Origin of the sequence: Citrobacter tructae, from assembly GCF_004684345.1 — a bacterium.
In the GTDB taxonomy this organism is placed as follows: domain Bacteria; phylum Pseudomonadota; class Gammaproteobacteria; order Enterobacterales; family Enterobacteriaceae; genus Citrobacter; species Citrobacter tructae.
Map to the genome: position 1 here is coordinate 4,426,293 of NZ_CP038469.1, position 56,959 is coordinate 4,483,251.

Genomic DNA, 56,959 nt, shown 5'->3' on the forward strand with positions numbered 1-56,959 from the left:
GAAAGTTGTCACGCTCACGACACAGCAGATCGTAGTCGACGTTGTTGCTGACCCGGTTCTGGATCTGTTCGGCAACGACGCCGACAATCTGGGTGAAGGTCTGCAGGCGGCTGTACTCTTTTTCACTCCATGGGCGGTCTTCGTTGCGGATGAATTCACAGCCGCCAAAGATGCGCCCATCAGCAGCCAGCGGCAGCAGACAGTAATGGCCAAATTGAGAGTACAACCCACCGGATGCCAACTGCGGCCAGGTTTCAGTAAACTCATGGTAGTTGCAGTGCAGCGCATCGGGACGAGAGAGAATGCGGCGCACCGGGCCGTGCGCCAGCACCGTTTCGTCTTCATAGTCGATGGGTTTACCATTTTCGCGCGTCGTGAAGTAACGCGCACGCTGCGTCTGCGCCTGCCATAACACAATAGCCGCACAGTCGGCCAGCGCCGAACGCTTAACCAACTGTGAAAGCGCCTCACTGAGAGACTGAAGATCGGGCTGCTGTAATAATGTACGAGTAATATCGAACAAGCCTTGCTGTCCGAGGTCACTCATCGGTGTATACGACATATTGCTTTTCCAGGAAGCACCCACGGTGCAAAAACGGTAAATGAATTATAGGTATAAGTTGTAAATTATTGCCGGGTGGCGGTTTTGCCTTATCCGGCCTACGGTATGAACCGCTTACAGGCCGGATAAGGAGCGTTAGCATCGCCAAACGGCTGCTAGCATATACGAGGGAGTGGTTCGGCGTGTGGTAAATCAAGAGTGCGCTTCACACCGTAAAGCCCGGCGAGGCGAACACCTTTACGTTCAACCACTTCACCAATCAGCGCCGCGTCGCGTCCCAACGGATGCGCGCGCAGAGTGGCAAGCACGCTCTCTGCGGCCTGACGTTCTACGGCAATCACCAGTTTGCCTTCGTTGGCAAAGTTGAGCGCATCCAGACCCAGTAGTTCGCAGACGCCGCGTACCGCGGGCTTCACCGGCAGGGCTGCTTCAGACAGCTCAATACCTAATCCGCATGAGGCGGCAAATTCATGGGTGACCGCGTTCACGCCGCCGCGAGTGGCGTCGCGCAGCGCCTTCACGCCAGGGATGTCGCGCAGCGTCTGAATCAGCGGCGTTAACACCGCACAGTCGCTGACCAGTTCACCATCAAGACCCAGCTGTTCGCGCAGGTTGAGGATAGTCGCACCGTGGTCGCCGAGTGTACCGCTAACCAGCAGTACATCGCCCACGCTCAGGGTTTGCGCACCCCAGTGGATATTGGCGGGGATCGCGCCCATTCCGGCAGTGTTGATAAACAGTTTGTCCGCCGCACCGCGCTGTACAACCTTGGTGTCACCGGTGACGATGGCAATGCCAGCTTCACGCGCGGTGGCTGCCATGCTGTTGACCACGGTTTTCAGCGTCTCCATCGGTAGGCCTTCTTCGAGGATAAACCCGCAGGAGAGGTAGCGAGGGATAGCGCCGCTGACGGCGACGTCGTTTGCCGTACCGCAGATCGCCAGCTTGCCGATATTGCCGCCGGGGAAGAACAGCGGATCAATCACGTAGCTGTCGGTTGAAAATGCCAGACGGTCGCCTTCAGCCACCAGTTGCGCCAGATCCAGACGCGCCTGATCTTCCTGTTCCGCCAGCCACGGATTCGCAAAGGCTTCCATAAACAGGCTATTGATCAACTGTTGCATAGCCTGACCGCCGCTACCGTGGGCGAGTTGTACGCTGTTCATGCTTCACACTCCTGCTGACGATACTGATACCAGGCGGCACATGCGCCTTCTGAGGAGACCATCAGTGCGCCAAACGCGGTCTCCGGGTTACAGGTTTTACCAAACAACGGGCACTGATGCGGTTTACATCTGCCGGTCAGCACCTCGCCGCAGCGCGCGCGCGGATCGTCATACACCTGCTGTGGGGCTGGTTTGAAATGCGCTTCGGCATCAAAACGTTGATAGTCAGGCGTCAGATGAACGCCGGAGGATTCGATAACGCCCAGACCGCGCCATTCGCTGTCGCCATCGACGCTGAACACCTCGGCGATAGCCTGCTGGGCTAAGGCGTTACCGGCATCCGGCACCACGCGACGGTACTGGTTCTCAACCTGACTGTGATCCGCGATTTTCTGCTCAATCAACATCACCACGCCTTGCAGCAGATCAAGCGGTTCGAAACCGGCGACGACCAGCGGACGATGAAAATCGGAGGCGATGAAATTATAGGCATCGGTGCCAATCACCATGCTGACGTGACCCGGCGCTAAAAAGGCGTCGATCCCGTTATCCGGTTGTTCCAGCAGGCTGCGCAGCGTCGGGATCAGCGTAATGTGCTGACAGAAAAAGTAAAAGTTCTGCACGTCACGCTGTTTTGCCTGCTGAAGCGTGATGGCGGTGGTTGGCATGGTGGTTTCAAAACCCAGACCAAAGAACACGACTTTGCGGGTCGGGTTTTCCTCGGCCAGCTTCAGCGCATCCATCGGAGAATAGACGATGCGGATATCTGCACCGCGCGCTTTGGCTTGCAGCAGCGAACCCTGTTTTCCTGGGACGCGCATGGCGTCGCCGAAGGTGCAGAAAATCACTTCCGGGTGGCTGGCGATCTCTACGCAGCTGTCGATTCTGCCCATCGGCAGCACGCAAACCGGGCAGCCGGGGCCATGAATAAACTCGACGTTTTCGGGCAGCAACTGGTCAAGACCGAATTTAAAGATAGCGTGGGTATGACCACCGCACACTTCCATAATGCGCAGCGGGCGTTCAGCTGTGTAGGGGAGGTGAGCGGCACGTTCACACAGGTGATCTATCAACTGCATCACCTGTTCCGGTGCGCGGTATTCGTCAACAAAACGCATTATTTTTCCTCGCCATACAGCAACGCGCCGACATCCGGCTCAACGTCAAACATGTTTTGCAGCGCCTCGAGCGTGTCGCGCGCTTCTGCTTCATTAATGATGCTCATGGCAAAACCTACGTGGACCAGGACCCATTGGCCCAGACGCGGTTGGCCATTTTCATCACAGCTACCGACCAGCGTCAGGTCGACGTCGCGCTGAATACCGCAAACGTCGACTTTGGCCTGGTTGCCATCAATGGTGCGGATTTGACCCGGAACACCTATGCACATCGCTGCGTCTCCAGCCAGGATATCCATTGATCCATGCCTTCACCGCTGGTGGCGGAAATCAGGATGATTTCAATTTCTGGATTCACTTCCCGGGCGCTGGCGATGCACTTTTCAACGTCAAAATTGAGGTACGGCAGCAGGTCGACTTTGTTGAGCAGCATCAGCGATGCGGCAGCAAACATATGCGGGTATTTCAGCGGCTTGTCTTCGCCTTCGGTGACCGAAAGCACCGCTACTTTATGGCGTTCGCCAAGATCGAAGCTCGCCGGGCACACCAGGTTACCGACGTTCTCGATAAACAAAATACCGTTGTCATCAAGCGGTAAACGCGGCGCGGCATCGGCAATCATTTGTGCATCAAGATGGCAGCCTTTACCCGTGTTCACCTGGATGGCGGGGGTGCCTGTGGCGCGAATACGGGCGGCATCGTTCACCGTCTGCTGGTCGCCTTCGATCACCGCACATGGCACGCTGCCTTTCAGCTTCATCAGCGTTTCGGTCAACAGCGTCGTTTTACCAGAGCCTGGGCTGGAGACGAGATTCAGTACCAGATGCTGACGGGCGGCGAAGCGGGCGCGGTTGCGCTCGGCCAGACGGTTGTTTTTGTCCAGCACGTCAATTTCCACTTCCAGCATACGGCGCTGGCTCATGCCAGGCGCGTGGGTACCTGCTTCGCCATGACCGTAGTGTAAATCGCCTTCTTCAGTTTGGCTTGGGGTGAAATTGGAGGTCTTTACACCGGTAATATTCAGCGCCGGACGAGCAGCCGGGGCAAATGGCGCGCTGCGAAACGCCGAGTGGGGGTTATGTTCATCACCCTCTATATAAAGGTTGCCTTCAGCGCAACCACATGTCGTACACATCGCTCACTCCTGATCTTTTTTTACTTACAGTAAATCTGTTGCCGGATGGCCAAGTCGCCATCCGGCATCTATTAATCTTCAGCATCGCCTATTTCAATTCGTCGAATCTGCAGACCGTCATCGGCCACGATTCTCAGCATATCGCTATGACATTGCGGACAACGGCGCACACGCTGCGTCAGCAATGTGACGTACTGCTGGCAAGTTTCACACCAACATTCGGCTTCTTGTTCTTCGAGGTGGAGTTTACAACCTTCTGCAAGGGTGCCACGGCATACCAGATCAAAACAAAAGGCGAGAGCGCTGGTTTCTACGCAAGAAAATGCGCCAATTTTGAGCCAGACCCCAGTTACCCGTTTTGCACCGTGTTGTGTGGCCTGTTGTTCAATCAATTCCAGTGCCCGTTGGCAGAGGGTTATTTCGTGCATATCGCCTCCCATGTTGTTGCCGTTATAAAAGCAAAAAACATGCCAGATTGAATTTTTTCACCCGTGACAATGACGACGATGACGAAATGACATGTCGTCACGACTGTTTGATTTTGTATCTTAATGAAATTAAAGGCATTTAATGTTGGCATGAAACGTGCTTAAAGCTGACAGTCTCTGCTAAACGGGTAACCTGACATGACTATTTGGGAAATAAGCGAAAAAGCCGATTACATCGCTGAACGGCACCGTCGCCTACAGGACCAGTGGCGTATTTATTGCAACTCGCTGGTACAGGGAATCACCCTGTCGAAAGCGCGTTTGCATCATGCGATGAGCTGCGCGCCGGACAAAGATCTGTGCTTTGTCCTGTTTGAACACTTCGTTATCTACGTCACGCTGGCGGACGGCTTTAACAGCCATACCATCGAGTACTACGTTGAAACGAAAGACGGTGAAGATAAGCAGTTGATTGCACAGGCACAACTGTCCCTCGACGGCAAAGTCGATGAGCGTATCAGCAACCGCGATCGTGAACAGGTGCTGGAGCACTATCTCGAAAAAATCGCCAGCGTCTACGACAGCCTGTACACCGCGGTTGAAAACAATATGCCAGTGAATTTAAGCCAACTGGTAGAAGGACATAGCCCGGTTTGAACCTCGGGTGTGCCCACTTGAGTCATGATGCGGTGCGTATGCTGCGTCACGACGGTTTAGGGAATGGGCATGTCGAAAAATGTCGAAAATGACATTTGATAGACATGTTTTCGTCAAAAATGACTATCACCTGAGGAATGCCTGGTGAATCGTTTTGTAATTGCTGACTCCACTCTTTGCATCGGCTGCCACACGTGTGAAGCCGCCTGCTCAGAGACACATCGCCAGCATGGCCTGCAGTCAATGCCGCGCCTGAAAGTGATGCTAAATGAAAAAGAATCTGCACCGCAGCTTTGCCACCAGTGTGAAGATGCGCCTTGTGCCACAGTTTGCCCGGTCAATGCTATTAACCGTGTCGACGGCGCCGTACAGCTGAATGAAAGCCTGTGCGTGAGCTGCAAACTGTGTGGGATCGCCTGTCCGTTTGGGGCCATTGAGTTCTCCGGCAGCCGCCCGCTTCATATCCCGGCGAATGCCAATACGTCAAAAGCGCCTCCTGCTCCGCCTGCGCCCGCTCGCGTCAGCACCCTGCTGGACTGGGTTCCGGGTGTCCGTGCCATTGCGGTGAAATGCGATCTGTGTAGCTTCGATGAACAAGGTCCGGCCTGCGTGCGCATGTGCCCAACGAAAGCCCTGCATCTGGTGAGCAATACGGATATCGCCCGCGCCAGCAAACGTAAGCGTGAGCTGACGTTCAATACCGACTTCGGCGATCTCTCCTTGTTTCAGCAGGCTCAGAGTGGAGATGCAAAATGAGCGCAATTTCACTGATTAACAGCGGCGTGGCCTGGTTTACGGCGGCGGCGGTTCTGGCATTTCTGTTTTCGTTTCATAAACCGTTTAGCGGCTGGATCGCCGGTGTTGGCGGTGCAGTAGGCAGCTTGTGTACGGCGGCTGCCGGTTTTAGCGTGCTTATTAATGGGCTGGCGGTCAGCGGTGTGATGCCATTTATTGGTCACAGTCTGCAAATGACGCCGCTTAACGCTATCTGGCTTATCACACTGGGTCTGTGCGGCCTGTTTGTCAGCCTGTACAACATCGACTGGCACCGTCATCCTCAGGTCAAAGCTAACGGCCTGTTGGTGAATCTGCTGATGGCGGCGGCGGTATGCGCGGTGGTTGCCAGCAACCTCGGCACGCTGGTGGTGATGGCGGAAATCATGGCGCTGTGTGCGGTATTCCTGACGGGCTGCAGCAAAGAAGGCAAGCTGTGGTTTGCGCTGGGCCGTATCGGTACGCTGCTGCTGGCAATCGCCTGCTGGTTGGTGTGGCAGCGCTACGGTACGCTGGAACTGCGTCTGCTCGACCTGCGCACCCAGCAATTGCCACTCGGCGCAGATATCTGGCTGCTGGGCGTGGCGGGCTTTGGTTTGCTGGCCGGGATTATCCCGCTGCACGGTTGGGTGCCACAGGCACACGCCAACGCCAGTGCACCTGCTGCGGCGCTGTTCTCTACCGTGGTGATGAAGGTCGGTCTGCTGGGTATTCTGTCCCTGTCGCTGCTCGGCGGTAATGCACCGCTGTGGTGGGGTGTTACGTTGCTGGTGCTGGGAATGATCACCGCGTTTGTCGGCGGTCTGTATGCGCTGATGGAGCACAACATTCAGCGTCTGCTGGCGTACCACACGCTGGAAAATATCGGCATTATCCTGCTGGGATTGGGGGCTGGTGTGACCGGTATTTCCCTTAATCAACCGGCGCTGATAGCACTCGGCCTGACCGGTGGTCTGTACCACTTGGTCAACCACAGCCTGTTCAAAAGCGTCCTGTTTTTGGGCGCAGGCAGCATCTGGTTCCGTACCGGTCATCGTGATATCGAGAAACTGGGCGGCATCGGTAAACGTATGCCGGTGATTTCTCTGGCGATGCTGGTTGGTCTGATGGCGATGGCCGCGCTGCCGCCGCTGAACGGTTTTGCCGGTGAGTGGGTTATTTACCAATCCTTCTTCAAACTGGGTAACAGCGGTGCATTTATTGGTCGTCTGTTAGGTCCGTTGCTGGCCGTCGGTCTGGCGATTACCGGCGCGCTGGCGGTGATGTGTATGGCGAAAGTCTATGGCGTTACCTTCCTCGGCGCACCGCGTACAAAGGAAGCGGAAAACGCCTGCTGCGCGCCAATCCTGATGGGCGTGAGCGTGGTTGCGCTGGCTATCTGCTGCGTGATTGGCGGCGTTGCCGCTCCGTGGCTGTTGCCGCTGATCTCCGCTGCCGTTCCGCTGCCGCTGGAAACGGCGAATACAACTGTTTCTCAGCCGATGATCACACTGCTGCTGATCGCGTGTCCGCTGCTGCCGTTCATTATCATGGCGATTTTCAAAGGCAACCGTCTGCCGTCGCGTTCACGCGGTACCGCGTGGGTGTGTGGTTACGATCACGAGCAGTCAATGGTGATCACCGCGCATGGTTTTGCCATGCCGGTTAAAGAAGCCTTTGCCCCGGTGCTTAAACTGCGTAAATGGCTTAACCCGGTATCACTGGTTCCGGGCTGGCAGAATGCGGCTGCACCGGTGCTGTTCCGTCGCCTGGCGCTGATTGAGCTGGCGGTGCTGGTGGTGATTGTGGTTTCACGAGGAGCCTGAGAATGAGTGTTTTATATCCGTTAATTCAGGCGCTGGTGTTGTTTGCCGCGGCGCCGCTGCTGTCCGGCATTACCCGCGTGGCGCGTGCGCGTTTGCACAATCGTCGTGGTCCGGGTGTGTTGCAGGAATACCGTGACATTATCAAACTGCTGGGTCGTCAGAGCATTGCGCCTGCGGATTCCAGCTGGGTCTTCCGTCTGACGCCGTTTGTGATGGTTGGCGTCATGTTAACTATCGCAACCGCACTGCCGGTGGTGACCGTTGGCTCACCGCTGCCGCAACTGGGTGATCTGATCACCTTGATTTACCTGTTCGCCATTGCCCGCTTCTTCTTCTCTATCGCTGGTCTGGATACCGGTAGTCCGTTCACCGCCATCGGCGCCAGCCGTGAAGCGATGCTCGGCGTGCTGGTGGAGCCGATTCTGCTGTTGGGACTGTGGGTGGCGGCGCAGGTTGCCGGTTCGACTCACATCAGCAATATTGCCGATACCGTTTATCACTGGCCTGCCGCGTATAGCATCCCGCTGGTTCTGGCGCTGTGCGCCTGCGCTTTTGCCACTTTTATCGAAATGGGCAAACTGCCGTTCGATCTGGCAGAAGCAGAACAGGAGCTGCAGGAAGGTCCGCTGACCGAATACAGCGGCAGCGGTTTTGCGGTGCTCAAGTGGGGCATCAGCCTCAAGCAACTGGTCGTTTTGCAAATGTTCGTCGGCGTGTTCCTGCCGTGGGGCCAGATGGAAACCTTTACCGCAGGTGGACTGCTGCTGGCGCTGGTGATTGCCGTCGTTAAGCTGGTCCTTGGCGTGCTGATCATCGCCCTGTTCGAAAACAGCATGGCGCGTCTGCGTTTTTGCGCCACTTCACGCGTGACCTGGGCTGGTTTTGGGTTTGCGTTTTTAGCATTCGTCTCCTTGCTGGTGGCGTGATTTAAGAGAGTTTGAACATGTCTGAAGAAAAAGTAGGTCAACAATATCTCGCCGCTCTGCACCAGGCCTTCCCGGGTGTGGTGCTGGATGAAGGCTGGCAGACCAAAGATCAGCTGACCATCACCGTGAAGGTGAACTACCTGCCGGAAGTGGTTGAGTTCCTGTACTACAAACAGGGTGGTTGGTTGTCGGTACTGTTTGGTAACGACGAACGCCAGCTGTGCGGCCATTATGCCGTTTACTACGTGATGTCGATGGAGCAGGGCACCAAGTGTTGGATCACCGTCCGCGTAGAAGTCGATGCCAATAAACTGGAGTTCCCGTCCGTTACGCCGCGCGTACCGGCCGCCGTCTGGGGCGAGCGTGAAGTGCGCGACATGTACGGTTTGATCCCGGTTGGTTTACCAGATGAACGCCGTCTGGTACTGCCGGATGACTGGCCGGATGAACTCTATCCGCTGCGTAAAGACAGCATGGATTACCGTCAGCGCCCCGCGCCGACCACTGATGCCGAAACCTACGAGTTCATCAACGAACTGGGTGACAAGAAAAACAATGTGGTGCCGATTGGCCCGCTGCACGTGACCTCCGACGAACCGGGCCACTTCCGTCTGTTTGTTGATGGCGAAAATATCATCGATGCCGACTACCGTCTGTTCTATGTCCATCGTGGCATGGAAAAGCTGGCGGAAACCCGTATGGGTTACAACGAAGTCACCTTCCTGTCGGATCGCGTGTGCGGCATTTGCGGCTTTGCCCACAGCACCGCGTACACCACCTCCGTGGAAAATGCGATGGGGATTGTGGTGCCGGAACGCGCGCAGATGATCCGCGCCATTCTGCTCGAAGTTGAACGTCTGCATTCGCACCTGCTGAACCTTGGCCTCGCCTGCCACTTTACCGGCTTTGACTCCGGTTTCATGCAGTTCTTCCGCGTGCGTGAAACGTCCATGAAGATGGCGGAGATCCTCACTGGGGCGCGTAAAACCTACGGTCTGAATCTGATCGGCGGCATCCGTCGTGACCTGCTGAAAGACGATATGATTCAGACCCGTCAGTTGGCTCAGCAAATGCGTCGCGACGTGCAGGAACTGGTCGATATGCTGCTCAGCACGCCGAACATGGAACAGCGTACTGTCGGCATTGGTCGTCTGGATCCTGAAATCGCCCGTGACTTCAGTAACGTTGGTCCAATGGTTCGCGCCAGCGGTCATGCTCGTGATACCCGCGCCGATCACCCGTTTGTCGGCTATGGTCTACTGCCGATGGAAGTGCACAGTGAACAAGGCTGTGACGTGATTTCTCGCCTGAAAGTGCGTATCAATGAAGTTTACACCGCACTGAACATGATTGACTTCGGCCTCGATAACTTACCTGGCGGCCCACTGGCGGTGGAAGGCTTCACCTACATTCCGCACCGTTTCGCACTGGGTTTTGCCGAAGCACCGCGTGGCGATGACATCCACTGGAGTATGACCGGCGACAACCAGAAGCTGTATCGCTGGCGCTGCCGTGCGGCCACCTATGCGAACTGGCCGACGTTGCGTTACATGCTGCGCGGTAACACCGTCTCCGATGCCCCGCTGATTATCGGTAGCCTCGATCCTTGCTACTCCTGTACTGACCGCATGACCGTGGTTGATGTGCGTAAGAAGAAAAGCAAAGTCGTGCCGTACAAAGAACTTGAGCGCTACAGCATCGAGCGTAAAAACTCGCCGCTGAAATAAGGAATCGCCATGTTTACCTTTATCAAAAAAGTCATCAAAACCGGGGCGCCAACGTCGTCGTATCCGCTGGAGCCTATCGCGGTCGATAAAAATTTCCGTGGCAAACCGGAACACAATCCGCAGCAGTGTATTGGCTGCGCAGCCTGTGTGAATGCGTGCCCGTCCAATGCGCTGACGGTCGAAACCGACCTGGTCACCAATGAGCTGGCCTGGCAGTTTAACCTGGGACGCTGCATTTTCTGCGGTCGCTGCGAAGAAGTCTGCCCGACAGCGGCGATTAAGCTGTCGCAGGAATATGAGCTGGCGGTATGGAAGAAAGAAGATTTCCTGCAGCAGTCTCGTTTTGCGCTGTGTAACTGCCGCGTCTGCAAGCGTCCTTTTGCAGTGCAAAAAGAGATCGATTACGCCATTGCGCTGCTTAAACACAACGGTGATTCCCGTGCGGAAAATCACCGTGAAGGCTTTGAGACCTGCCCGGACTGTAAGCGCCAGAAATGCCTGGTGCCGTCTGACCGTATTGAACTGACTCGCCATATGAAAGAGGCCAGCTGATGAGCAATTTATTAGGCCCACGTGATGCCAACGGAATTCCGGTGCCGATGACCGTGGATGAATCCATTGCCAGCATGAAAGCGTCATTGCTGAAAAGCATCAAGCGTTCAGCGTACGTTTACCGCGTCGACTGCGGTGGCTGCAACGGTTGCGAAATCGAAATTTTCGCCACGCTGTCTCCGCTGTTTGACGCCGAACGTTTTGGTATCAAAGTGGTTCCGTCGCCGCGTCACGCGGACATTCTGCTGTTTACCGGTGCGGTAACCCGTGCGATGCGTTCTCCGGCACTGCGTGCCTGGCAGTCTGCCCCGGATCCGAAAATTTGTATTTCCTACGGGGCCTGCGGTAACAGCGGCGGTATCTTTCACGACTTATACTGCGTATGGGGCGGCACCGACAAAATAGTACCGGTGGATGTGTATATTCCTGGTTGCCCACCGACGCCAGCCGCCACGCTGTATGGCTTTGCGATGGCGCTTGGCCTGCTGGAACAAAAAATTCACGCGCGTGCGCCAGGCGAACTGGATGCGCAGCCCGCTGAAATTCTGCATCCGGATATGGTTCAGCCGCTGCGCGTGAAGGTCGATCGTGAAGCGCGCCGTCTGGCGGGCTATCGCTATGGTCGCCAGATTGCCGATGATTATATGACGCAGTTAGGACAGGGTGAGCATCAGGTGGCGCGCTGGCTGGAAGCGGAAAACGATCCGCGTCTGACCGAGATCGTCACGCACCTTAATCATGTTGTAGAAGAGGCGCGTATCCGATGAGTGAAACGGTGGTGTTCAGTCAACTGAGCCGTAAGTTTATTGATGAGAACGATGCAACGCCCGCCGAGGCGCAGCAGGTTGTCTATTACAGCCTGGCGATTGGTCACCACCTCGGGATCATCGACTGCCTGGAAGCGGCGTTAACCTGCCCGTGGGATGATTATCTGGCGTGGATTGCCACACTTGCCGAAGGAAGCGAAGCCCGTCGTAAGATGGAAGGCGTGCCGAAGTATGGCGAGATCGTTATCGATTTTAACCATGTGCAGATGCTGGCGCGCGCGTTTGATGACGCGCTTGCCGTGCAGACACCACAGCAGCGGGAATGGAGCAAACTGATGCTCAGCATGCTGCATGACATTCATCAGGAAAGTGCCATCTATCTGATGGTGAGGAGACACCGTGACTGACGTTTTATTGTGTGTCGGCAACAGCATGATGGGTGACGACGGAGCAGGTCCGCTACTGGCAGAAATGTGCGCCGCAGATCCTAAAGGCAACTGGGTGGTCATTGACGGCGGAAGCGCGCCGGAAAATGACATCGTAGCGATCCGTGAACTGCGCCCGGAACGCCTGCTGATTGTTGATGCCACCGACATGGGCCTCAACCCCGGTGAGATCCGCATTATCGATCCCGATGATATTGCCGAGATGTTCATGATGACCACCCACAACATGCCGCTGAACTATTTGGTAGAGCAGCTGAAAGACGACGTTGGCGAGGTGATATTCCTCGGCATTCAACCGGATATTGTCGGTTTCTATTACCCGATGACGCAGCCAATCAAAGAGGCAGTAGAGACCGTGTATCAGCGATTAGCCGGTTGGGAAGGCCATGGCGGATTTGCTGAGTTAGACGCGCCAGAAGAGTAAGCTCTGTCTGCGCCGGATGTCAGCCACGTGCGGCATCCGGCCAGTTTCTCCCATACACCCGCCGTTACTCGGCCACCTGCTCAATAATTAATTTCCCCTGCATTACCGAAACATTCACCGCCGTGCCGGTAGGGAATCCCGCCTGTTCCAGCCAGTCGCCATTGAGCGTTAATGAGGCGTGCCGACTGATTCGCAGGGTGAATCCGGTGTGGCGATCTTCGTAGCGTCTTCTGACATAACCCACTCTTAAACGACGCACGGGTTTGGAGATAATCATTGTTGTTTGGGCATTATCAGTAGGCATGAACGTTTCCTTGTTACGAACGATGATAAGTAAAAACTACTGAATAAAATGCCAGTAAAAATGCCCGACAGCAAATCGCAGAATGGAATGACGATCCAGAAAAAAGAATGTAAAAAATGAAACGGAAAGGGTGAGCTAAAAGTTCGTGGCAGGTCCAATATGCGGGCCGGATAGCAAGCGCCACCCGGCCCGACGATCAGTCCAGATCGGCCCCATTACTGGCGATCACTTTTTTGTACCACCAGAATGATTTCTTACGGGTACGCGCTAACGTTCCGTTGCCGGCATCATCGCGATCCACATAGACAAAACCGTAGCGTTTACTCATTTCGCCGGTGGAGGCGGAGACCAGATCAATACAGCCCCAGGTGGTATAACCCATCAGCGGCACACCGTCTTCGATGGCGTCTGCCATGGCGCGAATGTGCTCGCGTAAATAGCGGATGCGGTAGTCGTCATTGATCTCACCGTTGGCGTCTGGTTCATCTTTCGCCCCCAGGCCGTTTTCCACCAAAAATAGCGGTTTCTGGTAGCGGTCGTACATCATGTTCATGGTGATGCGCAGACCCAGTGGGTCAATGCCCCAGCCCCATTCACTGGCTTCAATGTACGGATTGCGCAGCGACTTCACCACGTTAGCGGCGCTGGTATTGCCGGTGTTCATTTCTGCTGAGGCGCAGCGCGAGGCGTAATAGCTGAAGGAGACAAAATCGACGGTGTTTTTCAGGATCTCGTCATCGTGCGGGGCTTTTTCTATCACCACGCCCTTTTCACGGAATACGCGGGCTGAATAGGAGGGATAAGCCCCGCGCGCCTGTACATCAATAAAGAACAGGTTTTCACGGTCTTTTTCCAGTGCGGTCCATACATCCTCAGGTTTGCACGAGTAGGGGTAGAAGTTTCCACCCGCCAGCATGCAGCCAACCTGGTTGCGCGGATTGATTTCGTGGGCGATTTTGGTCGCCAGCGCGCTGGCAACCAGTTCGTGGTGCGCGGCCTGGTATTTCACCTGATCCTGGTTTTCACCTGCTTCAAACACTAGCCCCGCGCCGGAAAAAGGACTGTGTAGCATGATGTTGATTTCATTGAAGGTCAGCCAGTATTTCACCAGACCGTCAAAGGCCTCAAAGCAGGTACGGGCGTAGCGGGTAAAAAATTCCACCATTTTGCGATTACGCCAGGAGCCGTACTCGGTGACCAGGTGCATCGGCACATCGAAGTGGCACAGCGTGACCAACGGCTCAATGCCGTACTTTTTACATTCGGTAAAAACAGAACGATAAAAATCGATGCCTTCCTGATTGGGGGCGAGTTCGTCCCCGTTCGGATAGAGCCGACTCCAGGCAATTGAGGTACGAAACACCGTAAACCCCATTTCCGCCATCAAGGCGATATCCTCTTTATAGCGATGATAAAAATCGATCGCCTCATGGCTGGGATAAAACTCGTCATCGCGCAGTTGAACGCGTTTTTCCTGACCCAGTTTGACCGGCATCCGATGTTCGCCGTGGGGGATCATATCCACGGTGGTCAGCCCTTTTCCACCTTCGCGGTACGCCCCTTCAGACTGGTTGGCGGCCAGTGCGCCGCCCCATAAAAATCCTTGCGGAAAAACAGACATAGTAAACCTCAGTTATTGCCAGTCAGATGCTGGCTCCATTGACATTGCCCGGTTGCGCGGCCTGATTTTTTCTGGCCTGCGCGGCCGCATCTTCGACGGGAATATCCTCAAAGCCGAGCAGCAGCGTTAAGACAAACGACAGCACCACCGCCAGCGCCATGACGCCGAACACCCAAACGATAGTCATCGGATTGGCCGGGTCGAAAAACTGCACGCTGGTGAACAGGCCCGGTGCGGCCATCGAGTGGCTTGCCAGTCCGGCCATCCCGGCAACGGCGCCGCAGATAAAACCGCTGATAAGACTTGCGATCAGCGGGCGTTTCAAACGCACCGCCACGCCGTACAGCGCCGGTTCGGAAATTCCCGCCATGATGGCTGAGGCGGCTGCCGCTAACGCCGTCTGGCGCAGTTCCGGGTTTTTGGTTTTCCAGGCGACGGCTAAAGAAGAGCCTCCCAGCGACAGGTTGGCACCGATTTCAGATGGCATCACCATGCCTTCTTTACCGGTTTCGGCAATAGTCTGAATAATGGTGGGGGTAAAGACGCGGTGCATGCCGGTCATCACCAGCAGCGGCCACAGTGCGCCCATGATGGCTACCGACAGCCAGCCCAGATAGCCGTGAATGGTATACACCAGCGCGGAGATAGCGCTACCGATCCAGATGCCAATCGGGCCAATTAAGACGATGGCGAGCGGGGCGGCGATCAGCACGATCAGCATCGGTTTAAGGAAATTTTTCGTCACCGCCGGGGTGATGCGATCCACCCAACGTTCGATGTACGACAGGCACCAGGTCATGACCAGCGCCGGGATCACCGTATACGTATATTTCACCGCAGTGACCGGGATCAGCGCAAACTCAACGTGTTCACCCTGTGCGGCCTTTGCCATCAGCTCAATAAAGCTCGGATGCACCAGTACGCCCGCAATCGCGATGGCCAGCGACATATTGGTTTTGAATTTAATGGCTGCCGAGGCGGCGACCATCAGCGGCAGGAAGAAGAATGCGCCGTCGCCGATTACCGTCAGGATGGTTAGCGTTGAAGAGCCTTTTTCCAGAATGCCGGTCATTTCGAGGATCATCGCCAGCAGTTTCAGCATTGATCCGCCGATAATCGCCGGGATCAGCGGTGACATGGTGCCGATCAGCGCGTCAAGGATCCCAGCACCGATACGCTTGAGCGTTAGTTTGGGTTTGCCTGCGGGTTCGCTGGGCTGCATATCGCCCGGCAGCAGGCCGACAACCTCGCGATATGCTTGTGACACGGTATTACCAATAATCACCTGGCACTGATTGTCGTTACGCACCACGCCGAGCACGCCATTGAGCGTTTTCAGCGTAGCGCTGTCGACCTGCGAATCATCTTTGATCACGAAACGCAGGCGGGTCATGCAGTGTGTCACTGCGGTGATGTTCTCGACGCCGCCCAGAGCCGTCACAACCGAGCGCGCCAGCGCTGCATAATTCTTAGACATCGGATTTAATCCTGTTTTATCAGTAGGGTAGGTAATGTCTTGCCGTTTATTTTTGTCTCATTTCTGTCATGATGAAACATTGATAGGAAACCGGTTTCATAAAATCATGTTTATTTTATTCATTTTTGGCAAGATTTAATTTTGATCGTTTTTTATAATTGTGACTACGATCACCAGATATGGCATCCTGCGATTTAGCAGCAAGGACAGCGGCGAAACGGTGCAGTACACTGCGACACATTGAGTGAAAAGGGATGAGTAATATGACCACGATGCTGGAAGTGGCGAAGCGTGCTGGCGTGTCGAAAGCGACGGTTTCCCGGGTGCTTTCGGGGAACGGCTACGTCAGTCAGGAGACCAAAGACCGCGTGTTCCAGGCCATTGAAGAGAGTGGCTATCGTCCCAATTTGCTGGCGCGCAGCCTGGCGGCGAAGAGCACGCAGACGCTGGGCCTGGTCGTGACCAACACCCTGTACCACGGCGTCTATTTTAGCGAGTTGCTGTTCCATGCCGCGCGTATGGCGGAGGATAAGGGACGTCAGCTTTTGCTTGCTGACGGCAAACACAGCGCTGAGGAAGAACGCCAGGCGATTCAATATCTGCTCGACCTGCGTTGTGATGCGATCATGATCTACCCGCGTTTTCTCAACGTCGATGATATAGACGATATTATCGATGCGCACGCCCAGCCGATTATGGTACTTAACCGACGTCTGCGTAAAAATAGCAGTCACTGCGTCTGGTGTGATCAAAAGCAAACCAGCTTTAACGCCGTCACGCAATTGATTAGCGCCGGGCATACCGAGATTGCTTTTATTACCGGCTCGATGGATTCACCTACCGGCGTGGAGCGACTCTCTGGTTATAAGGACGCGCTGGTGCATCATGGCATCTCTGTAAATAATGATTTGATTGTTAACGGGAAATGGACGCCGGTTTGCGGAGCTGAAGGTGTTAAAACCTTGCTTTCACGTAAGGCAAGCTTTACCGCGCTGGTGGCCAGCAATGATGACATGGCGATTGGGGCGATGAAGCAGTTGAACGAGCAGGGCATCAATATTCCCGCGCAGGTGTCGGTGATTGGTTTCGATGATATTGCCCTTGCGCCATACATGGTCCCGGCGCTTGCCAGCGTTAAAATCCCGGTAACGGAGATGGTCCAGGAAACCATAGGTCGGCTGATCTTTATGCTGGACGGCGGAGCATTTACGCCAGAGAAAACCTTTACCGGCGAACTTATCCCTCGCGCTTCTCTTGCGCCGTCACTTTCGCGCTGATGCTGTCATTTGTCATCGTCACTAGTGACGATGACACGCAAACCCGAGAACATCTGAAATAAAAACCCTTTAATAACAGCGCATTAAATTCTGGCACGATTTATGAATGCTTCGGCAGATAATCTGTCATTGCTGGAGAATTTGATGAACCGTTTCATCATTGCAGACGCCAATAAATGCATTGGTTGCCGTACCTGTGAAGTGGCCTGCGTGGTATCACACCAGGATAACCAGGACTGCGCATCGCTGACCCCTGAAACCTTTTTACCGCGCATTCACGTGATCAAAGGCGTTAACGTCTCTACCGCGACGTTGTGCCGTCAGTGTGAAGATGCGCCGTGCGCCAACGTCTGTCCGAATGGTGCGATTAGCCGCGATAAAGGCTTTGTCCACGTAATGCAGGAACGCTGCATTGGTTGTAAAACCTGCGTGGTTGCTTGCCCTTACGGCGCAATGGAAGTCGTTGTTCGTCCGGTTATTCGTAATAGCGGCGCAGGTCTGAACGTACGTGCGGAAAAAGCCGAAGCCAATAAATGTGACCTGTGCCACCATCGTGAAGCGGGTCCTGCCTGTATGGAAGTCTGCCCGACGCATGCCCTGATTTATGTTGATCGTAATAAACTTGAGCAACTGAGCGCGGAAAAACGCCGTCGTGCGGCGCTGGATTCCACCGCATCTTTACTGTTCTGATTGCTAAAAATCCGCGTAAAATACGTACCGGATATTTCAGGGATACATGAGCGCGGGAATTCATCATGACACTAAACAACCACTCCGGCGTAGAGCTGCGCATTCGCGGTAAAGTACAGGGCGTTGGGTTTCGGCCCTTTGTCTGGCAACTGGCGCAGCGACTACAGCTGCATGGCGACGTCTGTAACGACGGCGACGGGGTGGTTGTGCGTTTGCTCGAAAACGCATCGCAATTTATTGCCGAACTGCATCAGCATTGCCCGCCGCTGGCGCGGATTGACAGCGTCGAGAGCGAACCGTTTGTCTGGATGCAGCAGCCTGCCGATTTCTCTATTCGCCAAAGCGCTGGCGGCACGATGAACACGCAAATCGTACCCGATGCCGCAACCTGCCCCGACTGTCTTGTTGAAATGAACACCCCCGGCGAACGCCGCTATCGTTATCCTTTCATCAACTGCACCCACTGCGGCCCACGCTTCACTATTATTCGCGCAATGCCATATGACCGTCCGTTTACCGTCATGGCCTCATTCCCGCTGTGCCCACAATGCGAAGTGGAATATCGCGATCCATATGACCGTCGCTTTCATGCGCAGCCTGTCGCCTGTCCGGCGTGTGGCCCGCATCTTGAATGGATAAGCGCAGATCTGCGGGTGGAGAAAGAAGAGGCGCTGCAGGCTGCGGTTACGTTGCTGAAAGCGGGCGGTATTGTGGCCATCAAAGGTATTGGTGGATTTCATCTGGTTTGCGACGCGCGTAACGACAATGCCGTGGCGATGCTCAGGCTGCGCAAACATCGCCCGGCTAAACCGCTGGCGGTGATGCTGCCGGGGGACGACGGGCTACCGCAAGCCGCACGGCGTTTGCTGACAACTCCTGCCGCGCCAATCGTGCTGGTGAATAAAAAATATGTGGTTTCGCTCAGTGAGGGAATTGCACCAGGGTTAACGGAAGTTGGCGTCATGCTGCCAGCGAATCCGTTACAGCATTTGCTCTTACAAGAGATGAATTGCCCACTGGTGATGACCTCCGGCAACCTTAGCGGCAGGCCACCAGCCATTACCAATGCGCAGGCGCTGGAAGATTTAGGTGAGATTGCCGATGGTTTCCTGCTGCATAACCGCGAGATTGTGCAGCGTATGGATGACTCTGTGGTGCGAGAAAGTGGAGAAATGCTGCGCCGCTCTCGGGGCTACGTGCCGGATGCGGTCGCACTGCCGCCGGGTTTTCGTGACGTGCAACCGATGCTGTGTTTAGGCGCGGATCTGAAAAATACCTTCTGCCTGGTGCGCGGTGAACAGGCGGTTATCAGCCAGCATCTGGGCGATCTCAGTGATGATGGCATTCAAAATCAGTGGCGAGATGCGTTGCATCTGATCCAGACTATTTATGATTTTACGCCGCAGCGTATCGTCTGCGATGCGCATCCCGGCTACGTTTCCAGTCAGTGGGCCCGTGAGATGGAGTTGCCAGTTGAAACGGTGCTGCATCATCATGCGCATGCTGCGGCGTGCCTGGCCGAACATGGCTGGCCGCTGAATGGCGGGGATGTGATTGCCCTGACGCTGGATGGTATCGGCATGGGCGAAAATGGCGCACTGTGGGGCGGTGAGTGTCTGCGGGTTAATTATCGTGAATGCGAACACCTCGGGGGCTTGCCCGCTGTGGCGCTGGTCGGTGGCGATCTGGCGGCAAAACAGCCGTGGCGCAACCTGCTGGCACAGTCTCTGCGCTTTGTTCCTGACTGGCAGCGTTATCCGGAAACGGCGCTACTGCATCAACAAAACTGGATTGTACTGGCACGTGCCATCGAGCGGGGGATCAATGCTCCGCTGGCATCGTCGTGCGGGCGCTTGTTTGATGCGGTTGCCGCTGCGCTGCATTGCGCGCCGGAATCGCTGAGTTATGAAGGTGAGGCCGCCTGTGCGCTGGAGACGCTCGCTTCCCAGTGCGCGGGTGTAGAACACCCGGTTACGATACCGCTTAACAACAACCAGCTGGATTTAGCGGTTTTCTGGCAGCAGTGGCTGAACTGGCAGGCAACGGGCCCTGAACGCGCCTGGGCTTTTCACGATGCGCTGGCGCGAGGTTTTGCCACCCTGATGCGCGAACACGCATCCGCACGCGGGATTAAGACGCTGGTATTCAGCGGCGGCGTGATGCACAACCGCTTGCTGTCAGCCCGGCTGGCGTTTTATCTGCATGATTTTACCTTACTGTTCCCGCAGCGTTTACCGGCGGGCGACGGTGGATTGTCGCTGGGGCAGGGCGTGATTGCCGCGGCACGGGCGCAGACGCAAAAATAAAAAAAGCCCCGGGACTGGCGGGGCAAGAAAAGCAAGTCGGGGCATACCGACAAGTGGCAACGCACATCCGTGTGCGTGAGGTTAATAAATCAAGCAACGGAACAATGGATTTACACGGGCAACGTTTTCAGTAGTGCAAAGGCCTCTTTCATCCGATCTTCGCTCACCACGAAGGCACACAGTTGGCCTTCGCTGTTCATTCCTCTGGCGACCATACCTTCTGTTTCAGCCGCAATGTGCCAGTTCAGATCGCGACGCTGGGTTTCCCCGGCCAGGTGTAATGGCAGCTCAGGCGTTTTGATTTTTACCAGCATGGCTGGCAGCTTCAGCGGGGCGTTGCCGCCGAGCAGGTTCTTCGCCAGATACATCGCACTCAGTTGAATCGGCTGCAGGAACGGCAGGACCTGACCATTAATTTCAGCACAGTCGCCGAGCGCATAAATGTCCGGGTGGCTGGTTTGCAGATAGCTGTCGACGCAGACGCCACGATTGATGTTCAATCCAGCGCGACGCGCCAGCGCCGTTTCCGGACGCAGGCCGGTTGCGGCAATCACCGCATCGACTTCTACGCTGCGGCTACGATCGAGCGTGGCGCGAATACCGGTGCTGGTTTTCTCCAGGCTCTGCAACTGTGATTTCAGCAGCAAGTGCACACCCATATCGGTCAGACGATGCTGCAAGCGGCTGCTGACTTCTGGCGGCATTAACGAGGCCAGAATGCTGGCGGCGTTGTCGATGAGCGTTACCGCTTTACCGGCGCGGCAGAAATCCATCGCCAGCTCGCTGCCAATCAAGCCACCACCAACAATCAGCACCCGCTGGGCGTCGCGCAATTGTGTTTCACAGGCGCGATATTCCTGCTGGCTGTTCAATGTGAGCATTAACTCACGCCCGGTAACCGGCGGTACAAAGGCTGAAGCTCCCGTTGCCAGCACCAGCTTGTCGTACTGCCACTGTTTGTCCAGGCTTTTCACTACGTGGGAATTGGCATCGATATCTGTAACCCAGGTATGTGGGAACAGACGCAAATTAAACTGTTCGGCAAACTCTCCCGCCGACTGACGGGTGAGATCGTCGGCACGCTGTGCCTGGCTAATAACATGGCTGAGATCGGGCTTGTTGTACTCATCCATGCTGTCAGCGGCAATCAGGATCAACGGGATAGTCGTATCCTGCTTACGGATATTTTTGACTAACTGGCGGGCGGCGAAGCCCGAACCAATAATGACAATTCCGCGGCTCATTTTGCCTCCGTAGCCAGTACGTCGAAGACATCTTTGCCTAATGAACACTCCGGGCACAGGAAGTTGTCCGGTACGTCACTCCACGGTGTACCTGGTGCAACGTCCTGCAGCGGTTCGCCTTTTGCTGGGTCGTAAATCCACTGACACACGCTGCACTGCATGCTTGGGCCGAGGTCAGCGGCAGCCGCGGCGGCACAGGCACACTCCTCTTCTTTGGTTGCTGCTTTCACGGTCGTTTCAGGCAGCGGAGCAAGTGCCCACTGACGTGCAATTTCGCGGCCGTGTTGACGGCACAGTTCCAGCGCGTCCAGATCCGGGCGCCATTTCGCTTTCAGACTCAGCGACATCTCAAAACCGGCATCCTGCAGACGGGTAGATAAACGGTCTACCGCACCGCCGCTCCAGCCATGTGAACCGAAGGCGCTGGCGCGTTTATTACGAAAACGCAGGCCGGTCATCTCTTCTACCAGACCAGCGATTTTCGGCATCATCACGTTGTTCATCGTGGAGGTACCAACCAGCACGCCTTTAGAGCGGAAGACGTTAGTCAGGATTTCGTTCTTATCGCTGCGGGCGACATTAAAGATTTTCACCGCCACGTTCGGGTCAACTTCGTTGATGCCCTGGGCAATCGCATCGGCCATCATGCGGGTGTTATTGGACATGGTGTCATAGAAAATGGTGATGCGATCTTCCTGATAATCCGCCGCCCATTTCAGGTACATCTCAACGATCTGCGTTGGGTTGTCGCGCCATACCACACCGTGGGAGGTGGCAATCATATCGACCGGTAAATTGAAGCCGAGAATTTCGGTGATTTTCGGCGTCACCAGACGGCTGAATGGGGTCAGGATGTTGGCGTAGTAGCGTTGGCATTGTTCGAACAGCTCCGTCTGGTCAACTTCATCATTGAACAGGCGTTCATCACAGTAGTGCTGACCAAAAGCGTCGTTACTGAACAAAACCGCATCGCCGGTCATGTAGGTCATCATGCTGTCGGGCCAGTGCAGCATCGGCGTTTCAACGAAGATCAACTGCTTGCCGTTACCGATATCCAGTGAGTCACCGGTTTTTACGACGTTAAAGTTCCATTCCGGGTGGTGGTGGTGACCAGTGATGGAATCAATGGCGTTATTGGTGCAGTAAATCGGGGTGTCCGGGATGCAGGACATCAGCTCGGTCAGCGCACCGGCATGGTCTTCTTCGGCATGGTTGATGATGATGTAGTCAATATCCGCCAGGTCAATTTCACTGCGCAGATTCTGCACGAATTCGCGGCTAAACTTGTGGTCTACTGTATCTATCAGGACATTTTTTTCTTCACGGATAAGATAGCTATTGTAGCTGCTGCCGCGCAGCGTTTTGTATTCGGTTCCGTGGAAATCACGCACTTCCCAGTCACGTTGGCCAACCCAATGAATGTTATTTTTAACCAGAATAGACATAGCAACCTCAATTAATTCAGCGTTTTTCAAAAAAGATGTTTTGCTTATTGCAGGTTGCGTGCCAGTTTTTTATTTATTTGATTTATAAAGTTTTAATTTTTACGCCCTAAAAATGGTAGTCAAAATGACTATGTTATTTATTGTCAATATGACAATATGAATTGTCAAAATGACAATGAGGTAGTCATGAGCTTTTCAGTTGATGTACTGGCGGGCATCGCCATTGAATTACAACGCGGTATTGGGCATCAGGATCGTTTTCAACGCCTGATTACCACCCTGCGTCAGGTGCTGGAGTGTGATGCTTCGGCGCTGCTGCGCTACGAATCCCGACAGTTTATTCCGTTGGCAATAGATGGCCTGGCGCAGGACGTTCTCGGCCGACGCTTTACGCTGGAGGGGCATCCGCGTCTGGAAGCGATTGCCCGTGCCGGGGATGTGGTGCGTTTTCCTGCCGACAGCGATTTGCCCGATCCTTATGATGGGCTTATCCCTGGCCAGGAGAGCCTGAAGGTCCATGCCTGCATCGGGTTGCCACTGTTTGCCGGGCAAAACCTGATCGGGGCGTTAACGCTGGATGGCATGGAACCTGACCAGTTCGATGTGTTCAGTGATGAAGAACTTAGACTGATTGCCGCACTGGCTGCGGGTGCGCTGAGCAATGCACTGCTGATTGAACAACTGGAAAGCCAGAATATGCTGCCGGGGTCGTCCACCGCCTTTGAGCAGGTGGCAGAAACGCAAATGATTGGCTTGTCGCCCAATATGATGCAGCTGAAAAAAGAGATTGAGATTGTGGCAGGCTCCGATCTTAACGTCCTAATCAGTGGCGAAACGGGAACCGGGAAAGAACTGGTGGCGAAAGCGATTCATGAAGGTTCGCCGCGCGCGGTGAACCCACTGGTGTACCTCAACTGCGCCGCATTACCGGAAAGCGTGGCGGAAAGCGAACTGTTTGGTCATGTGAAAGGGGCATTTACCGGCGCCATCAGTAATCGTAGCGGCAAGTTTGAAATGGCAGACAACGGCACGCTGTTTCTGGATGAGATTGGCGAGCTGTCACTGGCGCTACAGGCCAAGCTGCTGCGCGTGTTGCAGTACGGTGATATTCAGCGTGTAGGTGACGATCGCAGTCTGCGTGTGGATGTCCGTGTGCTGGCGGCCACCAACCGTGATTTGCGTGAAGAGGTGCTGGCCGGAAATTTCCGTGCCGACCTTTTCCACCGTCTGAGCGTTTTTCCGCTTTCGGTGCCACCGCTGCGTGAGCGCGGTGACGATGTCGTGTTGCTGGCAGGGTATTTCTGCGAACAGTGCCGGCTGCGGCTGGGGCTTTCCCGCGTGGTGCTCAGCCCTGGGGCACGAACTCATCTGCTGAACTACGGCTGGCCCGGAAACGTCCGTGAACTTGAGCATGCTATTCATCGTGCAGTGGTGCTGGCAAGGGCGACAAGGGCAGGGGATGAAGTGGTGCTGGAGCCGCAACATTTTGCCTTACAGGAAGAGGCGCATACGTCGCAAGCTGAAGCCGAAGTCATTGCTGAGATCCCACTGAATCACAATCTGCGTGAAGCAACGGAGTCATTCCAGCGGGAGATGATCCGCCGTGCGCTGGCGCAGAACAATCATAGCTGGGCGGCAAGCGCGCGGGCGTTGGAAACAGACGTCGCCAACTTGCACCGGCTGGCGAAACGTCTGGGGCTGAAGGATTAGAGGATGCCCGCCTGATAGAAATCTTGCAGGTTAATCGCGCCAGTGAGTTTGCCGTTTTCATCCACCACCGGTGCGGCAGTTATTTTGCGCTTCATCAGGATCTCTTTGGCGTCAATCGCGCGGCTCTGTGCTTGCAGCGTGACGCCATTACGGGTCATCGCTTCGCTAACCTGAGTGGTGAGCGCCCCACCACCGACCAGCCAGCGGCGCAGGTCGCCATCGGTAAAGACGCCTTTAACCAGAGACTGCTCGTCGCAGACCGCCACCAGCCCCAGGCCGGTGCGACTCAGTTCCAGCATGGCGTCCATGACACTGGTGGTGAGTGTCACCTGTGGTACGGCGTCGTCGCGGCGCATCAGGTGGTGTACCTTGTTTAACAGACGAGCACCCAGCGCACCGGCCGGATGAGAACGAGCAAAATCTTCTTCGTTAAAACCGCGCGCCTGCATGACGGCGATTGCCAGCGCATCGCCCATCATCAGGGTGTTAACGGTGCTGGAGGTCGGTGCCAGACGCATCGGGCAGGCTTCTCGCTCAACGGAAATATCCAATACGGCTTTGGCCGCCAGGCCTAGTGGTGAGGTCGGTTTTCCAGTCATTGCCAGTAGGGCGACGGATTTGTCTTCCAGGCGCGGAATGATGAGGTCCAACTCTTTCGCGCCGCCAGAGTAGGAGATAAACAGCATTACGTCGCGGCTTTCAATCATGCCTAAGTCGCCGTGCAGTGCTTCCGCTGGATGCACAAAAAAAGCGGGCGTGCCGGTACTGGCGAGGGTTGCCGCAATTTTTTTGCCAATATGGCCGGATTTGCCAATACCGGAAACAACCACTTTGCCTTCGCAGTGGATGATAGTATTGGCGGCACGGACAAAATCATCGCCCAGTCGCTCTGGCAGTCGGCTGGCTTCCTGTAGCTCCAGCATTAATGTCTGACGGCCCGCGTTCAGTAGTGCATCACTCATTGGTTTCTCCGGTTATGATCACTTCAATCCCTTTTGCTTCCAGCGCCTGACGAAACGCGGGGTCGATGCCCGCATCGGTAATCAGCTTGTCGACGCTTTCCAGACTGCATACAACATTGGGGCTCTTGCGCCCGAATTTTGACGAATCAGCCATCAGAATCACTTCGCGAGCGGCATTGCACATCGCTTTGCTGACGCTAAACACCTCATTAAACGTGGTCACACCTGCATTGAGATCGATGCCGTCGGTGCCCATGAAGAGTTTATCAAAGCTGAACTGCTCAAAGGCGTTTTCTGCCAGTTGACCGTGAAATGACGCAGATTTTTTGCGAAAGGTCCCGCCGGGCATCAGGATGGTTTGCTCGTTGTCCAGTTCCGAAAGAGCGTTAACAATGTGTAGGCTGTTGGTCATCACGGTGATGTTACTAAAGCGGGTGAGCATTGGCACCATCTGCAAAACGGTACTTCCCGCGTCCAGAATGATCGAGTCACCGTCGTGAATATAACGGACGGCGGCTTCGGCAATTTGCTCTTTTTTATGCGTGTTGATTAGCGTTTTGTGATCGATGGGCGGGTCAGATTCGTCTTTGTTTAATACTACACCGCCATAGGTACGAATGACGGTTCCGGCATTCTCCAGAATGACCAAGTCTTTGCGAATGGTCGTGCCGGTGGTGTCAAAGTAGTGGGCCAGTTCTTCAACCGAGCATTTTCCCTGCTTTTGCAGGTGCTCCAGTATGGCAGCCTGACGCTGACGAGGTTTCATAGGCGTGATTACCCTGACTTATGTATAAGTTGCAAAATGATAATTTCGCAAGCTAATAGCATTCACAACGAAATTACCCATGTTTCAGTTTAAGCGCCAATGATAGTGCATTCTGCGATAACGGATCATGGGGAAAGATCACATCAGGCTGTAAATCATCAAGATGTTTGCCCATTATTGTGGCAATTTTGCCGGGTCTGGCGAATACAGTAAGACCTTTCATAAATAACGTATCAGTTACCCGCTGTTGTTCATCCAGCGCGATGGCGACTACCACGCGCGGTTTAAAACGACCTCCGGAACGACCCACGCCGACCCGACCCTGCTGGCAGAGCTTATCGAATGCCCGATTAAAACGGGAAATTTGCCAGCCACCCAGCGCCAGTTGCATGCACCAGGCAATAGCGGCGACGGTAATCAGTGCGGAAACCATATTGTTCTCCTTTGATGTTGCCGGGTGACGTCGCGAGTGTGCCACCCGGCAGTAAAAATCAGAACATCACCTGACCGCCGGTCACGTTGATGGACTGCCCGGTACAGTAAGAGGCTTTCGGGCTGGCATAAAACAGCAGCATGTTCAGCACGTCCTGATAATCGCAGCCGCGCTTAAGCGGGACCTTATCAACGTAGTACTGTTCCACTTGGTCCGGCTTGAGGCCGAGTTTGGTGGCATACTGCGGTAATAACGACTGGAACATCGGTGATTTCAGCAGATTGCCGAGCATCAGCGAATGAACAGTGATCCCGTATTCCGCCAGATCCAACGCCAGTGACTGGGTTAAACCCACGCCGCCAAATTTTGCCGCGCTATAGCCTGAATTGTGTTTGCTGCCCACTTTCCCCGATTTGGAGTTGATCTGGATAATGCGCCCCTGAACGCCATCGCGGATCATCAGGCGTGAGAATTCACGTGCGCAGAGGAAGTAGCCGACCAGATTAACTTGCAGCGAGCGGTCGAAATCACCGAGCTCAAAGTCGCTGATAAACGCCGCTTTGGCGATGCCCGCACTGTAAACCAGCAGGTCAGCGCGACCGAATATTTCATCCACGCCGCGTGACAGCGCCAGCACGCTCTGTTCGCTGGTGGCATCAGCGCCAAAACCATACGCGGTACCTTCGCCAAACTCGGCGTTAATTTCCTGCGCTACGTTGGCGGCTTTATCGCTTTGAATATCCACCACCGCGACGCGGTATCCTTCTGTCGCAAGCCCACGGCAAAGGAATGCCCCCAGGGTCTGACCTCCACCAATGACAACGGCAACTTGATTCATTTCTTTCTCCTTCAATCTTAAGCAACAAACTTCAAAATACAGCCCGGCGCGATATCGTCCGGCACAGGCCCCGCAACGTGTACGGTGCCGGGAAATTCTGCTTCACTTAGTCCGTCGAAGCGCAGGGTGATATGCCCCAGTTCGCGCAAATTCAGTTCTGCCACGCTGCCAACGGCAGTGACCGGGTAGCGATGCTGGCCCAGTTCAAACTGGATACCCGCTTGTAGGGCACCATTTAGCTCGCCGTGGCAATGAATGAAGCAAAACTCTTCGATATCCGCAGGCGCGCCTTCACGAAAGGTAATCAGCATCTGGTCGCAAAGCGCATCCGGGGCGCTCTGGCCGATTCGAGTGATGGTGGTCTGATAAATCACGGTCATTTTTGAGTGCCTCTTATTGGTAAATAAAGCCGGAAACAAACCAGGCGATGAGAACAGTAGGCGCACCGGTCAGGAAACGGCTAACCAGTACGGACGGTACGCCAACGCGCACGGTGTCCTGGCGGGCTTCCGCCAGCGATAACCCCACAGGGATGAAGTCACATGCGGCCTGGGCGTTAATCGCGAACAATGCAGGCAGCGCGAGATGTGGTGGGATATTGCCCAGACCAATCTGCACGCCAATCAATACGCCGATAACCTGCGCGATAACCGCACCGGGGCCGAGGAAAGGCGACAGCAAGGGGAAGGAGCAAATCAGCGCCAGCGTCACCAGTCCCAGCGGATGGCTGGCCAGCGGTGCGAGGCCATGGGCGATCCAGTCACCCAGACCAGAAGCCATGATGATGCCGATCAGCGCCGAGACGAATGCCATAAACGGCAGAATGGTTTTCAGCACGGTATCGATAGTGTCGCGCCCGGACTGGAATAGCACTGCCACGGCGGATCCCATGCCCATGCCGACTTTCGCCAGCAGACCATCACTCTGTTCAGTAATCTTTTTACTGGTGTCGTAGTCGCGACCAGCCGGGGGGCTTGCCGGTTGTGGCGTAGCGGCGGCTTCACCGATAGCGATAATGTTGTCTTCTTTCACGCCGGAGACATAAATATCTTCGGTAATGTACTGCGCCAGCGGGCCGGACTTCCCGGTGGAATGAATGTTGATTGTCGGAATTCGGCGCTTCGGGTAAATACCGCAACGTAGCGTACCGCCGCAGTCGATGATCGCCACGCCAATTTCGTTCTCCGGTGGCTCGCCTTCTTTGAAGCCATCAACGGCCGGCCAACCGGTCAGGTTCGCCAGTTTGTCGACAATCGCCGGGCGCGTTCCGGCAGTGATATAGACAATTTTCTTCCCGGGCGTTGCTTCCAGTTCAAGCGGGCCACCCCAGCCACCAGTGCCTTTTTCAATACGAATACGCGTCATGATGTTGCTCCCGCCAGGTGGACTTTCTGCTCAAGTTGAATGCCCATTTTCTTCTCGAAGATGGAGGTGGTGAGATCGGTCACCCAGCCGCGAAAGAAGTTAGTCACCAGGCCGACCAGCAAGTAGCTCACCGCGAGTGGACCAAGCGGCAGGCCAAGCGTGGTCAGACCGCTGGCTATCCCGAGATAGACAAACAGTTCACCGGGGTTGATGTGTGGGAACAATCCGTTCATCGAATGGCAGCTGTAGGAGGCCGCCGCGTAGTAGCTGGGCTTGTACTTCTCGGGCATAAACCTGCCTAGGCTCAACGTCATAGGATTACAAAATACAAACGTGCCGATGCACGGTAGCAGCAGATAGCGCGACAGCGGGTTGCCGGCGCAGCGCTGAGCAAAATGTTCAATGCGCTGCTGACCAATAAAGTTAATTAGCGCGTTCATGATGACCAGTAGGCTAATTAAGAGCGGAAGAATCCCGGTTACCATGCCGGTGAACACTTCTCCGCCTTTCTGGAACAGCCCGATGAACCACTCTGCGCCTAGGGTGATGGTTTCGATCATTATTCTCTCCTGTAGGGGGGGGACTTGCTAAAACGTGGTTTATTTTAATCACAACGAAAGATTTTAAAGTGTTATTTTGATCTCAAAATGAAAGATAAATATTTTAAATTGAAAGTTAATGCGTAGTGGATCGCAAATGTTGTGGCAAACGGTGAAAGGGGAGGTAAATTCTGCGAAGGAGTGCGACTACCGCTTCCTTGTGTGGCGGTGGATGCTTTACCATACTTCTCTCTGGCTGAATCTGTTTAATGGATGTCTCATGTTCAAGCGTCGTTATGTAGCATTACTTCCCCTTTGTGTGTTGCTTGCTGCCTGTAGTAGCAAACCAAAACCTTCAGAGACTCAAACGACAACGGGTACGCCTTCTGGTGGTTTCCTGCTTGAGCCGCAACACAACGTCATGCTGTCGGGCGGCGACTTCGCGAATAATCCGAATGCGCAGCAGTTCATCGATAAAATGGTGAGCAAGCACGGCTTTGACCGCCAGCAGTTGCAGGAGATCCTGTCGCAGGCCAAGCGCTTGGATTATGTTTTGCGCCTGATGGATCGTCAGGCCCCGACGACGCAGCCGCCAGCCGGACCTAACGGTGCATGGCTGCGCTATCGCAAGCAGTTCATCACGCCGGATAACGTGCAAAACGGCGTGGCGTTCTGGAACCAGCATGAAGATGCCCTGAACCGCGCATGGCAGGTATACGGTGTACCACCGGAAATTATTGTCGGCATTATCGGCGTGGAAACCCGCTGGGGCCGTGTGATGGGCAAAACGCGTATTCTGGATGCGCTGGCGACGCTGTCGTTTAACTATCCGCGTCGGGCGGAATACTTCTCCGGTGAGCTGGAAACCTTCTTGTTGATGGCGCGGGATGAAAGCGATGACCCGTTGGATCTGAAAGGCTCCTTCGCTGGTGCAATGGGCTACGGGCAATTCATGCCCTCCTCTTACAAAGAATATGCGGTTGATTTCAATGGCGATGGGCACATCAACCTGTGGGATCCGGTGGATGCCATCGGTAGCGTAGCAAACTACTTTAAAGGCCATGGTTGGGTGAAGGGCGATACGGTGGCTGTGTCGGCAAACGGTCAGGCCCCCGGGCTGGCAAACGGCTTTAAAACCCAGTACAGCATTTCTCAGCTTGCGGCCGCTGGTCTGACGCCACAGCAGCCGCTGGGTAATCATCAAAAGGCCAGTTTGCTGCGTCTGGATATTGGCACTGGTTATCAGTACTGGTACGGGCTGCCGAACTTCTACACAATTACCCGCTATAACCACAGCACGCATTACGCGATGGCAGTCTGGCAGTTAGGTCAGGCGGTGGCGCTGGCGCGCGTACAGTAGTAATTATCCATTCCGGTCTACATGAGGACATCTCGTGTAGGCCGGATAAGATGCTTTAGCATCGCTATCCGGCAAATCTTATTAAAGCTACGGATCTATTTTCTGAATCCCCCTCGTAAAATGTTCTCCTCATCCCCATCTTTGTCGTGAAAGTGCTATCTTGTCCGGCATATTTTTTTAACTGACAGAGGCTGAAATGACCGACAGTGAACTGATGCAGTTAAGTGAACGGGTTGGGTTGGCATTGAAAGCGCGTGGCGCGACGATGACCACCGCAGAATCCTGTACCGGCGGTTGGATAGCGAAATCCATTACGGATATTGCAGGCAGTTCCGCTTGGTTTGAGCGCGGATTTGTGACCTACAGTAACGAAGCTAAGTCGCAGATGATCGGCGTGCGGGAAGAGACGCTGGCACAGCATGGTGCAGTGAGTGAGCCGGTGGTTGTCGAAATGGCCATTGGCGCGCTAAAAGCGGCCCGAGCGGACTTTGCGGTTTCGGTAAGCGGTATCGCTGGGCCGGATGGCGGTAGCGAAGACAAGCCGGTCGGGACAGTATGGTTTGCCTTTGCCAGCGTAAGCGGTGAGGGGATCACGCGTCGGGAATGCTTTCGTGGCGACCGCGATGCGGTGCGTAGGCAGGCGACCGCTTATGCGTTACAAACCCTGTGGCAACAATTTCTACAAAATACTTGATACTGTATGAGCATACAGTATAATTGCGTCAACTAAACATCATCTTTCACTATTCGCGGTTCAATCCGAGAGTGGCATGACAGGAGTAATTAATGGCTATCGACGAAAACAAACAGAAAGCGTTGGCTGCAGCGCTGGGTCAGATCGAAAAGCAATTCGGTAAAGGCTCCATCATGCGCTTGGGTGAAGACCGTTCCATGGATGTGGAAACCATCTCCACCGGTTCGCTTTCTCTGGATATCGCATTGGGTGCGGGCGGTTTGCCGATGGGGCGCATTGTTGAAATCTACGGCCCTGAATCCTCCGGTAAAACGACCCTGACGCTGCAGGTTATTGCTGCTGCACAGCGCGAAGGTAAAACCTGTGCGTTTATCGATGCAGAACATGCGCTTGACCCTGTTTATGCCCGTAAGCTTGGCGTTGATATCGACAACCTGCTGTGCTCTCAGCCAGATACCGGTGAACAGGCGCTGGAAATCTGTGACGCGCTGGCGCGTTCCGGTGCTGTAGATGTTCTCGTTGTCGATTCCGTTGCCGCACTGACGCCGAAGGCGGAAATCGAAGGCGAGATCGGTGACTCTCATATGGGCCTTGCGGCACGTATGATGAGCCAGGCGATGCGTAAGCTGGCGGGTAATCTGAAACAGTCCAACACATTGCTGATTTTCATCAACCAGATCCGTATGAAAATTGGCGTCATGTTTGGTAACCCGGAAACCACTACCGGTGGTAACGCACTGAAGTTCTACGCTTCTGTTCGCCTGGACATCCGTCGTATTGGCGCGGTGAAAGAGGGTGATAACGTGGTGGGCAGCGAAACCCGCGTTAAGGTCGTGAAAAACAAAATTGCCGCACCGTTTAAACAGGCTGAATTCCAGATCCTTTACGGTGAAGGCATCAACTTCTACGGCGAACTGGTTGACCTGGGCGTGAAAGAGAAGCTGATTGAAAAAGCCGGTGCATGGTACAGCTACAACGGCGAGAAAATTGGTCAGGGTAAAGCAAACGCAACCAACTGGCTGAAAGAGAATCCGGCTGCCGCGAAAGAAATTGAGAAAAAATTACGCGAATTATTGCTCAATAACCCGGATTCAACGCCGGACTTCTCCGTCGATAACAGCGGCGAAGATGTAAAAGAAACAAACGAAGATTTTTGATAATCTGCTTTCAACGCATAAAAAGGGCTGCATATGATGCAGCCCTTTTCCATTTCTGAAGGTTAACTATGACTGATTCAACGCCTCGCCGCTCCGCTTATTCCCGACTGCTTGACCGTGCGGTGCGTATTCTCGCCATGCGCGATCACAGTGAGCAGGAGCTTCGACGCAAACTGGCAGCTCCGGTTATGGGAAAAAATGGGCCGGAAGAAATTGATGCTAAGTCGGAGGATTACGACAAGGTTATTGCCTGGTGTATCGAAAGCCGCTACCTGGATGATGATCGTTTTGTTCAGCAATTTATCGCCAGCCGTAGCCGAAAAGGCTATGGACCCGCACGTGTGCGGCAGGAGTTGGGACTGAAAGGTATCTCCCGCGAGGCGATTGAACGTGCGATGCGTGAATGTGAGATTGACTGGGCGAAGTTGGCGCGAGAACAGGCCATCAGAAAATACGGTGAGCCCTTGCCGGTGGATTTTTCAGAAAAGGTTAAGGTCCAGCGTTTTTTGCTCTATCGCGGCTATCTGATGGAAGATATTCAGGCAATATGGCGAAATTTTGACGATTGAGCGCATACGGGATTTTACTTCCCCGTAAAGAAAACTTATCTTATTCCCACTTTTTCGATTGCCAGGGGCGCAGTTTGCATGCCTACGCTGGTGATGACACTTCGTTAGCTTGATTTCTTCAGGATAATTATGAGCAAGAGCACCGCTGAGATCCGTCAGGCGTTTCTCGATTTTTTCCACAGTAAAGGACATCAGGTAGTTGCCAGCAGCTCCCTGGTCCCAAACAATGACCCTACTTTGTTGTTTACCAACGCCGGGATGAACCAGTTCAAGGATGTTTTCCTTGGTCTCGACAAGCGTAATTATTCCCGCGCAACCACCTCGCAGCGTTGCGTGCGCGCGGGCGGTAAACACAACGACCTGGAAAACGTCGGTTACACTGCACGTCACCATACTTTCTTCGAAATGCTGGGTAACTTCAGCTTCGGCGATTACTTCAAACACGATGCCATTCAGTTCGCATGGGAACTGCTGACCGGTGAAAACTGGTTTGCCCTGCCGAAAGAGCGTCTGTGGGTAACCGTTTACGAAACTGACGATGAAGCCTTTGACATCTGGGAAAAAGAAGTCGGTATTCCGCGCGAACGTATCATCCGTATTGGTGATAACAAAGGTGCGGCATATGCTTCCGACAACTTCTGGCAGATGGGTGACACCGGTCCTTGCGGTCCGTGCACCGAAATCTTCTACGACCACGGCGACCACATTTGGGGCGGCCCTCCGGGAAGTGCAGAAGAAGATGGCGATCGCTACATTGAGATCTGGAACATCGTCTTCATGCAGTTTAACCGTCAGGCTGACGGCACCATGGAACCGCTGCCGAAGCCGTCCGTGGATACCGGTATGGGTCTGGAGCGTATCGCGGCTGTGCTGCAGCACGTTAACTCCAACTACGATATTGACCTGTTCCGCGCGCTGATTGAATCCGTAGCGAAAGTCACCGGTGCTACCGATCTGAGCAATAAATCGCTGCGCGTGATTGCCGACCATATCCGTTCCTGTGCATTCCTGATTGCTGATGGCGTTGTACCGTCGAATGAAAACCGTGGCTATGTGCTGCGCCGTATCATTCGCCGTGCGGTGCGTCATGGCAACATGCTGGGCGCTAAAGACACCTTCTTCTACAAGCTGGTGGGGCCGCTGGTAGATGTGATGGGCTCTGCAGGCGAGGAGCTGAAGCGTCAGCAAGCGCTGGTTGAGCAGGTTCTGAAGACCGAAGAAGAGCAGTTTGCTCGCACGCTGGAACGTGGTCTGGCCCTGCTGGACGAAGAGCTGGCAAAACTGTCCGGTGATACGCTGGATGGCGAAACCGCTTTCCGCCTGTATGACACCTACGGCTTCCCGGTTGACCTGACAGCAGACGTTTGCCGCGAGCGCAATATCAAGGTTGATGAAGCGGGCTTTGAAGCCGCAATGGAAGAACAGCGCCGTCGTGCGCGTGAAGCCAGCGGTTTTGGTGCAGACTACAATGCGATGATCCGCGTTGATGGCACCTCTGAATTTAAAGGTTACGAGCATCTGGAACTGAACGGTAAAGTCACCGCTCTGTTTGTAGATGGTAAAGCGGTAGACGCAATTAACGCAGGCCAGGAAGCCGTTGTCGTTCTTGACCAGACGCCGTTCTATGCAGAATCCGGTGGTCAGGTTGGCGATAAAGGCGAACTGAAAGGTGCGGGCTTTGCGTTTGTTGTTAGCGATACGCAAAAATATGGCCAGGCGATTGGTCACATCGGCAAGCTGTCAGCGGGTTCACTGAAAGTGGGCGATGCCGTGCAGGCTGACGTAGATGAAGCACGTCGTGCGCCTATTCGTTTGAACCACTCAGCAACGCACCTGATGCATGCGGCGCTGCGCCAGGTCCTGGGCACGCACGTGGCACAGAAAGGCTCGCTAGTTAACGATAAAATTCTGCGTTTCGATTTCTCTCATACCGAAGCGATGAAACCTGCTGAAATTCGTGCTGTTGAAGATCTGGTGAATGCGCAAATTCGTCGCAACCTGCCGATTGAAACAAATGTTATGGATCTCGAAGCGGCAAAAGCCAAAGGTGCAATGGCGCTGTTTGGTGAGAAGTATGATGACCACGTGCGCGTGCTGAGCATGGGCGATTTCTCTACCGAACTGTGCGGCGGTACTCACGCCAGCCGTACCGGTGATATCGGCTTGTTCCGTATTGTGTCTGAGTCTGGCACCGCAGCAGGCGTGCGTCGTATCGAAGCCGTAACCGGTGAAGGTGCTATCCGTACCGTTCATGCCGAGAGCGATCGCTTGAGCGAGATAGCGCACCTGCTGAAAGGTGATAGCCAGAATATCGGCGACAAAGTGCGTTCCGTACTGGAGCGTACGCGTCAGCTCGAGAAAGAATTGCAGCAATTGAAGGAACAGGCCGCAGCGCAGGAGAGTGCAAATCTTTCCAGTAAAGCGGTTGATATCAACGGTGTGAAACTGCTGGTCAGTGAACTTACCGACGTTGAACCTAAAATGCTGCGTACCATGGTTGATGATCTGAAAAATCAGTTGGGGTCTACCGTTATTGTACTGGCAACGGTAGTTGAAGGTAAGGTTTCTCTGATTGCGGGCGTGTCTAAGGATGTGACTGACCGCGTAAAAGCAGGGGAGCTGATTGGCATGGTCGCTCAGCAGGTAGGCGGTAAGGGTGGTGGTCGTCCGGACATGGCGCAAGCCGGTGGTACGGATGCCGCAGCTCTGCCTGCAGCGTTAGCCAGTGTGAAAGGCTGGGTCAGCGCAAAACTGTAATAACTATAAGCATTAGCGTATGTCGTAGCCTCAGGTTACGGCATACGAATCAATGCTATCGACAATGATAAAGTCAGGTTGAAGTTGTGTATATCGGCTAAACTTAGGTTTAACAGAATGTGATGCCGTGACTGCTTACACTTAGGTGTTTGTCATCGCTTACTTTTTGGCGTTATATGATGGATAATGCCGGGATACAGAGAGACCCGACTCTTTTAATCTTTCAAGGAGCAAAGAATGCTGATTCTGACTCGTCGAGTTGGTGAGACCCTCATGATTGGCGATGAGGTCACCGTGACAGTTTTAGGGGTGAAGGGCAACCAGGTACGTATTGGCGTAAATGCCCCGAAAGAAGTTTCTGTCCATCGGGAAGAGATCTACCAGCGTATCCAGGCTGAAAAATCCCAGCAGTCCAGTTACTAAGGTTTTCGCGCCTCACCTTTCTGGTGAGGCGCAACCTGATTGAGCCCTCTCTTTTCTTCCTTTTGCTACTTTTCCTCTTCTCTGTACCTTCTGATCTCTCATGTGTTCTTCTGATTTCACGCTGTTTTCACTGTTGCGCTTCACTTTTTATCTTTTCTGCGATTTTTCTGTTTGCATACCACCCCGAGAAAATGCCAATTTATCTGTTGATAAAACACTCTTTTTGCCGTTTTTGCAGACTAATTGCGCGTGAAATGTGCAAACGATAAAAGCGCTGGAAAAATTGTTTGACTTATAAGTCCCAGAAAGTAATATGTGCGCCACGCAGCGACGATGAGCAGAAACAAGTTCTTCGAAGCACTCGCAAGAGGCGTTGTTGGTGAGGTGGCCGAGAGGCTGAAGGCGCTCCCCTGCTAAGGGAGTATGCGGTCAAAAGCTGCATCCGGGGTTCGAATCCCCGCCTCACCGCCATTTGCATCCGTAGCTCAGCTGGATAGAGTACTCGGCTACGAACCGAGCGGTCGGAGGTTCGAATCCTCCCGGATGCACCATATTACCTGATGTTGCTTTAGCAGCGATATCAACTCTGCAGTAAAGTAAGTTTCCCTGATGCATCCGTAGCTCAGCTGGATAGAGTACTCGGCTACGAACCGAGCGGTCGGAGGTTCGAATCCTCCCGGATGCACCATCTTCTCCGAGATAACAGCTAAACTGTTGTTTCATGGTCTGCGAGATAATCGCGAGCGCCAGGGAGGAGAACGTTGCTTCAGCAACGGCCCGCAGGGCGAGGCGCAGCCGAGTAATCCTCCCGGATGCACCATCTCTTACTTGATATCGCTTTTATAACGATATCAATATCGGCAGTAAAGCAAGTTTCCTGATGCATCCGTAGCTCAGCTGGATAGAGTACTCGGCTACGAACCGAGCGGTCGGAGGTTCGAATCCTCCCGGATGCACCATTCTTTGTTTTACACGATAGTCAGCAATTCCCTGATGCATCCGTAGCTCAGCTGGATAGAGTACTCGGCTACGAACCGAGCGGTCGGAGGTTCGAATCCTCCCGGATGCACCATCTTCTCCGAGATAACAGCCAGCCTGTTGTTTCATGTCTGTAAGCACCATCCCCTCCCTTTCTGAATAATCTCTTTGCTCCCTGAACAATCCTCAATTCGCTGTCAGCGACAAAATCAATCAATTACGATAAAGTAACGTCTGGTCATTCGGCTTGTGAGAAGACGATGTACGAACGTTATGCGGGTTTGATTTTTGATATGGATGGCACCATCCTCGATACTGAGCCAACGCACCGTAAAGCGTGGCATGAAGTATTAGGGCGCTATGGACTCCGTTTTGACGAGCAGGCTATGGTCGCACTCAACGGCTCCCCAACGTGGCGTATTGCGCAGTCGGTTATTGAACTGAATAATGCCGATCTTGATCCCCATGCGCTGGCGCGTGAAAAAACCGACAGCGTTAAAAGCATGCTGCTGGATAGCGTCCAGCCGTTGCCGCTGGTCGATGTCGTGAAAGCCTGGCATGGTCGCCGGCCTATGTCGGTTGGCACCGGGAGCGAAAGCGCCATTGCAGAGGCGCTGCTCGCGCATTTGGGGCTACGCCACTATTTTGATGCCGTAGTTGCGGCCGATCACGTACAACGCCATAAGCCCGCGCCAGACACGTTTTTGCTCTGTGCCGAACGTATGGGCGTCGTTCCGACCCAATGCGTGGTATTTGAAGACGCGGACTTCGGCCTGCAGGCGGCGCGTGCGGCAGGAATGGATGTTGTGGATGTCCGGTTATTGTGAGTGATGGACTGTCACTTCTGTCACTGTTTGCCAGCAGTTTTCTCAGCGCCACACTGTTGCCTGGAAATTCTGAAGTTGTTTTAGTGGCCTTGCTGGTTTCCGGGGTGAGTCATCCCTGGGTCTTAGTCTTAACAGCAACAATAGGTAATAGCCTTGGAGGGTTAACTAACGTTATCCTTGGGCGCGTTTTCCCGTTGCGTAAAACTTCACGCTGGCAAGAGAAAGCCACGGGTTGGCTGCAGCGCTATGGCGCTGTCACACTATTATTAAGCTGGATGCCGGTTGTAGGTGATTTATTGTGCCTGTTAGCGGGGTGGATGCGCATCTCGTGGGGACCAGTACTCTTTTTTTTATGCCTTGGCAAAGCGTTGCGCTATGTTGTGGTCGCAGCGGTTACGACTCAGGGTATTATGTGGTGGCACTAATTGTGTTGTGAAATGGCCTGTAGGGTAACCAATACCATTATGCTAATTAAAACGATTTTGACAGGCGGGAGGTCAATTTGATCCCGGACGTATCACAGGCACTGGCCTGGCTGGAAAAACATCCTCAGGCGTTAAAGGGGATTCAACGTGGTCTGGAGCGCGAAACGCTGCGTGTTAATGCCGATGGCTCACTGGCGACGACAGGCCATCCAGATGTGTTAGGCTCAGCGTTAACGCATAAGTGGATAACCACTGACTTTGCCGAAGCTCTGCTGGAGTTTATTACGCCACCGGGCGACGATATTCAGAAAATGCTCACGTTCATGCGTGACCTGCATCGTTATACCGCCCGAAATCTGGGCGACGAGCGCATGTGGCCGTTGAGCATGCCTTGCTATATTGCTGAAGGTCAGGATATTGAGCTGGCGCAGTACGGTACCTCGAATATTGGCCGTCTGAAAACGCTCTACCGTGAAGGTCTCAAAAACCGTTACGGCGCGCTGATGCAAACCATCTCCGGCGTACACTACAATTTCTCGCTGCCGATGGCATTCTGGCAGGCGAAATGCGGTGTAACGGACAATGAAGACGCCAAAGAAAAAGTGTCCGCAGGCTACTTCCGCTTGATCCGCAACTATTACCGTTTCGGTTGGGTGATCCCGTACCTGTTTGGCGCATCTCCGGCCATTTGTTCCTCTTTCCTGCAAGGGAAGCCCACGACCCTGCCGTTTGAAAAAACCGACTGCGGTATGTATTACTTACCGTACGCGACGTCGCTGCGTTTGAGCGATTTGGGTTATACCAATAAGTCGCAAAGCAATCTCGGAATTACGTTTAACGATTTGCATGAGTATGTGGCAGGATTGAAGCGCGCGATTAAAACCCCTTCCGAGGAGTACGCGGCAATCGGTCTGGAGAAAGACGGTAAACGTCTGCAAATTAACAGCAACGTGCTACAGATTGAAAATGAACTGTACGCACCGATTCGCCCGAAACGCGTTACGCGCAGCGGAGAATCGCCGTCAGATGCGCTACTGCGTGGCGGTATTGAGTACATTGAAGTGCGTTCGCTGGATATTAACCCCTTCTCGCCAATTGGCGTGGATGAGCAACAGGTACGTTTCCTCGATCTGTTCATGGTGTGGTGTGTACTGGCTGACGCCCCGGAAATGAGCAGCGATGAATTGCTATGTACGCGCACCAACTGGAATCGCGTGATTCTGGAAGGTCGTAAGCCGGGCCTGACGTTAGGTATTGGTTGTGAAACTGCCCAGTTCCCGTTGCCTAAAGTGGGTAAAGATCTCTTCTGTGACCTGAAACGCGTGGCGCAAACGCTGGACAGCATCCACGGGGGAGAGGAGTATCAAAAAGTCTGTGACGAACTGGTCGCCTGCTTTGATAATCCTGAGTTGACGTTCTCAGCCCGGATCCTGCGGTCTATGATTGATACAGGCATTGGCGGCACGGGCAAAGCGTTGGGTGAGGCTTACCGTAATCTACTGCGTGAAGAGCCGTTAGAAATGTTGCAGGAAGAAGAATTGATTGCTGAAACCGAAGCTTCAAAGCGTCGGCAGCAGGAGATTGAAGCGGCTGATACTGAACCGTTTGCCGCGTGGCTTGAAAAGCACGCCTGATACAAAAGAAAAAGGCCACTCGGGAGTGGCCAAAATTTCATCTCTGAAAACAGGGATGATGATAACAAATGCGCGTCTTTCATATACTCAGACTCGCCCCGGAACAAAGAGTTCAGATTATTTTTAAAAATTTTATCGGAGGTGGCTAAATGCCGTTGTTAGATAGTTTTACTGTCGATCACACCCGGATGGAAGCTCCCGCAGTCCGGGTTGCAAAAACGATGAACACCCCGCATGGCGATGCAATCACCGTGTTTGATCTGCGTTTTTGCATTCCGAACAAAGAAGTAATGCCTGAGAAAGGGATCCATACGCTGGAACACCTGTTTGCCGGATTTATGCGTAACCACCTCAACGGTAATGGCGTCGAAATTATCGATATCTCCCCAATGGGTTGCCGTACGGGTTTCTACATGAGTCTGATTGGCACGCCGGACGAGCAGCGTGTTGCGGATGCCTGGAAAGCGGCGATGGCCGACGTGCTGAAAGTGCAGGATCAGAACCAGATCCCGGAACTGAACGTCTACCAGTGTGGCACATATCAGATGCACTCTCTCAGCGAAGCACAGGATATTGCGCGTCATATTCTGGAGCACGATGTGCGCGTTAACAGCAATGAAGAGCTGGCGCTGCCGAAAGAGAAGTTGCAGGAATTGCATATCTAGTCTTTTTCCGGCATAAAAAAAGCCAGTTCATCTGAACTGGCTTTTTTATTAGTGCGCGCCGCCTCCGCCACCGCCCGCGCCGAATGGTGGTTTGGCGAACCAGACTAAGCCGAGCAGTACGATGAAGATCCCCGCCGACATCCAGAAGATTTCGTTAGCGGAAATAATCAGCCCCTGGCTGGTGATTTGCTGTGCCAGCCAACCGGAGGCCTGCTCCTTGCTCATTCCCAGCCCTTGCAGCTGGTCATACATCGCCTGTGCATTAGGGTTGTAAGGGTTAACGGATTCCGTCAACTGCGCGTGATGCAGCGACTCACGGTTAGTCCACATCGTTGTTGTAATCGATGTGCCGATAGAGCCCGCCAGCGTTCGCGTAAAGTTGGACAAGCTCGACGCCGCCGCCAGACGCTCAGGCGGTAAGCCAGACAGCGTGATGGTGGTCAGTGGCATAAAGAAGCAGGCCACGGCGAACCCCTGGATAAACTGTGGCCAGGCCGATGCGCCAAAATCCATACCGGGTTCGAAAGTGTATGCTCGCCAGTAGAAACAGACGGCATACATAATAAAACTAAACGTGACCAGCCGACGCATATCCAGCTTGTGGGCGAAGCGACCGATAATTGGCGACAGGATCACCGGGATTATCCCTACCGGTGCGGACGCCAGACCCGCCCAGGTCGCTGTGTATCCGTAGACCTCCTGCAACAGCTGCGGCAACAGGACGATTGCGCCGAAGTAGAGCATATAGGCGAGGCTGATACACAGGCAGCCGATGGTAAAGTTTCTCGATTTAAACAGCGAGAGGTCGACAATCGGGTGTTCGTCGGTGAGCTCCCAGACAATCAGGAAACTGATGGCTATCACGGCGACGACCGTCAGGATGATGATCTCCTGCGAGGCGAACCAGTCCAACTCTTTACCGCGATCGAGCATAATCTGCAAACTGCCGATACCGACAACCAGCAGCGCCAGACCAATGGCGTCAATGCGCCGCTGTTCAGTGCGAGTTTCCCGACCGCGCAGGGTCTGCAGCGTCATCAACACCACCACAGCACCGATCGGCACGTTAATGAAGAATATCCAGCCCCAGTGATAATTGTCGCTGATGTAGCCCCCGAGAATCGGGCCGCAAATAGGCGCGACAATCACCGTCATCGACCACAGCGCCAGGGCGATAGACCGTTTGGCGGGAGGATAGTTATTCAGTAACAGGCTTTGTGAAAGCGGAATTAATGGACCGGCGACAATCCCCTGAATCACGCGGAAGAAAATCAGCATGGTCAAGCTGTTGGACATCCCGCACGCCCATGACGCAATGACAAAGGCGATGGTGGACCACATGAAAAGCTTCACTTCGCCAAAGCGCTTGGCCAGCCAGCCAGTGATCGGAATGGAGATAGCATTCGCCACCCCGAAAGAAGTGATCACCCAAGTCCCCTGGCTCAACGAAGAGCCGAGGTTTCCGGCAATAGTGGGGATCGCCACGTTAGCAATGGTGGAGTCCAGCACCTGCATGAATGTCGCCAGTGACAGCGCGATCGTCATGATGACGAGCTGCGCGCCTTCCAGCGGTTTTTGCTGTTGCATCACACGCACCTTTGAATTAGCCCGCGTTGGCCCGCACGATCTCTTCGATCATCTTATTGACCGGAGCAAGGTTGATCTCACGTGCATTACTCTCTGCAACCGGCGTAGTACGGACCTGGCTTGCCAGAATCTGACCCTCGCGATTTGAGGTATCTACTGTCACCAGTGTAGACAGACCAATCCGCAACGGATGTTGTGCCAGCTGCTGGGCATCCAGTTCAATACGCACGGGCAGACGCTGGACGACTTTGATCCAGTTACCGGTCGCGTTTTGCGCAGGCAGCAGGGAGAAGGCGCTACCGGTCCCCATATCGAGGCCGACAACTTTACCGGTGTATTTCACGTCATCGCCGTAAATATCACTGATCACCGTCGCGGGTTGACCGATGCGCATATGCGCGAGCTGCGTTTCTTTAAAGTTGGCATCCACCCACAGGTTGGTGGCGGGGACGACTGCCATCAGCGGCGTGGTTGGGCTTATCTGCGCGCCAGGCTGCACGGCACGACGGGAAACATAACCGGTCATCGGGCTGACAATTTTGGTACGTTCCAGCGCCAGCCAGGCATTACGCACTTCGGTGGCCGCTTGTTGCACCGCAGGCTGATCTTCCAGCTTGCTGCCCAGAATCATCGCCTGGTTGGCATTATATTGTTGGATCGCGACGTCAAGCTGGGCCTGAGCACTGGCGACGGCATCACGCGCATGTTGCAGCTCTTCGCGACCAATCAGATTGGCGTTGCCCAACGGGACGCGGCGATTAAAATCGCTTTGTGCCTGCGCCAGTGCGGTTTTCTGCACGTCAATGCTGGCCTGAAGCTGCTTGCTGTTGATCATCAACTGGTGCGTTTGGCGCACGCTGGAGGCCAGCGCCGTTTTGGCTTTTTCGAGCGCCTGCTTAGCGTCCGTCTGGTCGAGGGTGACCAGCACATCGCCTTGTTTGACATAGTCAGTGTTATCAGCCCAGACTTTCGTCACGCTGCCTGATACCTGCGCCATGATTTGAACCTGGTTCCCTGCCACGTACGCATCGTCTGTCTCTTCGACATGACGCAGTACTAAAAACCAATAAGTCCCATAGGCCACGGCAATGATAATAAAGAGCAAGGTCAGAAGCAGTAGCGTACTTTTACGTTTGCCATTCTTCTTGACCGGTTGCTGCGGGGTTTGAGTCTCCGCATTTGCGCTCATGTTGTTCTCCACGATCTTATTTTTTTCACATCGGCTGAGCCGACCTGTTTATCAGAAAGGCCAGCAGTGTGACCTGCTGGCCTGTCGGTTTTTCATTTATCAATCTGGATTTTTGAGCGAGTCAGCGCGTTAACGCAGCGCTTCGAGTACCGTGCCATCCTGCTCCATCTGATCAAGACGGGTCAGAAGTTTACGGGTGATGTGCTCAAGCTGATCTTTTTCAGTGGTGCTAAGAGATGACCAAAGCTGATGCAGACAGTTATGCTGAGGCGGTAACACCTCTTGCAAAAATGTATGGCCTTTCTCGGTCAACTGCAGATGCAGGCAGCGGCGATCGTTATCGCTTTCGCGACGTTCGATCCAGCCACGTTTTTCTAACTCATCCGCGATACGCGTGGCATTAGTTCGTGACGAACCCAGCGCGCAACTCAGTTCAGAAGGCTGAATACTGTGGTTTTCCTGAGACTCCAGCGTAATCAACGCCATAAACAACGTCTCGTTAATCCCTTGAGCTTTCAGCATTTTATTGCGGTTTTCCAGCAGCTTGCCCTGCATGTGCATGCAAAGACGAGTCAGAAGAACCTCCTGGTAAGGGAATTCTTCGTAGCGGCTGGCGCGAAATTTTAGCATTTGTTCAATGGGCGTAAACGAACTATCCATTTGGGTATAACCTCATTAATTTCAGCCGATATAGTAACGACAGTGACAAATAAAGTAAATGTATTATTTATTTAAAATGATTATTTTTACCTATATAACAACCCACATTTTCCAGGCTAATCCGTAGCCCAGAGCACTCAGCAATGTCGGAATGATGATACTGCGGGTCTTATAATAGCTTGCACCCAGTACAACAAACCCCACCAGCGTTGGCACAAATCGACGTGCGTCGAGCATCACTTCTGGTGCGGTAGACACCACCAGCAGGGCGCAAATTGATGCAATGCCAATGGTGTCGAGTAATATGCCGGTTGCGCCGCGTTTCGTCGGGCGAACATTTCCCACACCCAGACGCAGCGGCAAGTAACGAAAGCAATAATTAACGCAGCCGACCAGCAGGCCAAGCAGCAGAATCTCATAACTCATCCGGCACCCCCTGCCAGAATGACTGGATAAGCGCCGTCAGGCATCCGCAGACAATGCCTGCGAGTATGGCGGCAGGAATGGAAAACAACGTCACGCCCACCAGTGCCCCGGTGAGTGCCGCGGTAACGCACAGCGCCTGTTTACGCTGGAAAGAGGCGAGTAGGAAGCTCATAAACAGAGCCGGGAGCATAAAACCCAGTGCCGCTTCGACCGCCGGAAAATCCTTCAGTAAGCCACTACCGGAAAACGCGCCAATAATCGTACCGAATACCCATGAAATCCAGGAACATAGTGCAATTCCCATCATCCAGTTCTCACTCCAGCGACGATTATCCCGTACCAGTTTCGCCGTCGCGGCGGCAAAGACTTCATCCGTGAGGCCAAAGGCCCACAGTGCGCTTTTGGGTTTACTGAGTCGTTGGGCGATGCGGCTGCGCAGGGAAGGGCCATACAATACATGGCGCACATCCATGGCCATTACGGTGAGCGCGGCGACCCACAGCGAGCTGCCTGCGGCAAGCATCGTGGTGATGACAAATTGGCTCGCGCCGGCATAAATGATGCAGGAGAAAAAGACGCTTTCGACGGGCGTAAAGCCCAGGCGAGTGGCATTGAGACCAAATGCAAAGGCGACCGGAATATAGCTGATGACTATCGGGAGGCTATCTTTGAACCCTTCCGTTAACGTTGCCGGGCTGGGGTCAGACTGGGGAACAGGGCTTTCCATAGTGTTATAGGCTTCATTACCGAAATTTAAATAACCTGGCTCAATGAGTTATAACCTTAGCAGACTGATGAGCTCCTTAACACCCTGAGGAGCTCAATCAGCGGTAAACACGCTCTATACGCTTAATTTACGGCTTCCTGGCGGTGAAAACCTCGCCACCAGACCAGTAGGTTGAGTATGGCAACGGTCATACCCGCCAGACAAACGCCAGCCCAACCGGCATGCTGCCAGGCAGAGGCTGATATCAGTGAACCTGCCGCCCCGCCAATAAAATAGCTGGTCATATAACCGGCTGTCAGGCGGTTACGCGCATCCGGGTGAATGCGATAGATAACCGTCTGATTGGTGATATGCACGCCCTGAACGGTGAGATCCAGTATCAGGATACCGATAATCAGCATCGGCACTGACGTATGGCCGAACCAGATTGCCAGCCAGGAGAGCAGCAGTAACAGCAGACCCACAGTGGTGGTGAGGTGGGATTTCCCCTTATCGGCAAAACCGCCCGCCGGACGAGCGCCGAGCGCACCGGCGGCACCGGCCAGACCAAACAGACCGATCATACCCTCTGAGTAGTTAAACGGCGGAGCTGCCAGTAAAAACGCCATTGATGTCCACAGAATGCTGAAGTTGGCAAACGTCAGGCAGCCCAGCATCGCTCGGGTACGTAGCAGTTTATCGTGGATAAACAGGCTGAATACCGAGCCCAGCAACTGTGGATAGTTAAGATGGGTTTCCGATTTCATCTTCGGCAGGCCGCGCCACAGCGCGATAGCCATCAGTGCCATCAGCACCGATGCCACCCAAAATACCGTGCGCCAGCCGCCGAGATTTGCCAGCAGTCCGGCCACGGTGCGCGCCAGTAAAATCCCTAACAGCAGACCGCTCATGATGGTGCCGACGACTTTGCCGCGTTTGTCCGGCGTGGCTAGCGTGGCCGCCAGCGGAACCAATATTTGTGCCACCACAGAGAACAGCCCGGTCAGCGCGGTGCCGAGGATCAGCATGCCCAGTGACTGGCTGCTGGCGGTAATCAACATGCCGCCTGCTGCGAGCAACGTCATGGAAACGATCAGCATCCGACGCTCAAACATATCGCCAAGCGGTACTAAAAACAGCAGGCCTGCCGCGTAGCCAAGTTGTGCGGCGGTGACAATAAACCCTGCGGTACTGGCAGACAGTGAGAAGTTACGCGCGATGGTGTCGAGCAGCGGCTGCGCATAATAGTTACTGGCAACGGCAAGGCCCGTGGCGATGGACATTAACAGGATTAGCGAAGGGCTAAGTCCCTGAGTGGTTTTCGTCATTGTTTTCAACTGAATAATGGGTTGCAGAAAACAATCATAACGGAAGTGATTAAATGTTGCTGATTTGTTGGGTGATGGATTGTGCGGTTTAAGTGAGATAGGGGGAGAAGGCCGGATACGAGTTAGCGTATCCGGCACTCAGGTGAGATTACTTCTGCGCAGCCAGTGCTTCTTTCACCCAACCGTCGAACTGCTGCTGGTGGGCTTTGATCCAGCCATCAACGTGACCCTGAACATCGGCTTCAGACGCTTTACCGTCATGCATCATCGCGTTCTGCGCGTTGATATCCGCCAGCGGCAGCTTCATGATGGCGAACAGTTTCGCTGCTGCCGGGTTTTTCTCTGCCCATGCTTTGTTAGCAACAATATGCATGGTGTTTACCGGGAAGCCGTAGTTCGCGCCGTTTGGCAGTTTGGTATCGATATCTTTCTGCTCACCTGGCAGAGAAGAGAACGGCACCTGCAACCAGACCACATCTTTGCCCGGCTTCATCACGTCGCTCACCCAGTACGGTGTCCAGGTGTAGTACAGAACCGGTTTGCCTTCTTTAAAACGGGTAATGGTGTCGGCCATCATCGCCGCATAGTTACCGTGGCTGACCTCGACCGTTTTTTCAAGATCGAAGGCTTTGTTCTGGTGGTTAATGACCGCTTCGCAGCCCCAGCCCGGTGAACAGCCCATCATGTCGGCTTTTCCATCGCCGTTGGTGTCAAAGATTTTGGCGATCTGCGGATCTTTTAACTGGGCGATATTAGTGATTTTGTACTGCTCAGCGGTTTTCTTGTCGATCAGATACCCCTGTGCGGCACCCGTAACGAATACCCCCTCGCGATAAAACTTTTTGTCTCCGCCCGCAGCAGCGTACATGTCGTCATGCAGCGGCTGCCAGTTGACGGCGGTAAAAGTTGCATCGCCAGAGGCAATGGAGGTGTAGCCGACGTTGTAGTCAACTTCGCTTGTTTTGTTAACGGTGTAACCCAGTTTTTCCAACGCGCGGGCGACCAGCTGTGTCTGGAAGGATTCTTCAGAAATCGTGCTCTGGATCGGCTGTACGGTGATGCCTTTGCCTGGCAGGTCGGCAGCGAAAGTGCTGGTGGAGACAAGGGTGGCAAACGCTGTGGCAAAAAGTACGGTATGTCGCATCGTTGTTCCTTATTACACTTCATCTTTCAAGCCGCCTCTTTGTTGGCTGCACTCATGCCCCCCAGTCACGTACTGCTTGTACGCTCCTGGGGATACATTCGTTTGCCGCCGCGATGCAACTTGAACGATTTTGTGTAAGCTAATGATTGTAGGCCCGGTAAGCAATGCGTCACCGGGCAACGGGTGAATTACTTCGTGAAGGGGCGAGTGATAAGCCCAACGGGACCGGTAGTGTACCAGCGACGGTTACCACGGCTGCGCGAGTCGCGGCCGACGGCCTGCGTCAGGCGGTCCAGAATGATGGCGAGGATAACAATCCCGACCCCGCCGACGGTGGCCAGTCCCATATCGAGACGACCGATACCGCGCAGCACCATCTGACCCAGCCCGCCGACGGCGATCATCGAGGCGATGACGACCATGGAGAGGGCGAGCATCAGCGTCTGGTTAACCCCCGCCATAATGGTGGGCATTGCCAGCGGCAGCTGCACTTTAAATAGCATCTGACGCGGGCTGGCGCCAAAGGACCGCGAGGCTTCAATCAGATCAGCTGGCACCTGGTTAATACCCAGAATGGTCAGACGCACAATTGGCGGCAGGGCGAAAATAATCGTTACTACGACGCCCGGGACGTTACCAATACCGAACAACATCACAATAGGTACCAGATAGACGAACGCTGGCGTAGTCTGCATGGCATCCAGCAGAGGACGCACAATCTTCGCGGCACGCGGGCTGCGCGCCAGCCAGATCCCCATTGGCAGGCCTATCAACACGCAGAACAGCAATGCGGTCAGCACCAGTGCCAGGGTAATCATAGCCTGCGACCAGGCGCCAATAGCACCAATCGCAACCAGTGAAATCAGCGTGGCGACGCCCATTCCGACGCCAGAAATCTGCCAGGCGATCAGGGCGAAAAGAATAATCGCCACCGGTGCTGGCATTCCCAGCAGCAGTTGCTGAAAGCCGTTGAGAATGTAATCCACCGGGACACGAATACCCTGGAAGACGGGACGAAAATGAGTTACTACCCAGTCGATCCCTTCGGTGACCCAGCTATCCAGCGGGATCAGCGTTTTATGGAACGGATCCATAATATTGAAATGCTCAGGCGCCGGTGCGGGCGCGCTGGTCAGCCAGTCTGCGCTGCCGCCGTCGGCAGGCGCGCTTGACGCACTCCCCCAGGCATCAGCAGATTGTGCGGCACTATCAGCCGCTGGTGTGGTGTCCCACGGATTAGTTTGATCAGCCATTGTTTGCCCCCTCGCGATCTAAAGCCTGTAGCAGCATGCGTTTGGAAATAATGCCCACATACTGATGTTCCTCATCGACAACCGGCACCGCGCACGGTGCTTGCCCGACATGAGAAAGCAACTCGCTCAAAGGCGTTTTCGCCTCCACGGCTAACGGTTCGTCGATCAGTGCGGCTTCAATACCCTGCGCCTGTTTTAAGGCAGCTTTTAAGGAGTCGATGGAGACCACGCCGACAAACTTATTTCCGCGTTCGATCACGTAACCAAATTCACGATCTTTATCCTGCAATAATTGCAGGGCCGAACGTGGGCCAATCCCGGGAGTTTTGCGAATTAAGCCTTCAGGGCTACGGCGGGAGATATCTTTCGCGCTGAACACCTGGCTAATATCAACGCCACGGAAGAAGGTGCGCACATAATCATTGGCCGGGTTATTCAGAATTTCATCCGGTGTTCCGACCTGTACCACTTCACCATTTTGCATAATGGCGATACGGTCACCAATGCGCATGGCTTCGTCGAGATCGTGGGAAATAAAGACCACGGTACGCTGATGTTTCGCCTGCAGTTTTACCAATTCATCCTGCATCTCGGTACGAATTAAGGGATCGAGCGCAGAGAAGGCCTCATCCATTAATAAGATGTCAGGGTTAATGGCTAAAGCGCGAGCGAGACCGACACGCTGGCGCATACCACCGGAAAGTTCATCCGGGTATCCGTGAGCGTAATTCTCAAGCCCGACCTGGCGCAGCGCATCCAGCGCTTTTTCACGACGTTCATCCGCAGCAATACCGGCTAATTCCATCCCGAAGGCTGTATTGTCCAGCACAGTCATGTGCGGCATCAGGGCAAAGGACTGGAAAACCATCGCAATCTTTTTTCTGCGCACCTCGCGAAGCTCAGCATCGGATATCTTGGCGATATCCACGCCGTCAATCAGTACCTGTCCGCGGGTGGGTTCAATCAGGCGATTGAGAAGGCGTACCATTGTGGATTTACCCGAACCGGATAATCCCATGATGACAAATATCTCGCCTTCTTCAATGGCCAGACTGGCGTCTTTAACGCCAAGCGATAGCCCTGTTTTTTCCAGAATCTGCTCTTTTGAAAATCCTTTTTCAATATATTTGAACGCTCTCTGGGGATGCTCGCCAAATATCTTATAGAGATTTTTAACTTCTAATTTAATTGCCATGCAATAGAATGATTCCTGTTATTTGTTTATATCGATATATTACCTGATGGAAATAGTGACCTTTTTCTACCCTAACATACTGAGAATCTGAGACAACCCTGAATTTGGTTGTGGCATGAATATTGCTGAAGGCCAGGTGGCGGGATTTCCCGTGATATGAGGGCTGAGCGTGTATGAGGCTTGATAGATATTTTTTGTAAATGACAGCGAAAATCTACCTGAATTGTTGAAATGCAGGCGAATAATACGGCTAATATTGAGTGTAGATCACACAATGATATTTGTGTGATAAAAATGTGATCCCGTTAAAATAATAACGCGGAAAATGTAGGGTATTTTCCGCGAAAATGAGATCTAGAAATTCCAGTCATCATCCTGTGTTTCGACGGTCTTTCCCATCACGTAAGACGATCCTGAACCGGAGAAAAAATCATGGTTTTCGTCGGCATTAGGCGACAGTGCGGCGAGGATTGCCGGGTTGACATCTGCCATTTCCGCTGGGAACAGGGCCTCATAGCCCAGATTCATTAAGGCTTTATTGGCGTTGTAACACAGGAACGCTTTCACATCGTCGACCCAGCCGGTTTCGGCATACAACTCTTCCGTGTAGCGAGCTTCGTTATCGTACAAATCCATTAGCAGATCGAGGGCGAAATTCTTCAGCTCTTCACGATCGCCCGATGAAATATGCTCCAGCCCTTTTTGATATTTATAGCCGATGTAATAACCGTGAACTGCTTCATCACGAATAATCAGGCGAATAAGATCGGCGGTGTTAGTCAGTTTGCCACGGCTGGAGAAATACATCGGCAGCCAGAAGCCAGAATAGAACAGGAAAGATTCCAGAAATACGCTGGCAATTTTTTTCTTCAGTGGGTTATCGCTGGCGTAATGTTGCAAAATAATGTTCGCTTTGCGCTGCAGTGAGGCGTTTTCTTCACTCCAGGTGTACGCCGCATCCACATCTTTGGTCTGACAAAGCGTAGAGAAAATAGAGCTGTATGAACGGGCATGCACCGCTTCCATAAAGCTGATATTCGACAACACTGCCTCTTCATGTGGGGTTAATGCATCCGCCATCAGCGCGGGCGCGCCAGCAATATTCTGAATGGTGTCGAGCAGCGTCAGCCCGGTAAAGACACGAATAGTTAGCTGCTGTTCGGTGGCATTTAGCGTTTGCCAAGCGGGAATATCATTCGACAGCGGGATTTTTTCCGGCAACCAGAAATTACTGGTCAGTCGGTTCCACACCTCCAGGTCTTTGTCATCCTCAATCTTGTTCCAGTTGATGGCGCTCACGTGGTTCAATTTCATCCTGCTCTCCTTACAGTGCGCATGACACGCAGCCTTCGATTTCAGTGCCTTCCAGCGCCAGCTGGCGTAGTCGGATGTAGTACAGCGTTTTGATGCCTTTTTTCCACGCATAGATCTGTGCTTTATTGATATCGCGGGTAGTGGCGGTATCCGGGAAAAAGAGCGTCAGCGACAGCCCCTGATCGACGTGTTTTGTCGCTTCGGCGTAGGTATCGATGATTTTTTGCGGGCCAATCTCATAGGCATCCTGATATAACGCCAGATTGTCGTTGGTCATAAACGGGGCAGGGTAATAAACGCGCCCGGTTTTACCCTCTTTGCGAATCTCCACTTTTGACACAATCGGATGAATACTTGAGGTGGCATGGTTGATGTAGGAGATGGAACCGGTAGGTGGCACCGCCTGTAAATTCTGGTTATAGATGCCGTAGCGCATCACATTCTCACGCAGCTGTGACCACATTTCGTGCGTTGGCAGCGTCACGCCGCTGGCGGCAAACAGCGTGCGGACTTTCTCGGTTTTCGGCTGCCAGTCGCCTGTTAAATAGCGGTCAAAATATTCACCGCTGGCGTAGCGCGACTGGCTGAATCCGGCAAAGGTCTGGCCGCGCTCTTTGGCCAGCAACATTGAGGTATGCAGAGCATGCCAGGTGATGGTGTAAAAATAGAGATTAGTGAAATCCAGCCCTTCCGGTGAACCGTAAGCAATATCTTCGCGCGCCAGATAGCCATGCAGGTTCATCTGTCCAAGGCCAATCGCGTGCGAGGCGCTGTTTCCGGCTTCAATCGACGGTACGCTGCGGATATGGCTCATATCTGAAACGGCGGTTAAACCCCGAATAGCCGTCGCAACGGTAAGGCCAAAATCCGGTGAATCCATGGTGTGGGCGATGTTCAGTGAGCCGAGATTGCAGGAGATATCGCGTCCGGTCTGCGCGTAGTCCAGGTTTTCATCGTAAGTTGAGGCGCTGTTGACCTGCAAAATCTCCGCGCACAGGTTGCTCATATTGATGCGACCGGCAATCGGGTTGGCGCGGTTCACCGTGTCTTCAAACATGATGTAGGGATAGCCGGACTCAAACTGAATTTCCGCCAGTCGCTGGAAGAAGTCACGGGCATTGATGTATTGCTTACTCACCCGCGTGTCGGCGACCAGTTCGTCATAATGTTCGCTGACGGCAATATCGCTAAACGGTTTGCCGTAAATACGCTCCACGTCATAGGGAGAGAACAGTGCCATCTGCGCATTCTCTTTTGCCAAACGGAAGGTGACATCCGGGATCACCACGCCGAGCGAGAGGGTTTTGATGCGAATTTTTTCATCGGCGTTTTCACGCTTGGTATCGAGAAAGCGCAGAATATCCGGGTGGTGCGCGTGCAGATACACCGCGCCCGCCCCCTGACGCGCGCCTAGTTGATTGGCATATGAAAAAGCATCTTCCAGCATCTTCATCACCGGGATCACCCCGGAAGACTGATTTTCAATTCGTTTGATCGGTGCTCCGGCTTCGCGCAGGCTGGAAAGCAGAAACGCTACGCCACCGCCGCGCTTGGAGAGTTGTAACGCGGAGTTTACCGCCCGCCCAATTGACTCCATGTTGTCTTCAATGCGTAACAGGAAGCAGGAGACCAGCTCGCCGCGTTGGGCCTTGCCGCAATTGAGGAAGGTTGGCGTGGCGGGCTGAAAGCGCCCAGCGAGCATTTCGTCGGTGAGTTGCAGGGCGAGAGTCTCATCACCCTGCGCCAGCGTCAGCGCCACCATCGTCACACGATCGGCAAAATCTTCGAGGTAGCGCTTACCGTCAAAGGTTTTCAGCGTATAGCTGGTGTAGTACTTCCATGCGCCGAGAAACGTCTGAAAGCGAAACCCGCTGGCGTGGGCGTGGGCAAACAATTTCACCACGAAAGCGCGATCGTAACGGGTTAAAACGCTTTCGTCGTAATAGCCTTCGCTAATCAGCGTATCCAGACGCGCATCTTGACTGGCAAAAACCACCGAGTTGGGTCGCACGTGGGTTGCCATAAAAGCATCCACCGCCTGATGGTCTTTATCAAACTGAATACGCCCGGCTTTATCGTACAGATTCAGCATGGCGTTTAGCGCGTGATAATCCAGCGTGGGCTGAATTACGCGTTCTGCGGTTGTTGTTGCCAAAATTCGCTCACTCCTTTTCGAACGTTGTCGATGTCGCCAGGCGTCCCCATCAGCTCAAAGCGATAGAGCCACGGCACAGCGCATTTTTGTGAAATCACGTCACCCGCACGGCCGTAGGCGTCACCAAAATTGCGATTGCCGGAGGCGATCACGCCGCGGATTAACGCCCGATTATGGGTATCGTTTAAAAAGCGGATCACCTGTCGCGGAACCGCGCCTGCCGTACCGCCGCCGCCGTAAGACGGCACGACTAAAATGTAAGGTTCGTCTACCCGTATCCGTTCGCGTTCGTTTAGCGGGATGCGCACGGCAGGTAGCCCCAGACGCTGCATAAAGCGATGCGTATTTTCGGAGCTGCTGGAGAAGTAGACGAGGGTACTCATGCGCTGGCCACGTGGGGTTGTGGGCGCAGGCGATTGATCATATCCGGGCGAAATCCTGACCAACTGGTTTCTCCTGCCACCACTACCGGTAACTGCCGAAACCCCTGCTCGCGCAAAATCTCTGCCATCTCAGGGGCCAGATCGACATTCACCATCTCAAAGTCAAACCCACGGCTCTCCATCGCCCGTTTCGTGGCGTGGCACTGAACACAGTTGTTGCGAGTGTAAATAACAATGCTCATGATTCGTATTTCCATTTAAAGATAAAAGAGCGGCGCGATAATGGCGTCGGGTTGTGTGTGTCCTGATAGACTCAATACTAGATGTAGTTTAAAAAAGATTCAACCATACAAGATATGGGAATTTTAGCAGGATGATGTTCAAGGCGATACATGGGGACGGGAGGGGCTTGTTGCCGGATAGAGTTATCCGGCAACCGATAAATTACATGCGCATACCCACCGCCAGGCGGTTAAAGCAGTTCATCAAGCTAATGGCGAACGTCAGATCGCTTATCTCTTTGGCGCTAAAATGGTCAAGCAGCGGCAGGTAAACATCGTCTTCGGCGTGCGTAGAGGCGATGTGGGTGACAGACTCGCTCCAGGCCAGCGCCGCACGTTCCTGCTCACTGAAATGGTGGCTAACCCGCCATCCTGCCAGCGCATCCAGTTTGGCCTGTGCTACGCCAGATTTGCGCAGGGCTTTGCTGTGCATTTCCAGACAAAACGCGCAGCCATTGATTTGCGAGATGCGCAGATAAACCAGTTCCATCAGCGTGATATCCAGCGCGCTGTTCTCCAGCGCTTTTTTCGCCTGCCCGAGGGCGTTATATACTTCGGGGCTGAGTTCATAATAGGGCTGGCGTAACATCGTCATGGTATTTCTCCTCGTTTGGATGACCCGCAATGTAGCACTATAATGGTCTGCTAAAGAGAGCCATATTGTTATTAAAAAAGCAGACCATAGATGCCACGCTATCAGCAAATTGCCCGTCAGCTAAAAAACGCGATTGAGAAAGGGGATCTTAAGCCTGGCGCACGATTGCCATCCAGCCGAACTTGGTCTCAGGAGCTCGGCGTTTCACGCTCAACGGTGGAAAACGCCTACGCCGAGCTGGTGGCGCAGGGCTGGCTTGAACGACACGGGCAGGCCGGGACGTTTGTCAGTAAGCAACTGCGACTGGACGCCACGCCTGTCGCACCAGCGGTCTTTGCCGGAGAAAATCCTACGCCGCAGCCTTTTCAGATGGGGTTACCGGCGCTCGATCTCTTTCCCCGCGAGGTCTGGGCGCGAGTGATGGGGAGGCGTTTACGTACGCAGACCCGTTTTGACCTCGCGCTTGGGGATGTTGGCGGCGAACTGTTGTTACGCCAGGCGATAGTTGATTACCTGCGGGTGTCGCGCAGTATTGAGTGCTTGCCGGAGCAGGTTTTTATTACCTCAGGCTATGCGGCATCAATGACCTTAATCCTGCGAGCGCTGGCAAAGCCTGGTGAAGGGATGTGGGTAGAAGATCCCGGCTTTCCGCTGATCCGCCCGGTTGTGACCCAAGAACAGGTCGAACTGATGCCCGTCCCGGTTGATGGCGAGGGTTTGGATGTGAGCGCCGGGATCCGTGACTACCCTCAGGCGCGTTTTGCACTCATCACGCCCGCCCATCAAAGCCCGTTGGGTGTTGCACTCTCACTCGCCCGTCGACATCAGTTGCTGGAGTGGGCCACCCGCGCGCAGGCATGGATCATTGAAGATGATTATGACAGCGAGTTTCGCTACCACGGGAAACCGTTGCCGCCGCTAAAAAGCCTGGATGCGCCGCAGCGGGTAATTTATGCCGGAACGTTCAGTAAATCGATGTTTCCGGCTTTGCGCACGGCATGGCTGGTCGTGCCCGTCACGCAGGTCGCGTGCTTTCGCCGCCAGGCCGCGCTGACAGCCTGTAGCGTGCCGCTGTTGTGGCAGCAAACGCTGGCGGATTTTATTCGCGATGGTCATTTCTGGCGGCACCTGAAAAAAATGCGGCAACACTATGCCCAGCGGCGTCAGTGGATGGAAATCGCGCTCACAGAACAAGGCTTTACCGTCGTCCCCCAGGAAGGGGGCATCCAACTTGTGATGTCGGTGACAGGCGAGGATACGGCGTTGGTGCGTAAAGCGAATCAAGCTGGTCTGGCCGTTCAGGCGTTAAGTCAGTGGCGAATAACATCCACGGGCAAGGGCGGAATATTACTGTCATTTACTAATATCCATTCGGCGGAAATGGCCCAGCAGACAGCCCGTCAACTTCGGCTGGCAATAACCTGATTCAGCACCATGCTTAAGATTGCCACCTCATCCTGGTCACGCGTTTATGGACTTTTCTGAAAGCGTTGCTAATGCTGAATCAGGTAAGGTAAGCCCGCAGTAAAAGATAACGAGGAAAAATATATGTATTTAAGACCCGATGAGGTGGCGCGCGTACTTGAGAAAGTAGGCTTTACCGTGGATGTGGTGACGCAGAAAGCCTACGGTTATCGACGTGGCGAAAATTATGTGTACGTTAATCGTGAAGCGCGCATGGGACGTACCGCATTAGTGATTCATCCCACATTAAAAGAACGAAGCTCTTCGCTGGCAGACCCGTCGACGGATATTAAAACCTGCGATCACTATCAGCAATTCCCGCTTTA

At 53.9% G+C, this 56,959-nt stretch carries 57 protein-coding genes and 5 tRNA genes (2 of these 62 only partly in view); 30 read left to right on the top strand and 32 right to left on the bottom strand.

Features of this window, described 5'->3' with window-relative positions:
• From flhA to hypA, 6 genes are all read right to left on the bottom strand, one after another.
• A protein-coding gene (gene flhA, locus E4Z61_RS21855) for a formate hydrogenlyase transcriptional activator FlhA (protein ID WP_135324539.1) crosses the window boundary here: on the bottom strand, positions 1–562 show its 5' end (the start). Its footprint begins 1,517 nt before the window's first position; only the first 562 of its 2,079 coding nucleotides appear in the window; the start codon lies at positions 560–562; its stop codon lies beyond the left edge, outside the window.
• 155 nt (positions 563–717) lie between these two features.
• On the bottom strand, positions 718–1,728 hold the full coding sequence (gene hypE, locus E4Z61_RS21860; protein WP_135324540.1) for a hydrogenase maturation carbamoyl dehydratase HypE: 1,011 nt from the start codon (positions 1,726–1,728) through the stop codon (positions 718–720).
• Positions 1,725–2,846 carry a hydrogenase formation protein HypD gene (hypD, locus tag E4Z61_RS21865; protein WP_135324541.1) on the bottom strand — a complete coding sequence of 374 codons (1,122 nt, stop codon included), beginning with the start codon at positions 2,844–2,846 and terminating at the stop codon, positions 1,725–1,727. Before hypD ends, hypE begins: the two co-directional genes overlap by 4 nt.
• Positions 2,846–3,118: a hydrogenase 3 maturation protein HypC gene (gene hypC, locus E4Z61_RS21870; protein WP_045446692.1), complete on the bottom strand. Its 273-nt coding sequence runs from the start codon at positions 3,116–3,118 to the stop codon at positions 2,846–2,848. Before hypC ends, hypD begins: the two co-directional genes overlap by 1 nt.
• Positions 3,109–3,981: a hydrogenase nickel incorporation protein HypB gene (gene hypB, locus E4Z61_RS21875; RefSeq protein ID WP_135324542.1), complete on the bottom strand. Its 873-nt coding sequence runs from the start codon at positions 3,979–3,981 to the stop codon at positions 3,109–3,111. The genes hypC and hypB overlap by 10 nt, the downstream gene beginning before the upstream one ends.
• A gap of 71 nt (positions 3,982–4,052) precedes the next feature.
• On the bottom strand, positions 4,053–4,409 hold the full coding sequence (hypA, locus tag E4Z61_RS21880; protein ID WP_135324543.1) for a hydrogenase maturation nickel metallochaperone HypA: 357 nt from the start codon (positions 4,407–4,409) through the stop codon (positions 4,053–4,055).
• Between the two features lie 198 nt (positions 4,410–4,607).
• On the opposite strand from hypA, the gene hycA reads away from it, so the two are divergent.
• The 9 genes from hycA (at position 4,608) to hycI (ending at position 12,487) form a co-directional block, all read left to right on the top strand.
• Entirely contained in the window at positions 4,608–5,066 is a 459-nt protein-coding gene (hycA, locus tag E4Z61_RS21885) for a formate hydrogenlyase regulator HycA (RefSeq protein WP_135324544.1), read from the top strand.
• Between the two features lie 144 nt (positions 5,067–5,210).
• Entirely contained in the window at positions 5,211–5,822 is a 612-nt protein-coding gene (hycB, locus tag E4Z61_RS21895) for a formate hydrogenlyase subunit HycB (RefSeq protein ID WP_135324545.1), read from the top strand.
• Positions 5,819–7,645, top strand: coding sequence for a formate hydrogenlyase subunit 3 (gene hycC, locus E4Z61_RS21900; RefSeq protein ID WP_135324546.1), 1,827 nt, complete (start codon positions 5,819–5,821; stop codon positions 7,643–7,645). Before hycB ends, hycC begins: the two co-directional genes overlap by 4 nt.
• Before the next feature lie 2 nt (positions 7,646–7,647).
• Positions 7,648–8,571: a respiratory chain complex I subunit 1 family protein gene (locus E4Z61_RS21905; RefSeq protein WP_135324547.1), complete on the top strand. Its 924-nt coding sequence runs from the start codon at positions 7,648–7,650 to the stop codon at positions 8,569–8,571.
• A gap of 17 nt (positions 8,572–8,588) precedes the next feature.
• Complete coding sequence (gene hycE / locus E4Z61_RS21910) at positions 8,589–10,298, top strand: formate hydrogenlyase subunit HycE (RefSeq protein WP_135324548.1); 1,710 nt, start codon at positions 8,589–8,591, stop codon at positions 10,296–10,298.
• A 9-nt stretch (positions 10,299–10,307) separates the two neighbouring features.
• Positions 10,308–10,850, top strand: a complete 543-nt coding sequence (hycF, locus tag E4Z61_RS21915; protein WP_135324549.1) for a formate hydrogenlyase subunit HycF — start codon at positions 10,308–10,310, stop codon at positions 10,848–10,850.
• The gene (gene hycG, locus E4Z61_RS21920) at positions 10,850–11,617 is read left to right on the top strand and encodes a formate hydrogenlyase subunit HycG (protein WP_016154184.1); all 768 of its coding nucleotides are present in this window, start codon (positions 10,850–10,852) and stop codon (positions 11,615–11,617) included. The genes hycF and hycG overlap by 1 nt, the downstream gene beginning before the upstream one ends.
• Positions 11,614–12,024 (top strand): formate hydrogenlyase maturation HycH family protein, encoded by a 411-nt coding sequence (locus tag E4Z61_RS21925; RefSeq protein WP_135324550.1) that lies wholly within the window; start codon positions 11,614–11,616, stop codon positions 12,022–12,024. The genes hycG and E4Z61_RS21925 overlap by 4 nt, the downstream gene beginning before the upstream one ends.
• Positions 12,017–12,487 (top strand): hydrogenase maturation peptidase HycI, encoded by a 471-nt coding sequence (hycI, locus tag E4Z61_RS21930; protein WP_135324551.1) that lies wholly within the window; start codon positions 12,017–12,019, stop codon positions 12,485–12,487. The genes E4Z61_RS21925 and hycI overlap by 8 nt, the downstream gene beginning before the upstream one ends.
• A gap of 64 nt (positions 12,488–12,551) precedes the next feature.
• Here the strand turns inward: hycI and E4Z61_RS21935 are convergent, their stop codons facing one another.
• The 3 genes from E4Z61_RS21935 to ascF form a co-directional block, all read right to left on the bottom strand.
• On the bottom strand, positions 12,552–12,791 hold the full coding sequence (locus tag E4Z61_RS21935) for a SymE family type I addiction module toxin (RefSeq protein WP_135324552.1): 240 nt from the start codon (positions 12,789–12,791) through the stop codon (positions 12,552–12,554).
• Between the two features lie 196 nt (positions 12,792–12,987).
• Complete coding sequence (locus E4Z61_RS21940) at positions 12,988–14,412, bottom strand: 6-phospho-beta-glucosidase (protein ID WP_135324553.1); 1,425 nt, start codon at positions 14,410–14,412, stop codon at positions 12,988–12,990.
• Between the two features lie 22 nt (positions 14,413–14,434).
• Positions 14,435–15,889 (bottom strand): PTS cellobiose/arbutin/salicin transporter subunit IIBC, encoded by a 1,455-nt coding sequence (ascF, locus tag E4Z61_RS21945; protein ID WP_135324554.1) that lies wholly within the window; start codon positions 15,887–15,889, stop codon positions 14,435–14,437.
• Between the two features lie 263 nt (positions 15,890–16,152).
• Between ascF and E4Z61_RS21950 the strand changes: the two genes are divergently transcribed.
• From E4Z61_RS21950 to hypF, 3 genes are all read left to right on the top strand, one after another.
• On the top strand, positions 16,153–17,166 hold the full coding sequence (locus tag E4Z61_RS21950; RefSeq protein WP_135324555.1) for a LacI family DNA-binding transcriptional regulator: 1,014 nt from the start codon (positions 16,153–16,155) through the stop codon (positions 17,164–17,166).
• A 144-nt stretch (positions 17,167–17,310) separates the two neighbouring features.
• Positions 17,311–17,856: an electron transport protein HydN gene (gene hydN, locus E4Z61_RS21955; protein WP_096759340.1), complete on the top strand. Its 546-nt coding sequence runs from the start codon at positions 17,311–17,313 to the stop codon at positions 17,854–17,856.
• Between the two features lie 65 nt (positions 17,857–17,921).
• On the top strand, positions 17,922–20,162 hold the full coding sequence (gene hypF, locus E4Z61_RS21960) for a carbamoyltransferase HypF (RefSeq protein ID WP_135324556.1): 2,241 nt from the start codon (positions 17,922–17,924) through the stop codon (positions 20,160–20,162).
• Positions 20,163–20,272: 110 nt separating this feature from the next.
• On the opposite strand, the gene norW is transcribed toward hypF, so the two are convergent.
• Together norW and norV are read right to left on the bottom strand one after the other, a co-directional pair.
• On the bottom strand, positions 20,273–21,406 hold the full coding sequence (norW, locus tag E4Z61_RS21965) for an NADH:flavorubredoxin reductase NorW (RefSeq protein ID WP_135324557.1): 1,134 nt from the start codon (positions 21,404–21,406) through the stop codon (positions 20,273–20,275).
• Positions 21,403–22,851: an anaerobic nitric oxide reductase flavorubredoxin gene (gene norV / locus E4Z61_RS21970; protein ID WP_135324558.1), complete on the bottom strand. Its 1,449-nt coding sequence runs from the start codon at positions 22,849–22,851 to the stop codon at positions 21,403–21,405. Before norV ends, norW begins: the two co-directional genes overlap by 4 nt.
• A gap of 186 nt (positions 22,852–23,037) precedes the next feature.
• Here norV and norR point away from each other — a divergent pair, with 186 nt between their 5' ends.
• On the top strand, positions 23,038–24,561 hold the full coding sequence (gene norR / locus E4Z61_RS21975; RefSeq protein WP_135324559.1) for a nitric oxide reductase transcriptional regulator NorR: 1,524 nt from the start codon (positions 23,038–23,040) through the stop codon (positions 24,559–24,561).
• On the opposite strand, the gene gutQ is transcribed toward norR, so the two are convergent.
• The 7 genes from gutQ to srlA form a co-directional block, all read right to left on the bottom strand.
• On the bottom strand, positions 24,558–25,523 hold the full coding sequence (gutQ, locus tag E4Z61_RS21980; RefSeq protein ID WP_135324560.1) for an arabinose-5-phosphate isomerase GutQ: 966 nt from the start codon (positions 25,521–25,523) through the stop codon (positions 24,558–24,560). The two genes, norR and gutQ, sit on opposite strands and share 4 nt — an antisense overlap.
• Complete coding sequence (srlR, locus tag E4Z61_RS21985; protein ID WP_006687181.1) at positions 25,516–26,289, bottom strand: glucitol operon DNA-binding transcriptional repressor SrlR; 774 nt, start codon at positions 26,287–26,289, stop codon at positions 25,516–25,518. Before srlR ends, gutQ begins: the two co-directional genes overlap by 8 nt.
• 73 nt (positions 26,290–26,362) lie before the next feature.
• On the bottom strand, positions 26,363–26,722 hold the full coding sequence (gene gutM, locus E4Z61_RS21990) for a transcriptional regulator GutM (protein ID WP_135324561.1): 360 nt from the start codon (positions 26,720–26,722) through the stop codon (positions 26,363–26,365).
• A 58-nt stretch (positions 26,723–26,780) separates the two neighbouring features.
• Positions 26,781–27,560, bottom strand: coding sequence for a sorbitol-6-phosphate dehydrogenase (gene srlD, locus E4Z61_RS21995; protein WP_135324562.1), 780 nt, complete (start codon positions 27,558–27,560; stop codon positions 26,781–26,783).
• A 17-nt stretch (positions 27,561–27,577) separates the two neighbouring features.
• Positions 27,578–27,940 (bottom strand): PTS glucitol/sorbitol transporter subunit IIA, encoded by a 363-nt coding sequence (gene srlB / locus E4Z61_RS22000; protein ID WP_135324563.1) that lies wholly within the window; start codon positions 27,938–27,940, stop codon positions 27,578–27,580.
• Positions 27,941–27,953: 13 nt separating this feature from the next.
• Complete coding sequence (gene srlE, locus E4Z61_RS22005) at positions 27,954–28,925, bottom strand: PTS glucitol/sorbitol transporter subunit IIB (protein WP_135324564.1); 972 nt, start codon at positions 28,923–28,925, stop codon at positions 27,954–27,956.
• A complete protein-coding gene (gene srlA, locus E4Z61_RS22010) occupies positions 28,922–29,485 on the bottom strand; it encodes a PTS glucitol/sorbitol transporter subunit IIC (RefSeq protein ID WP_135324565.1) in 564 nt (187 codons plus the stop codon). Before srlA ends, srlE begins: the two co-directional genes overlap by 4 nt.
• A gap of 259 nt (positions 29,486–29,744) precedes the next feature.
• Here srlA and mltB point away from each other — a divergent pair, with 259 nt between their 5' ends.
• The 15 genes from mltB (at position 29,745) to luxS (ending at position 40,953) form a co-directional block, all read left to right on the top strand.
• Positions 29,745–30,824, top strand: a complete 1,080-nt coding sequence (gene mltB / locus E4Z61_RS22015; RefSeq protein WP_205746874.1) for a lytic murein transglycosylase B — start codon at positions 29,745–29,747, stop codon at positions 30,822–30,824.
• 196 nt (positions 30,825–31,020) lie between these two features.
• A complete protein-coding gene (pncC, locus tag E4Z61_RS22020) occupies positions 31,021–31,518 on the top strand; it encodes a nicotinamide-nucleotide amidase (protein ID WP_135324567.1) in 498 nt (165 codons plus the stop codon).
• Positions 31,519–31,610: 92 nt separating this feature from the next.
• Positions 31,611–32,675, top strand: a complete 1,065-nt coding sequence (gene recA / locus E4Z61_RS22025; RefSeq protein ID WP_135324568.1) for a recombinase RecA — start codon at positions 31,611–31,613, stop codon at positions 32,673–32,675.
• 68 nt (positions 32,676–32,743) lie between these two features.
• Entirely contained in the window at positions 32,744–33,244 is a 501-nt protein-coding gene (gene recX / locus E4Z61_RS22030) for a recombination regulator RecX (protein WP_135324569.1), read from the top strand.
• A gap of 129 nt (positions 33,245–33,373) precedes the next feature.
• A complete protein-coding gene (gene alaS, locus E4Z61_RS22035) occupies positions 33,374–36,001 on the top strand; it encodes an alanine--tRNA ligase (RefSeq protein WP_135324570.1) in 2,628 nt (875 codons plus the stop codon).
• A gap of 237 nt (positions 36,002–36,238) precedes the next feature.
• Positions 36,239–36,424 (top strand): carbon storage regulator CsrA, encoded by a 186-nt coding sequence (gene csrA, locus E4Z61_RS22040; RefSeq protein WP_000906486.1) that lies wholly within the window; start codon positions 36,239–36,241, stop codon positions 36,422–36,424.
• Positions 36,425–36,802: 378 nt separating this feature from the next.
• Positions 36,803–36,895: transfer RNA gene (locus E4Z61_RS22045), tRNA-Ser, on the top strand.
• A 3-nt stretch (positions 36,896–36,898) separates the two neighbouring features.
• Positions 36,899–36,975: transfer RNA gene (locus E4Z61_RS22050), tRNA-Arg, on the top strand.
• A gap of 60 nt (positions 36,976–37,035) precedes the next feature.
• Positions 37,036–37,112: transfer RNA gene (locus E4Z61_RS22055), tRNA-Arg, on the top strand.
• A 194-nt stretch (positions 37,113–37,306) separates the two neighbouring features.
• Positions 37,307–37,383: transfer RNA gene (locus E4Z61_RS22060), tRNA-Arg, on the top strand.
• A 36-nt stretch (positions 37,384–37,419) separates the two neighbouring features.
• A tRNA-Arg gene (locus tag E4Z61_RS22065) sits at positions 37,420–37,496 on the top strand.
• Between the two features lie 166 nt (positions 37,497–37,662).
• On the top strand, positions 37,663–38,229 hold the full coding sequence (yqaB, locus tag E4Z61_RS22070; RefSeq protein ID WP_135324571.1) for a fructose-1-phosphate/6-phosphogluconate phosphatase: 567 nt from the start codon (positions 37,663–37,665) through the stop codon (positions 38,227–38,229).
• Positions 38,226–38,654: a YqaA family protein gene (locus E4Z61_RS22075; protein WP_135324572.1), complete on the top strand. Its 429-nt coding sequence runs from the start codon at positions 38,226–38,228 to the stop codon at positions 38,652–38,654. Before yqaB ends, E4Z61_RS22075 begins: the two co-directional genes overlap by 4 nt.
• A 77-nt stretch (positions 38,655–38,731) precedes the next feature.
• Entirely contained in the window at positions 38,732–40,288 is a 1,557-nt protein-coding gene (gshA, locus tag E4Z61_RS22080) for a glutamate--cysteine ligase (RefSeq protein WP_135324573.1), read from the top strand.
• A 149-nt stretch (positions 40,289–40,437) separates the two neighbouring features.
• Entirely contained in the window at positions 40,438–40,953 is a 516-nt protein-coding gene (gene luxS / locus E4Z61_RS22085; RefSeq protein ID WP_016154160.1) for an S-ribosylhomocysteine lyase, read from the top strand.
• A gap of 48 nt (positions 40,954–41,001) precedes the next feature.
• Here luxS and emrB read toward each other — a convergent pair whose 3' ends face one another.
• The 14 genes from emrB to E4Z61_RS22160 all read right to left on the bottom strand — a co-directional run bounded on the left by emrB (position 41,002) and on the right by E4Z61_RS22160 (position 55,169).
• Positions 41,002–42,540 carry a multidrug efflux MFS transporter permease subunit EmrB gene (emrB, locus tag E4Z61_RS22090; protein WP_135324574.1) on the bottom strand — a complete coding sequence of 513 codons (1,539 nt, stop codon included), beginning with the start codon at positions 42,538–42,540 and terminating at the stop codon, positions 41,002–41,004.
• A gap of 16 nt (positions 42,541–42,556) precedes the next feature.
• Positions 42,557–43,729, bottom strand: a complete 1,173-nt coding sequence (emrA, locus tag E4Z61_RS22095) for a multidrug efflux MFS transporter periplasmic adaptor subunit EmrA (protein ID WP_135324575.1) — start codon at positions 43,727–43,729, stop codon at positions 42,557–42,559.
• Between the two features lie 129 nt (positions 43,730–43,858).
• Positions 43,859–44,389: a transcriptional repressor MprA gene (gene mprA, locus E4Z61_RS22100; RefSeq protein WP_135324576.1), complete on the bottom strand. Its 531-nt coding sequence runs from the start codon at positions 44,387–44,389 to the stop codon at positions 43,859–43,861.
• Positions 44,390–44,479: 90 nt separating this feature from the next.
• Positions 44,480–44,815 carry an L-valine transporter subunit YgaH gene (gene ygaH / locus E4Z61_RS22105; protein ID WP_135324577.1) on the bottom strand — a complete coding sequence of 112 codons (336 nt, stop codon included), beginning with the start codon at positions 44,813–44,815 and terminating at the stop codon, positions 44,480–44,482.
• Complete coding sequence (locus E4Z61_RS22110; protein ID WP_135324578.1) at positions 44,805–45,542, bottom strand: AzlC family ABC transporter permease; 738 nt, start codon at positions 45,540–45,542, stop codon at positions 44,805–44,807. The genes ygaH and E4Z61_RS22110 overlap by 11 nt, the downstream gene beginning before the upstream one ends.
• A 122-nt stretch (positions 45,543–45,664) precedes the next feature.
• Positions 45,665–46,849 (bottom strand): MFS transporter, encoded by a 1,185-nt coding sequence (locus E4Z61_RS22115; protein WP_135324579.1) that lies wholly within the window; start codon positions 46,847–46,849, stop codon positions 45,665–45,667.
• A 148-nt stretch (positions 46,850–46,997) separates the two neighbouring features.
• Positions 46,998–47,993 (bottom strand): glycine betaine/L-proline ABC transporter substrate-binding protein ProX, encoded by a 996-nt coding sequence (gene proX, locus E4Z61_RS22120; RefSeq protein ID WP_135324580.1) that lies wholly within the window; start codon positions 47,991–47,993, stop codon positions 46,998–47,000.
• Positions 47,994–48,181: 188 nt separating this feature from the next.
• On the bottom strand, positions 48,182–49,246 hold the full coding sequence (proW, locus tag E4Z61_RS22125; protein WP_135324581.1) for a glycine betaine/L-proline ABC transporter permease ProW: 1,065 nt from the start codon (positions 49,244–49,246) through the stop codon (positions 48,182–48,184).
• A complete protein-coding gene (gene proV / locus E4Z61_RS22130; RefSeq protein ID WP_135324582.1) occupies positions 49,239–50,441 on the bottom strand; it encodes a glycine betaine/L-proline ABC transporter ATP-binding protein ProV in 1,203 nt (400 codons plus the stop codon). The genes proW and proV overlap by 8 nt, the downstream gene beginning before the upstream one ends.
• A gap of 354 nt (positions 50,442–50,795) precedes the next feature.
• Entirely contained in the window at positions 50,796–51,755 is a 960-nt protein-coding gene (gene nrdF, locus E4Z61_RS22140) for a class 1b ribonucleoside-diphosphate reductase subunit beta (protein ID WP_135324583.1), read from the bottom strand.
• A 10-nt stretch (positions 51,756–51,765) separates the two neighbouring features.
• Positions 51,766–53,910, bottom strand: coding sequence for a class 1b ribonucleoside-diphosphate reductase subunit alpha (nrdE, locus tag E4Z61_RS22145; RefSeq protein ID WP_135324584.1), 2,145 nt, complete (start codon positions 53,908–53,910; stop codon positions 51,766–51,768).
• Positions 53,883–54,293, bottom strand: coding sequence for a class Ib ribonucleoside-diphosphate reductase assembly flavoprotein NrdI (nrdI, locus tag E4Z61_RS22150; protein ID WP_135324585.1), 411 nt, complete (start codon positions 54,291–54,293; stop codon positions 53,883–53,885). The genes nrdE and nrdI overlap by 28 nt, the downstream gene beginning before the upstream one ends.
• Positions 54,290–54,535, bottom strand: a complete 246-nt coding sequence (gene nrdH / locus E4Z61_RS22155) for a glutaredoxin-like protein NrdH (RefSeq protein WP_135324586.1) — start codon at positions 54,533–54,535, stop codon at positions 54,290–54,292. Before nrdH ends, nrdI begins: the two co-directional genes overlap by 4 nt.
• A 202-nt stretch (positions 54,536–54,737) precedes the next feature.
• A complete protein-coding gene (locus E4Z61_RS22160; RefSeq protein ID WP_135324587.1) occupies positions 54,738–55,169 on the bottom strand; it encodes a carboxymuconolactone decarboxylase family protein in 432 nt (143 codons plus the stop codon).
• Positions 55,170–55,259: 90 nt separating this feature from the next.
• Here E4Z61_RS22160 and pdxR point away from each other — a divergent pair, with 90 nt between their 5' ends.
• Together pdxR and E4Z61_RS22170 are read left to right on the top strand one after the other, a co-directional pair.
• The gene (gene pdxR / locus E4Z61_RS22165) at positions 55,260–56,594 is read left to right on the top strand and encodes a MocR-like pyridoxine biosynthesis transcription factor PdxR (RefSeq protein ID WP_135324588.1); all 1,335 of its coding nucleotides are present in this window, start codon (positions 55,260–55,262) and stop codon (positions 56,592–56,594) included.
• A 123-nt stretch (positions 56,595–56,717) separates the two neighbouring features.
• Positions 56,718–56,959: the 5' portion of a DUF2002 family protein gene (locus E4Z61_RS22170; RefSeq protein ID WP_135324589.1), read on the top strand. 109 nt of this gene lie beyond the right edge of the window; the window shows 242 of its 351 coding nt (coding positions 1–242); its start codon is at positions 56,718–56,720; its stop codon lies beyond the right edge, outside the window.

Bases quoted from the DNA above. Each gene is read 5' to 3' on its own strand.
- pncC (WP_135324567.1), top strand. From the start codon at position 31,021: ATGACCGACAGTGAACTGATGCAGTTAAGTGAACGGGTTGGGTTGGCA.
- srlR (WP_006687181.1), bottom strand. From the start codon at position 26,289: ATGAAACCTCGTCAGCGTCAGGCTGCCATACTGGAGCACCTGCAAAAG.
- E4Z61_RS21925 (WP_135324550.1), top strand. From the start codon at position 11,614: ATGAGTGAAACGGTGGTGTTCAGTCAACTGAGCCGTAAGTTTATTGAT.
- gutQ (WP_135324560.1), bottom strand. From the start codon at position 25,523: ATGAGTGATGCACTACTGAACGCGGGCCGTCAGACATTAATGCTGGAG.
- E4Z61_RS22160 (WP_135324587.1), bottom strand. From the start codon at position 55,169: ATGACGATGTTACGCCAGCCCTATTATGAACTCAGCCCCGAAGTATAT.
- E4Z61_RS22110 (WP_135324578.1), bottom strand. From the start codon at position 45,542: ATGGAAAGCCCTGTTCCCCAGTCTGACCCCAGCCCGGCAACGTTAACG.
- hycA (WP_135324544.1), top strand. From the start codon at position 4,608: ATGACTATTTGGGAAATAAGCGAAAAAGCCGATTACATCGCTGAACGG.
- nrdH (WP_135324586.1), bottom strand. From the start codon at position 54,535: ATGAGCATTGTTATTTACACTCGCAACAACTGTGTTCAGTGCCACGCC.
- mprA (WP_135324576.1), bottom strand. From the start codon at position 44,389: ATGGATAGTTCGTTTACGCCCATTGAACAAATGCTAAAATTTCGCGCC.
- ascF (WP_135324554.1), bottom strand. From the start codon at position 15,889: ATGTCTAAGAATTATGCAGCGCTGGCGCGCTCGGTTGTGACGGCTCTG.
- nrdI (WP_135324585.1), bottom strand. From the start codon at position 54,293: ATGAGTACCCTCGTCTACTTCTCCAGCAGCTCCGAAAATACGCATCGC.
- norR (WP_135324559.1), top strand. From the start codon at position 23,038: ATGAGCTTTTCAGTTGATGTACTGGCGGGCATCGCCATTGAATTACAA.
- luxS (WP_016154160.1), top strand. From the start codon at position 40,438: ATGCCGTTGTTAGATAGTTTTACTGTCGATCACACCCGGATGGAAGCT.
- emrB (WP_135324574.1), bottom strand. From the start codon at position 42,540: ATGCAACAGCAAAAACCGCTGGAAGGCGCGCAGCTCGTCATCATGACG.
- srlE (WP_135324564.1), bottom strand. From the start codon at position 28,925: ATGACGCGTATTCGTATTGAAAAAGGCACTGGTGGCTGGGGTGGCCCG.
- E4Z61_RS21935 (WP_135324552.1), bottom strand. From the start codon at position 12,791: ATGCCTACTGATAATGCCCAAACAACAATGATTATCTCCAAACCCGTG.
- srlD (WP_135324562.1), bottom strand. From the start codon at position 27,560: ATGAATCAAGTTGCCGTTGTCATTGGTGGAGGTCAGACCCTGGGGGCA.
- hycG (WP_016154184.1), top strand. From the start codon at position 10,850: ATGAGCAATTTATTAGGCCCACGTGATGCCAACGGAATTCCGGTGCCG.
- norW (WP_135324557.1), bottom strand. From the start codon at position 21,406: ATGAGCCGCGGAATTGTCATTATTGGTTCGGGCTTCGCCGCCCGCCAG.
- hydN (WP_096759340.1), top strand. From the start codon at position 17,311: ATGAACCGTTTCATCATTGCAGACGCCAATAAATGCATTGGTTGCCGT.
- srlB (WP_135324563.1), bottom strand. From the start codon at position 27,940: ATGACCGTGATTTATCAGACCACCATCACTCGAATCGGCCAGAGCGCC.
- gutM (WP_135324561.1), bottom strand. From the start codon at position 26,722: ATGGTTTCCGCACTGATTACCGTCGCCGCTATTGCCTGGTGCATGCAA.
- norV (WP_135324558.1), bottom strand. From the start codon at position 22,851: ATGTCTATTCTGGTTAAAAATAACATTCATTGGGTTGGCCAACGTGAC.
- E4Z61_RS21940 (WP_135324553.1), bottom strand. From the start codon at position 14,412: ATGTCTGTTTTTCCGCAAGGATTTTTATGGGGCGGCGCACTGGCCGCC.
- mltB (WP_205746874.1), top strand. From the start codon at position 29,745: ATGTTCAAGCGTCGTTATGTAGCATTACTTCCCCTTTGTGTGTTGCTT.
- hypC (WP_045446692.1), bottom strand. From the start codon at position 3,118: ATGTGCATAGGTGTTCCGGGTCAAATCCGCACCATTGATGGCAACCAG.
- E4Z61_RS21905 (WP_135324547.1), top strand. From the start codon at position 7,648: ATGAGTGTTTTATATCCGTTAATTCAGGCGCTGGTGTTGTTTGCCGCG.
- ygaH (WP_135324577.1), bottom strand. From the start codon at position 44,815: ATGAGTTATGAGATTCTGCTGCTTGGCCTGCTGGTCGGCTGCGTTAAT.
- hypE (WP_135324540.1), bottom strand. From the start codon at position 1,728: ATGAACAGCGTACAACTCGCCCACGGTAGCGGCGGTCAGGCTATGCAA.
- srlA (WP_135324565.1), bottom strand. From the start codon at position 29,485: ATGATCGAAACCATCACCCTAGGCGCAGAGTGGTTCATCGGGCTGTTC.
- recX (WP_135324569.1), top strand. From the start codon at position 32,744: ATGACTGATTCAACGCCTCGCCGCTCCGCTTATTCCCGACTGCTTGAC.
- hypD (WP_135324541.1), bottom strand. From the start codon at position 2,846: ATGCGTTTTGTTGACGAATACCGCGCACCGGAACAGGTGATGCAGTTG.
- hycC (WP_135324546.1), top strand. From the start codon at position 5,819: ATGAGCGCAATTTCACTGATTAACAGCGGCGTGGCCTGGTTTACGGCG.
- recA (WP_135324568.1), top strand. From the start codon at position 31,611: ATGGCTATCGACGAAAACAAACAGAAAGCGTTGGCTGCAGCGCTGGGT.
- proV (WP_135324582.1), bottom strand. From the start codon at position 50,441: ATGGCAATTAAATTAGAAGTTAAAAATCTCTATAAGATATTTGGCGAG.
- pdxR (WP_135324588.1), top strand. From the start codon at position 55,260: ATGCCACGCTATCAGCAAATTGCCCGTCAGCTAAAAAACGCGATTGAG.
- hypB (WP_135324542.1), bottom strand. From the start codon at position 3,981: ATGTGTACGACATGTGGTTGCGCTGAAGGCAACCTTTATATAGAGGGT.
- proX (WP_135324580.1), bottom strand. From the start codon at position 47,993: ATGCGACATACCGTACTTTTTGCCACAGCGTTTGCCACCCTTGTCTCC.
- alaS (WP_135324570.1), top strand. From the start codon at position 33,374: ATGAGCAAGAGCACCGCTGAGATCCGTCAGGCGTTTCTCGATTTTTTC.
- hypA (WP_135324543.1), bottom strand. From the start codon at position 4,409: ATGCACGAAATAACCCTCTGCCAACGGGCACTGGAATTGATTGAACAA.
- E4Z61_RS21950 (WP_135324555.1), top strand. From the start codon at position 16,153: ATGACCACGATGCTGGAAGTGGCGAAGCGTGCTGGCGTGTCGAAAGCG.
- yqaB (WP_135324571.1), top strand. From the start codon at position 37,663: ATGTACGAACGTTATGCGGGTTTGATTTTTGATATGGATGGCACCATC.
- proW (WP_135324581.1), bottom strand. From the start codon at position 49,246: ATGGCTGATCAAACTAATCCGTGGGACACCACACCAGCGGCTGATAGT.
- emrA (WP_135324575.1), bottom strand. From the start codon at position 43,729: ATGAGCGCAAATGCGGAGACTCAAACCCCGCAGCAACCGGTCAAGAAG.
- csrA (WP_000906486.1), top strand. From the start codon at position 36,239: ATGCTGATTCTGACTCGTCGAGTTGGTGAGACCCTCATGATTGGCGAT.
- E4Z61_RS22115 (WP_135324579.1), bottom strand. From the start codon at position 46,849: ATGACGAAAACCACTCAGGGACTTAGCCCTTCGCTAATCCTGTTAATG.
- hypF (WP_135324556.1), top strand. From the start codon at position 17,922: ATGACACTAAACAACCACTCCGGCGTAGAGCTGCGCATTCGCGGTAAA.
- hycF (WP_135324549.1), top strand. From the start codon at position 10,308: ATGTTTACCTTTATCAAAAAAGTCATCAAAACCGGGGCGCCAACGTCG.
- nrdF (WP_135324583.1), bottom strand. From the start codon at position 51,755: ATGAAATTGAACCACGTGAGCGCCATCAACTGGAACAAGATTGAGGAT.
- hycE (WP_135324548.1), top strand. From the start codon at position 8,589: ATGTCTGAAGAAAAAGTAGGTCAACAATATCTCGCCGCTCTGCACCAG.